The 49,414-nt window shown below is 70.6% G+C and carries 33 protein-coding genes; 20 read left to right on the top strand and 13 right to left on the bottom strand.

Features of this window, described 5'->3' with window-relative positions; translation table 11 throughout:
* A partial coding sequence (locus ACFQV6_RS37160) for a glycogen debranching protein (RefSeq protein ID WP_378032380.1) occupies nucleotides 1–1,004 on the bottom strand: 1,004 nt, incomplete at its 3' end.
* Between the two features lie 136 nt (nucleotides 1,005–1,140).
* On the bottom strand, nucleotides 1,141–1,950 hold the full coding sequence (locus tag ACFQV6_RS37165; protein WP_378032381.1) for a hypothetical protein: 810 nt from the start codon (nucleotides 1,948–1,950) through the stop codon (nucleotides 1,141–1,143).
* A 110-nt stretch (nucleotides 1,951–2,060) separates the two neighbouring features.
* On the opposite strand from ACFQV6_RS37165, the gene ACFQV6_RS37170 reads away from it, so the two are divergent.
* Nucleotides 2,061–3,443, top strand: a complete 1,383-nt coding sequence (locus ACFQV6_RS37170; RefSeq protein ID WP_378032382.1) for an MFS transporter — start codon at nucleotides 2,061–2,063, stop codon at nucleotides 3,441–3,443.
* Nucleotides 3,444–3,511: 68 nt separating this feature from the next.
* Here ACFQV6_RS37170 and ACFQV6_RS37175 read toward each other — a convergent pair whose 3' ends face one another.
* Nucleotides 3,512–6,967, bottom strand: coding sequence for a S8 family serine peptidase (locus ACFQV6_RS37175; protein ID WP_378032383.1), 3,456 nt, complete (start codon nucleotides 6,965–6,967; stop codon nucleotides 3,512–3,514).
* A gap of 369 nt (nucleotides 6,968–7,336) precedes the next feature.
* Between ACFQV6_RS37175 and ACFQV6_RS37180 the strand changes: the two genes are divergently transcribed.
* The 3 genes from ACFQV6_RS37180 to ACFQV6_RS37190 all read left to right on the top strand — a co-directional run bounded on the left by ACFQV6_RS37180 (nucleotide 7,337) and on the right by ACFQV6_RS37190 (nucleotide 10,667).
* Entirely contained in the window at nucleotides 7,337–7,771 is a 435-nt protein-coding gene (locus tag ACFQV6_RS37180; protein ID WP_378032384.1) for a hypothetical protein, read from the top strand.
* A 192-nt stretch (nucleotides 7,772–7,963) separates the two neighbouring features.
* Nucleotides 7,964–9,427, top strand: a complete 1,464-nt coding sequence (locus ACFQV6_RS37185; RefSeq protein ID WP_378032385.1) for a cellulose binding domain-containing protein — start codon at nucleotides 7,964–7,966, stop codon at nucleotides 9,425–9,427.
* Nucleotides 9,428–9,440: 13 nt separating this feature from the next.
* Nucleotides 9,441–10,667, top strand: coding sequence for a cellulose binding domain-containing protein (locus tag ACFQV6_RS37190; protein ID WP_378032386.1), 1,227 nt, complete (start codon nucleotides 9,441–9,443; stop codon nucleotides 10,665–10,667).
* A gap of 107 nt (nucleotides 10,668–10,774) precedes the next feature.
* Here the strand turns inward: ACFQV6_RS37190 and ACFQV6_RS37195 are convergent, their stop codons facing one another.
* Together ACFQV6_RS37195 and ACFQV6_RS37200 are read right to left on the bottom strand one after the other, a co-directional pair.
* Nucleotides 10,775–11,758 carry a hypothetical protein gene (locus tag ACFQV6_RS37195; protein WP_378032387.1) on the bottom strand — a complete coding sequence of 328 codons (984 nt, stop codon included), beginning with the start codon at nucleotides 11,756–11,758 and terminating at the stop codon, nucleotides 10,775–10,777.
* 267 nt (nucleotides 11,759–12,025) lie between these two features.
* The gene (locus ACFQV6_RS37200; RefSeq protein WP_378032388.1) at nucleotides 12,026–13,093 is read right to left on the bottom strand and encodes a glycoside hydrolase family 43 protein; all 1,068 of its coding nucleotides are present in this window, start codon (nucleotides 13,091–13,093) and stop codon (nucleotides 12,026–12,028) included.
* A gap of 344 nt (nucleotides 13,094–13,437) precedes the next feature.
* Here ACFQV6_RS37200 and ACFQV6_RS37205 point away from each other — a divergent pair, with 344 nt between their 5' ends.
* The 5 genes from ACFQV6_RS37205 (at nucleotide 13,438) to ACFQV6_RS37225 (ending at nucleotide 20,124) form a co-directional block, all read left to right on the top strand.
* Nucleotides 13,438–13,902 (top strand): hypothetical protein, encoded by a 465-nt coding sequence (locus ACFQV6_RS37205; protein WP_378032389.1) that lies wholly within the window; start codon nucleotides 13,438–13,440, stop codon nucleotides 13,900–13,902.
* A gap of 43 nt (nucleotides 13,903–13,945) precedes the next feature.
* Complete coding sequence (locus ACFQV6_RS37210) at nucleotides 13,946–16,357, top strand: glycoside hydrolase family 9 protein (RefSeq protein ID WP_378032390.1); 2,412 nt, start codon at nucleotides 13,946–13,948, stop codon at nucleotides 16,355–16,357.
* A 550-nt stretch (nucleotides 16,358–16,907) separates the two neighbouring features.
* Entirely contained in the window at nucleotides 16,908–17,585 is a 678-nt protein-coding gene (locus tag ACFQV6_RS37215; RefSeq protein WP_378032391.1) for a hypothetical protein, read from the top strand.
* Nucleotides 17,582–18,526 carry a protein phosphatase 2C domain-containing protein gene (locus ACFQV6_RS37220; protein ID WP_378032392.1) on the top strand — a complete coding sequence of 315 codons (945 nt, stop codon included), beginning with the start codon at nucleotides 17,582–17,584 and terminating at the stop codon, nucleotides 18,524–18,526. The genes ACFQV6_RS37215 and ACFQV6_RS37220 overlap by 4 nt, the downstream gene beginning before the upstream one ends.
* Nucleotides 18,523–20,124: a hypothetical protein gene (locus ACFQV6_RS37225; protein ID WP_378032393.1), complete on the top strand. Its 1,602-nt coding sequence runs from the start codon at nucleotides 18,523–18,525 to the stop codon at nucleotides 20,122–20,124. The genes ACFQV6_RS37220 and ACFQV6_RS37225 overlap by 4 nt, the downstream gene beginning before the upstream one ends.
* 843 nt (nucleotides 20,125–20,967) lie before the next feature.
* Here ACFQV6_RS37225 and ACFQV6_RS37230 read toward each other — a convergent pair.
* The gene (locus tag ACFQV6_RS37230) at nucleotides 20,968–21,366 is read right to left on the bottom strand and encodes a hypothetical protein (protein ID WP_378032394.1); all 399 of its coding nucleotides are present in this window, start codon (nucleotides 21,364–21,366) and stop codon (nucleotides 20,968–20,970) included.
* 66 nt (nucleotides 21,367–21,432) lie between these two features.
* Here ACFQV6_RS37230 and ACFQV6_RS37235 point away from each other — a divergent pair, with 66 nt between their 5' ends.
* The 5 genes from ACFQV6_RS37235 (at nucleotide 21,433) to ACFQV6_RS37255 (ending at nucleotide 32,472) form a co-directional block, all read left to right on the top strand.
* On the top strand, nucleotides 21,433–24,396 hold the full coding sequence (locus ACFQV6_RS37235) for a CHAT domain-containing protein (RefSeq protein WP_378032395.1): 2,964 nt from the start codon (nucleotides 21,433–21,435) through the stop codon (nucleotides 24,394–24,396).
* A 301-nt stretch (nucleotides 24,397–24,697) separates the two neighbouring features.
* Entirely contained in the window at nucleotides 24,698–28,057 is a 3,360-nt protein-coding gene (locus tag ACFQV6_RS37240) for a CARDB domain-containing protein (protein WP_378032396.1), read from the top strand.
* A 398-nt stretch (nucleotides 28,058–28,455) separates the two neighbouring features.
* Nucleotides 28,456–29,250, top strand: coding sequence for an RNA polymerase sigma factor SigF (locus ACFQV6_RS37245; RefSeq protein ID WP_378032397.1), 795 nt, complete (start codon nucleotides 28,456–28,458; stop codon nucleotides 29,248–29,250).
* A gap of 228 nt (nucleotides 29,251–29,478) precedes the next feature.
* Nucleotides 29,479–30,990 carry a glycosyl hydrolase gene (locus ACFQV6_RS37250; RefSeq protein ID WP_378032398.1) on the top strand — a complete coding sequence of 504 codons (1,512 nt, stop codon included), beginning with the start codon at nucleotides 29,479–29,481 and terminating at the stop codon, nucleotides 30,988–30,990.
* A 135-nt stretch (nucleotides 30,991–31,125) separates the two neighbouring features.
* Entirely contained in the window at nucleotides 31,126–32,472 is a 1,347-nt protein-coding gene (locus ACFQV6_RS37255; RefSeq protein WP_378032399.1) for a PHB depolymerase family esterase, read from the top strand.
* Here ACFQV6_RS37255 and ACFQV6_RS37260 read toward each other — a convergent pair.
* Nucleotides 32,436–33,386 (bottom strand): NAD(P)-binding domain-containing protein, encoded by a 951-nt coding sequence (locus tag ACFQV6_RS37260; RefSeq protein WP_378032400.1) that lies wholly within the window; start codon nucleotides 33,384–33,386, stop codon nucleotides 32,436–32,438. The genes ACFQV6_RS37255 and ACFQV6_RS37260 overlap by 37 nt on opposite strands.
* Nucleotides 33,387–33,422: 36 nt before the next feature.
* On the opposite strand from ACFQV6_RS37260, the gene ACFQV6_RS37265 reads away from it, so the two are divergent.
* Together ACFQV6_RS37265 and ACFQV6_RS37270 are read left to right on the top strand one after the other, a co-directional pair.
* Nucleotides 33,423–34,481 carry a spore photoproduct lyase family protein gene (locus ACFQV6_RS37265; protein WP_378032401.1) on the top strand — a complete coding sequence of 353 codons (1,059 nt, stop codon included), beginning with the start codon at nucleotides 33,423–33,425 and terminating at the stop codon, nucleotides 34,479–34,481.
* A gap of 12 nt (nucleotides 34,482–34,493) precedes the next feature.
* Entirely contained in the window at nucleotides 34,494–35,270 is a 777-nt protein-coding gene (locus ACFQV6_RS37270) for a class I SAM-dependent methyltransferase (RefSeq protein ID WP_378032402.1), read from the top strand.
* A 53-nt stretch (nucleotides 35,271–35,323) separates the two neighbouring features.
* On the opposite strand, the gene ACFQV6_RS37275 is transcribed toward ACFQV6_RS37270, so the two are convergent.
* Both ACFQV6_RS37275 and ACFQV6_RS37280 read right to left on the bottom strand, forming a co-directional pair.
* Nucleotides 35,324–36,430, bottom strand: coding sequence for an alpha/beta fold hydrolase (locus ACFQV6_RS37275; RefSeq protein WP_378032403.1), 1,107 nt, complete (start codon nucleotides 36,428–36,430; stop codon nucleotides 35,324–35,326).
* A gap of 177 nt (nucleotides 36,431–36,607) precedes the next feature.
* A complete protein-coding gene (locus tag ACFQV6_RS37280) occupies nucleotides 36,608–37,864 on the bottom strand; it encodes an erythromycin esterase family protein (protein WP_378032404.1) in 1,257 nt (418 codons plus the stop codon).
* A gap of 90 nt (nucleotides 37,865–37,954) precedes the next feature.
* On the opposite strand from ACFQV6_RS37280, the gene ACFQV6_RS37285 reads away from it, so the two are divergent.
* On the top strand, nucleotides 37,955–39,172 hold the full coding sequence (locus ACFQV6_RS37285; RefSeq protein ID WP_378032405.1) for a dienelactone hydrolase family protein: 1,218 nt from the start codon (nucleotides 37,955–37,957) through the stop codon (nucleotides 39,170–39,172).
* Nucleotides 39,173–39,215: 43 nt separating this feature from the next.
* Nucleotides 39,216–39,707: a hypothetical protein gene (locus tag ACFQV6_RS37290; protein ID WP_378032406.1), complete on the top strand. Its 492-nt coding sequence runs from the start codon at nucleotides 39,216–39,218 to the stop codon at nucleotides 39,705–39,707.
* 674 nt (nucleotides 39,708–40,381) lie between these two features.
* Here the strand turns inward: ACFQV6_RS37290 and ACFQV6_RS37295 are convergent.
* Entirely contained in the window at nucleotides 40,382–42,268 is a 1,887-nt protein-coding gene (locus ACFQV6_RS37295) for a SpoIIE family protein phosphatase (protein ID WP_378032407.1), read from the bottom strand.
* A 200-nt stretch (nucleotides 42,269–42,468) separates the two neighbouring features.
* A complete protein-coding gene (locus ACFQV6_RS37300; protein WP_378032408.1) occupies nucleotides 42,469–42,783 on the bottom strand; it encodes a type II toxin-antitoxin system PemK/MazF family toxin in 315 nt (104 codons plus the stop codon).
* A gap of 259 nt (nucleotides 42,784–43,042) precedes the next feature.
* Here ACFQV6_RS37300 and gndA point away from each other — a divergent pair, with 259 nt between their 5' ends.
* Both gndA and ACFQV6_RS37310 read left to right on the top strand, forming a co-directional pair.
* A complete protein-coding gene (gndA, locus tag ACFQV6_RS37305) occupies nucleotides 43,043–44,485 on the top strand; it encodes an NADP-dependent phosphogluconate dehydrogenase (RefSeq protein ID WP_378032409.1) in 1,443 nt (480 codons plus the stop codon).
* A 157-nt stretch (nucleotides 44,486–44,642) separates the two neighbouring features.
* Nucleotides 44,643–45,350 (top strand): alpha/beta hydrolase, encoded by a 708-nt coding sequence (locus ACFQV6_RS37310; protein ID WP_378032410.1) that lies wholly within the window; start codon nucleotides 44,643–44,645, stop codon nucleotides 45,348–45,350.
* Between the two features lie 32 nt (nucleotides 45,351–45,382).
* Here the strand turns inward: ACFQV6_RS37310 and ACFQV6_RS37315 are convergent, their stop codons facing one another.
* Together ACFQV6_RS37315 and ACFQV6_RS37320 are read right to left on the bottom strand one after the other, a co-directional pair.
* Nucleotides 45,383–46,828: an MFS transporter gene (locus ACFQV6_RS37315; RefSeq protein WP_378032411.1), complete on the bottom strand. Its 1,446-nt coding sequence runs from the start codon at nucleotides 46,826–46,828 to the stop codon at nucleotides 45,383–45,385.
* Nucleotides 46,829–46,871: 43 nt separating this feature from the next.
* Nucleotides 46,872–49,172, bottom strand: coding sequence for a putative bifunctional diguanylate cyclase/phosphodiesterase (locus ACFQV6_RS37320; RefSeq protein WP_378032412.1), 2,301 nt, complete (start codon nucleotides 49,170–49,172; stop codon nucleotides 46,872–46,874).
* Between the last annotated feature and the right edge of the window lie 242 nt (nucleotides 49,173–49,414).

Genomic DNA, 49,414 nt, shown 5'->3' on the forward strand with positions numbered 1-49,414 from the left:
ATCTCGGTCACCCAGTACCGCAACGAATCCATGATCAGCCGCAACGACTCATGATGCCGCACGTTCAAACTGTTCCCGGTACCGGTGGTGTCGTAGTAATACTGCCGGTCCTCATCGACCAGGCGGTAGAACGCCGGGTTGTCGATTCCCCGGAACGACAGCGTCGGACCCAGGTGGTTGCCCTCGGCCGTGTGGTTGTAGACCACATCCAGGATGACTTCGATACCGGCCTGGTGCAGCGACTTCACCATCGCCTTGAACTCCTGCACCTGCCCGCCGTCACCACCGAACGACGCGTAGCCGTTGTGCGGTGCGAAGAACCCGATCGTGTTGTAACCCCAGTAGTTCGTCAGGCCCCGCTCGATGAGCGCACTGTCGTGGACGAACTGGTGCACCGGCATCAACTCGACGGCCGTGACGCCCAGCCGCTTCAGATACTTGATCATCGCAGGGTGGGCCAGGCCGGAGTACGTGCCCCGGACATCGTCGGGGATGTCGGGGTGCTGGATCGTCATCCCCTTGACGTGGGCCTCGTAGATCACCGTCTGGTGCATCGGGACCTTAAGCGGCCGGTCGTTGCCCCAGTCGAAGTACGGGTTGATCACCACGGACCTCGGGGAGTACGGCGCCGAGTCGGTGTCGTTGTACGACTGGAGATCACCGAACTGGTACGAGAACAGCGCCTGATCCCACCGATAGTCCCCGTCGATCGCCTTCGCGTACGGGTCGAGCAGCAGCTTGCTCGGATTGCACCGCAGGCCCCGCGACGGGTCGTAGGGCCCGTACACCCGATAGCCGTACTTCTGTCCGGGCACCACCCGCGGCAGGTAACCGTGCCAGACCAGTGCCTCGCGCTCCGGCAGGTCGATCCGGGTCTCTTTGCCGTCGTCGTCGAACAGGCACAGCTCCACCCGGTCGGCTACCTCGGAGAAGATCGCGAAGTTGGTACCCCCACCGTCGTAGGTCGCGCCCAGTGGATAGGGGTTTCCCGGCCAGATATGCATGCGCCCACGATTCCCACACCACGCGCGCCCGGAAACCCCTGCGAGCTGTGACCAAAGTCCCGCGTGCCGGTAATTCCGTCAGCCACCGCCCACGGTGTCCTCGGGACGCGCACGTCCACGCTCGGGTGGCGGCCGGTCACCATCGACGGCGGCGGTGCCACATCAGCTCACCCCTTGCCTGCCACAGCAGCACGACCACCACCAGGACGAGGAGCCCCCACACGACGTTCTGACCCGACGCCTCCCAGAACAGGTAGAAGAATTGCGCAATCAGAAAGACGATGGTCAGGACGATGTCGAAGGGAATCATGAGAACGGCGAGAGCGAGGCGCACCAGGAACACGAGGAAGCCGATTCCGTACCAAATGCTGATGGTCGCGTCATCGTAGGCACCGCGGCTCAGCATGAACGGCTTGTACGGTGATCGGTCATATCCCGTGTTCCATTTGCCGGCGGCCTGGTCCCACCACGTCGACATACCTTCCGGTCGCTGCGCCACCGCGATGACTTCGGTCTTTTGCAACTGGATCACCTTGATGTCGCCGGCGGTCACGTCGATGGTCACCTGACCGTCGGCGACGGCGATCTCCGTGCGCCCGTTCACCACCGCTTTGAGCGCGCCACCACCCGCGCGCACCTCGTACACGCTGTCGAACCCGCTCTTGCCCTGGTGCCGGTCGCGGATGACGACGAAGATCGAGTCCTTCTGCTGCGGAGGAAGCTCATATTTGGCATTGACCGAGAAAACGCCGATCGGTGTGACGATGGTGCTTTCGCCCGCTACATCGATCCCGTCCGGCCCCACGGTGAATTTGATCGGCAGCAGCGCGGGCTTGTATTCCACTTCGGGATGCGCCTTGACCTCGTCCTCGCATCCGGCGACGGGGACGACCGCGAATAAGATCAGAACGGCGACGAGGCAGCGGTGTAGAACGCTCGTGTACACATACCCATGATGCGACCGGCGTCAATGTCGATCGAGGATGGACAGAGCGGCTCCCCGGTGTGATCGAGATCCTCCGGGTCAGCACCGCCCGCCACGGGTAGAACGGTGGGGTGCCCCGCCGTCACCTCATCCTCGCGATCTGCTGCCTGAACCTGCTGATCATCAGCCTCGACGCGACGATCGTGAACATCGCGCTTCCCGCCATCCGCGAGGATCTGGACACCTCGGTGTCCGGGCTGCAGTGGACGCTTGACGCGTACACCCTGGTTCTGGCCAGCTTGCTGGTCCTGGCCGGCTCGGTCGCCGACCGGATCGGGCGCCGCCGCGTCTTCCAGTCCGGGCTTGTCGTCTTCACCGCCGGATCGCTGCTCTGCAGCGTCGCGCCGACCCTGAGTTGGCTGATCTTCTTCCGGATGGTCCAGGCCGTCGGCGGGTCGATGCTCAACCCGGTCGCCATGTCGATCATCACGAACACGTTCACCGAGCCGAAGGAACGCGCCAGGGCGATCGGCGTCTGGGGCGCCGTCACCGGCTTCAGCATGGCCCTCGGGCCGCTGGCGGGGGGCGTCCTGGTCCACTCGTTCGGCTGGCAGTCCATTTTCTGGATCAACGTGCCGGTCGGGATCGCCGCGTTCCTGCTGGCCTGGAGGTTCATCCCGGAATCACGGGCGCCGCACCCACGCCGGCTCGACCCGGCGGGCCAGATCCTCGTCCTCGTCACGCTGGCGGCAGTCACGTACGGAATCATCGAAGGACCCGCGACCGGCTGGAACTCGCCGCAGATCCTCGGGTGCTTCCTGCTTGGCGCGGCCGCTCTCGCCGGCCTGTTGTGGTGGGAGCCCCGGCAGGCCGAGCCGCTGATCGAACTGAGGTTCTTCCGCAGCGCGCCGTTCAGCGGCGCGACCCTGGTGGCGGTCTGCGCCTTCGCCGGGCTCGGCGGTTTCCTGTTCCTCAACACCATCTACCTGCAGGAGGAACGCGGGCTTTCCGCGCTGGAGGCCGGCCTGTACACCCTGCCGATGGCGATCATGACGCTGCTCGCCTCACCGCTGTCCGGCCGTCTCGTCGCCGCCCGTGGCACCCGCCTGCCGCTCCAGATCGCCGGCATCGCCATGGCCCTTGGCATGCTCCCCCTGACATGGGCCGGATCGGACACCCCTGCCTGGCAGTTGTTCGCCGGCTACCTGGTCTTCGGTTTCGGATTCGGCATGGTCAACGCTCCGATCACCACTACCGCGGTCTCCGGAATGCCCCGTGAGCAGGCCGGGGTCGCATCGGCGATCGCGTCGACCAGCCGGCAGGTCGGCAGCGCCCTCGGCGTCGCGATCATCGGCGCGGTGATCGCTTCCGCCGCCTCCGGCGCCCGCTCCCCCGCCGGCTGGTGGATCCTCTGCGGCCTCGGCCTGGCGGTGCTCGTCCTCGGGCGATTCAGCACCGGGCCCTGGGCCCGATCAACAACCAGGCAGGGGTACGCCGAGAAGGCCGCCGCCTGACCGGACACGTACCCCCGGCCCGGCAGCGTGACTCGATGCCGGGCCGGGCCCTCGGTGGTGCGGACCGGCTACCCGGCCCGGTAGGCGCGGATGATGGTCTGGTCGATGCCACTGCCGCCGTCGGCGGTCGCCCTGACGCGCAGCGAGACGGCCTGCCCGGATCCCGGTTTCGGCAGGTGTGCCGCGAACGTGTCCGCGCGGCTGACGCTCGCCGGTGCCGGAAGCCAGGTGACACCGTCGTCGAGTGAGGTCCACAGCTCGAACGAGACGATCTTCTGCTTGGTCACCCCGTGCGCCTGCCGCACGGTGAACGCGGCGGTACCGTCGGCCGGCCTGTTCGCCACGTCCAGCGGAAGGGCGTAGTCGACCGACAACAGCGGCACCGGGACCCGGTTGGTGCCGGCCGGGCCCGTGGAGCGGAACGTCCAGGCGGTGTCCACCCGGGTGGACACCGGGCGCAGGGCGCCGGCGTCCAGGTGGTGGCTGAGCCGGTAATCACCGGCCTGCTGCGGCACCGCGAAGTCGGCGGCGCTGCCCGCCGCCTCGCCCACCACCTGCCCGTTGCGATGCAGGGTCAGCTTCCGGACGACCTGCGTCTCCCACTCGTTGTCCCAGATGCGGCAGCTGAACCGCTGGTGCTGGTCGGTCTCCTCTGCGAGTTCCACGTGAAGAACGCCCCGGGTACGGGAGATCGGGCCGGGGGCACAGATGCTGTCCGTCGGGGCCGGGTCGTCGTACCAGTCGGTGCGCTGCGGTTGCCGCACCCACACCTTGCCCTGGCGGCTGCCCGGCGCATACTGCTGCTGCGCCTCAGCGGTCCACGTGGCGCCGTCGTACACCTCTTCCTCGTAGCCGAAGCCCGGGGTGACGTAGTCGATGCGATCACCGGAGAGCTCGTACGACGAGCCCTGCAGGACGAGTAGGTGGTCGGCGGTCGAGCCGTACCGCTTGTGGGTGGTGGTCGATCCCTCGCGGTCCAGGACCCGGAAGCTCTGGTCGATCCGGGCCAGTCCGGCCTGATCGGCGGTGCTCCACCGGTACGCCGGGTCGGCCGGGAAGCCGTCGGGCAGCGTCCGTGCCAGGTCGTACTGGTACGGGCTCGGCCCGTCGCCGGGCGCGTCCAGGCTGAAGCTGGCGTACGCCTCGAAGCGGCCGATTGCCGGCTTCGCCATCGCCGTCACGTAGGCATGCCCCTCGCGGGCGTCGGCGCCCCATGCGTAGGCGGTACCGCTGGAGACGAAGGCGCCGTTGCCGGCGTACTGCTGGACGACGGCCGCGACGTGACCGGCTTCGGTGGCCACCCCGTCGAGACCGCCCCGGATCTGCTTCGCGGCAGCGACGTCGAGGAGCAGATCGGTTTCGCCGGTGATGGTCAGGTCGGTGTCGCCGAGCATGGCGATCCGGCTACGGTCGGTGGACCAATCGAACTCCATCTGATAGCCCATCACGCTGTAGCGGCCGGCCGGCACCCGCACGGTGGCCGGCACACCCGGAGTGATGTCCACGTCCGTGCTGAAAGCCACCGGGTCGTTGATGTCGACCACCTGTACCCGGCCGCGCGGCGTCACACCCTCGGCAGGGCCGGGCAGCGCGGTCATCGTCAGTTTGACGTCGTAACTGGGCGGTTCGACGTAGAAGGCAATCGGGGTGCCGGCGACGCGGACGCCACCGACGCGGCCGGTGACCATCGCCGTATACAGGCCCGGCCGAGCCGCCAGCGTCGACCGGTCGACGCGCAGCACCACACCGGCGGTGCCCCCGGCCACGAGGGTGACCTTGCCGGACGACAGGGTCGCCGCGCCGTCCGGGCCGGTCTTTCCGTCATGGTTCAGAAGGCTCACCGCGAGATCCACCGTGACAGCGGCCGTGCCGGTGTTGCTCCACGACAGCGGCGTGGCAGCGGTGCCGGACTGCGGATGGGTCAACGTACCCAGGTCGACCAGGTCCTGCCCGGCGACCACGCCGGTGAGGGCTCGCGCGGCATTGAGCCGGCCGGCGCCCACCTGGTGAACATCACCGCGGGGCAGCGGGTCGGCGGCTCCCACCAGGGCGGACTTCAGCCTGCCGGCCGACCAGCCGGGGTGCTTCTGTGCCAGCAGCGCGGCCGCGCCCGCCGCGTGCGGAGTGGCCATCGACGTACCCGACACGGCCGTGTAGTGGGCGTCGAGCGGGGTGCCCATCGTCGTACCGGCAGCGCGGGCGGCCAGGATGTCCACCCCGGGAGCGACCAGTTCCGGCTTCGCCGCCCGGGTGTTGAGCAACGGCCCCCGGCTGGAGAACGGGGCAAGCATGTCGCTGCCGTTCACCGCACCGACCGTCAGAGCCGACGCGGCCGCGCCCGGGTAGGAGATTCGGCCCGGGGTGGGTCCGTCGTTGCCGGCGGCGACCACGAACAGCGTCCCGTGCTGTGCGGTCAGCGTGTCGAGCGCCTGGGACAGCGGATCGCTGCCGTCGCTGAGATCCGAGCCGCCGAGGCTCATGTTCACCACGTCGGCCCGGGCCGCGGCCCACTCCATACCGGCGATGGCCTGTGACTCGGTGCCGTACCCCTCGTCGTCGAGCACCTTACCGATCAGCAGGCCGGCCTCCGGCGCCACGCCGCGCCGCTCCCCGCCCGAGGCGGCACCGGTGCCGGCGATCGTCGCCGCCACGTGCGTGCCGTGGCCCACCCGGTCGACGGCGTCACCACCCTCGACGCTGAAGTCGGCGCGATCCACCACCCGGCCGGCAAGGTCCGGATGGCTGAAGTCCGCGCCGGTGTCCAGCACCGCCACCCGGACACCGCGCCCGGTGACATCGCCGGCCCAGGCCTGCGGTGCCTTGATCTGCTCCAGGTTGCGGTCCAGGTTCGGCACCGGCACTCGCCCCGCGGTCACCGCGCCGGTGGCACGCACCCGGCGGTCCAGCCACACCTTCGGCCCGGCGGCGCGCAGTCCGGCGCCGTGGGCGGTTAGCTCGGAGAGGGTACGCAGGAAGCCCGCACCCTTGCTCTTCGGCTGCCGCCCCGACGTCGCTCCGATGACCGGCAGCTCGCGCCGCTCGGTCAGCCCCGCGGCCAGCGGATCCACCGCGAGCTTGCCCGCCGCTGAGCGCGCCGCACCATCCGGAAGCACGATGAGCGGCAACTCCGCAGTACTCGCGTCGTCATAGCCGTCCAGGATCAAGGCGGTCACATCGAAGAGCGACTCGTCCAGCACTGAACCGATCAGCCCGGCCACCTCGCCCGGCACCACCCGCACATGCCCGTCCGGACCGCAGCCGCGGTGCTGGGTGCCGCTCGGCTTCGCCGGCTTCACGGTGACCCGCGGGCAACCTAAATCGGCCGTGGACACCGTCACCACATCACCGGTCAGCAACGTCACGGTGTAGGTCCTGCCGGCCGGCAACACCGTTGCCGCACCCGTCGGCGGCGTACCGCCCGGCGGTTCACCGGCCACGCTCGTACCGGCGCCGGCCACGGCACCCGCCAGCAGCATCGCCGTCAATCCGAACAGCAGCGCCGTCCGGCGTCTGTGTCCTGCCACGAAGGCCCCCTCGACTCGAACAGATCGGGACCGTCGATCCCTATCTACGACGAGGCGGGGTGCACAGGCGGTTGTCCTCCGATGTGGATATTTCGATGGGGTGGTCGATGCGCCGGGCGTCGCGAGACACTCCACGTTTACACAGTGGATCGCGGCCGGCGAATACATTACTCGACCTCGCCGGATGCGTGCGGGAAACAGGAAGGCCGGTCTCAAGTCAGCCCGTTCGGCCGACGCCGTAACCGGCCGAACGGCCTCGCCCCGCCGGAACGCGATATGACGCCCGAAATCCCGTGGTCCGCTCGACGCGTCAACACATCAGTTTCCCCGGAATGGTCAGTTCTATTTCCGCAACGAAGGAGACCCGTCATGACCCTGCACTCAGTCCTCCGCACCACGACCGCAGCGGTGCTGGCCGCAGCCGCTTTCGCCACCGCGTCGCCGGGCGTCGCACACGCCAACGCGGGTGACTTCAGCGTCAAAGTGACAGTGGAGAACAACACCAAGGAAAGCTTCGACCTGCTGAAATACGACGTTACCGAGGGGGATTCGACAACCGAGCCGAATCAGACCATCGCACCGTCCAAGAGCGACTTCTTCAAGACCGAGTCGAACTGGGATCAGGGCGGAACGGCAGGCAGTATCAAATACCAGCTGACGAACGGCGGTTATGTCGTCATCTACTGGAGCAACCCCTACGAGGAAACCAATTGGTACGACTGCAAAGTGCCGAACTATATGACCTGCTCATGGAGCGAGGACCAGGACTACCACGCGGAAATGACATTCAGCATCAGCGACTGATCCTTTCCGAACCTCAGCGCAACGCCCGGTAGCGAAAGCCATCGGGCGTTTGTGTTCCCTTTTCCGCACGCCGGAGCCCCGGCCGGCGAACATGCTTCGCGCGATCTCTTGCATAGACATTGACCGATATCGGTGGATGGGCCAGGATGTGGGCAGCTCCCGATGGGAGCGCTCCCGCCTTGAGGAGGCCCTGTGCGCCGGTGCCCGAATCTGTTCGTCATCTCTGCCGCGTTCCTGCTACTGGCCGTCACCGGGTTGCTGCTCGCCCCGTCGGCCCAGGCAGCAGCGGGCGACGGATCCCCACGGGATACGAACATCGCCTTCTACGGGCGGTGGGACACCACCACCAATCCGGCGGCGGTCGTTCCGCACTTCGCCGGCGCGTACTTCGTCACCGGATTCACCGGCACCCGGGTCGCCCTGAAGCAGCGTGCCGCCATCGACCTGTACTACAGCATCGACGGTGCGGCCGACGTCTACCTGACCAACGTCAGCGGCACGGTGAACCTCACACCGTCCGCGCTGCGCGCCGGGAACCACACCCTGCGTGTCTCGTACCGGGTCGTCGCCGGCTCCTATCACGGCGACGCCGTCTTCCAGGGTCTCGTTCTGGACAGTGGTGCCACCACCTTCGCGGCACCCCGGCCGGCGAGGCTTCTCGAGTTCGTCGGTGATTCGATCACCGTCGGCACCACCTCGTCGAAGAACGCGCTCACCGCGTACGGATGGCTGACCGGCGAGCAGCTCGGAGCCGCGCACACGCAGATCGCCGAAGGCGGAGCCTGCCTGGTCAGCGCCGCCGACGGCTGCACCGGCATGGCCGACCGGTTCCTGCGCAACAACACCGTCGCGGGCTCCCCGCTGTGGGACTTCACCCGGTACCAGGCCGACGCCGTCGTGATCAACATGGGCACCAACGACGTCGGGCACAGCGTGAGCACGACCACCTTCCAGAGCGTCTACACCGGTCTGCTGCGCGACATCCGGGCGAAGTATCCGAGGGCCGCCATCCTGGCGCTGCAGACCTTCACCAAGCGGTACGCGGCGCAGACCCAGGCAGCGGTGCAAACGGTGACCGACGCCGGTGACCGCAACACCTTCTTCGTACCGACCGACGGCTGGCTGCCCGCGGACGGGCTGACCGACAACGTGCACCCCAACGACATCGGGCACCGGGCGATCGCCGCCAAGCTCGCACCGATCATCGCCGGCAAACTCGCACCCGCCCCCTCCGCGTCAGCCTCCCCGTCGGCGTCTCCGTCAGCCTCCCCGTCAGCCTCCCCGTCAGCCTCCCCGTCAGCCTCGCCGTCGGCGTCTTCGTCAGCCTCCCCGTCGGCTGGTGGGGCGTGCTCGGTCAGCTATGTCCGGACCAGCGAGTGGGCCGGTGGCGCGCAGTTCGACGTCACGATCCGCAACACCTCGGCGGCGCCGGTCACCGGATGGGCGCTGACCTGGACGCTGCCCGCCGGTCAGCGGATCACCCAGGCGTGGAACGCCACCGTCACCCAGTCCGGAGCGACCGCCCGCGCGGCCGACGCCGGCTGGAACGGCCAGGTGCCCGCGGGCGGCTCCACCGGGTTCGGATTCGTCACCGACAGCGCCCTCAACGGCGCGGCCGGGTTCGCCCTCAACGGCACAGCCTGCACCAATTCCTGACAGGAGCATCACCGTGACGCTATTCCGACGGCTTCTCGCGCCGGTGGCCGCCTCCGTCCTGGCGCTGACGGCGGGCGGTATCGGCGTGGCCACCGCCCGGGCGGCCGCGGCACCCGCCTGCCGCGTGGACTACAAGATCACCAGCCAGTGGGCCACCGGCTTCGGCGCCGACGTGACAGTCACCAACCTCGGCGACCCGGTGACCGGCTGGACACTCCGCTGGTCGCTCGGGTCCGGGCAGGGCATCGCGCAGGCGTGGAACGCGACAGTCACGGTGGCCGGCTCCGCGGCGACCGCCACCGGCGTGAGCTGGAACAGCGCGCTACCCTCCGGCGCCTCCGCCGCCTTCGGCTTCACCGGCACCCACACCGGCAGCAACCCGGTCCCGGTGTCGTTCACCCTCAACGGCACAACCTGCAACGGTACGGCGAACCCGCCGCCGAGCGGCACACCGTCTCCGAGCGGCACACCGTCTCCGACTCCCTGCACCGGTCCGAGCACCCCGCCGCCCTCCCCCGCCAGGAAGACGAAAATCTGGATGGCCGGCGACTCCACCATGATGAATCCGCAGGGAGGGGTCTGCCCGTACGGCTGGGGAAGCCAGTTCGCCGCCTACTTCACCGACGACGTGGTCGTGCAGAACAGCGCCGTCGGCGGCCGCAGCGTCCAGACGTGGCTCTACGAGGGCAACGTCACCAGCACCAAGGACTCCGCGGGCGAGTGCGTGGTCAGCCCGAACACGTACAGCACACGGTGGACCGGCATGCTCGACGCCACCACCGGGATGCAGGCGGGCGACTACCTGTTCATCCAGTTCGGCATCAACGACGGCGACTCCGCCTGCCCCCGCCACGTCGGCACGGCCCGCTATCAGCAGCTGCTCGGCGTGATGGTCCAGGCCGCCAAGGCCCGCGGCGCCAAACCGGTCCTCGTCACCCCGGTCGCGGCGATCACCTGCAGCGGCAGCACCGCCGTCGGCAACCGCGGCTTCCTCACCGAGACGAAGAACGCCGCCACGGCCGCCGGCGTACCCGTGATCGACCTGCACCAGCGCAGCCTCGCCCTGTACAACACCCTGAAGCTCTGCCCCAACAACAGCGACTACACAGCGGGCGCCGTCGGCGCCTTCTTCTGCAACGACCACACCCACTTCGAGGCCGCCGGCGCGCGCCAGATTGCCGGCCTGATCACCACCGCCCTCCGCGACCAGGGCATCCCGCTCGCATCCTTCCTCCGATAAGGGGCGCCCTCAGCGATCCACCGCGCCGGCTTGAACGAGCCGGACTCACACCGCGCCGGCTGTGAACGGGCCGGGGATCACACTGCGTCACCGATCGAGGCGGGGGCTCACGCCGCGCCGGCCTCGATCGGTGACGCGGCTGCTTCCGGCGTCACCCGCGACCGGGTCACCACCGCGGTGAGGCTGAGCGCGGTTGCGGCCACCGCGCTCAGCACGAGGATCAGCACGTACGGGTCGACGATCTCGATCCGGCTCTCGGCGACCCGGTTGGCGGGCATGGCGTGCGGAGTGATGGCCGGGATGAGGCTGTCCGGACCCCAGTGCGCCAGCAGCACCACCGCCGCGAAGGTCAGCACCATCGTGGTGGCCACCGCCAGCAACCCCGCGAGCAAGGTGCCTCCGGTGGTGCCGGCCCGGCCGGAGTTGGCCAGGACCGCGACAACCGCGGCCAGACCGGCCAGCATGAGCACCCGCCCGGCCGTGGCCGGGATCGGCGGCCCGGTCACCACGCTGATCAGCCATACCGCTGTCGCGGCGAGTCCACTCCCGACCCCGGTGACCAGCACTCGCGGCGTCGCCTTCGACCGCTTCGCGCACACCACCACCAGCGCGATCAGGAATCCGGCCCCCAGAGTCGCGAACACCAGAATGCCGGCGCCGTCGTCAGCCGCCTCCAGCGTGGCGGGGTGCGCGTGAGCGACCGCGACCACGGCGATGACAGCGGCGACCAAGTAGCCACCGACCCGCAGCAGCCACGCCGTGACGCCACCACCGACCGGGCCGAACATCCCCGCCCGGCGCGCCTCCCAGCACACCGCGGCCAGCACCGGCACCATCACGGAGAGGACCACGGTGAGCGGCGGATAGTCGACGGCGCCGATCCATGCGAACAGCGTCCCCAGGGTCGCCAGCACCACAGCGAGGTGCACAGCACCCCGCACCAGGTGGAACTCGGCGGCCGCGGCGAACACGCACCCCCGGGCGAACCGCCACCGGTCCGCCCGCTCCGTGACCACGGCCAACTCGGCCCGCATCGCCCGGCCCCACTCCTCGCGCCCGGCGGGCATCACCCGCACGGCGGCATCGAGCAACCGAGCCGGCCGATCCCTGTCCCCCGGCGTCATCGTGCCGGCCTCAGCGGAAGCATGAACGGAACTCTATATAGGTAGACAATGGCCGGACATCACCCGTTCGGCCGCCTCCACCCGTTCGGCCGCGGACCCCGGCCCGCCGCCTGCGGACCCCGGTCCGCTGCCTGCGGACCCCGGTCCGCTGCGGATCTCGCCTGACGATCCGGCACGGCGCCGCGCTCGCGGCCGGATGGAAAGCTGTCACGGGCGAGACGCGGCGCAAGCCGGTTACTCGAAGAACTTGAGGCTGAAGCCGGTGCTGGTGGCGGCGCCCGGCACATTGGCGCGGGAGTAGGTGGTGTTGCCCCACCACGCGAAGGTGCCCGTGTACCAGTACCGGTTCGCCCAGGCGTAGGGCGTTCCCTTCGGCACCGCGTGGTACATCAGCGGGAAGCGGGGGCCGGCCGGCGGGCTGGTGGCGATGTCGCCGTTGAGGAGGACGAACGTGTGGTGGCCGGGGCCGTTGGCGTTGAGGGTGGGGTCCCAGCCGGGCATCATGGTGGCCCGGTTGGAGCCGAAGAGGCAGCCGTTGGACTTGTACCAGTCCCAGACGTAGGCGGGGTCGCCACCGGCTCGCAGGCGCAGGTCGGCGAGGCAGTACTGGTCGCTCCAGCTGCCGTTCGCGGAGTAGACGATGTGCAGCTGGCCGCTGGGGTCGCGGATCGCCTCGGGGCCCTCGTTGATGAACGGGTTGCCGACCACCCGTTCCCAGCTCTCCCGGGGTTGCGAGATGACGTAGCGCGGGCCGGTCGTCGTCGTGGGGCTGCTCATCCGGGCGATGTAGAGGTTCTGTTCGATGTTGGTGTCGCCGGCCCAGCCGGACCAGACGAACCAGCGCTGGCCGTTGAAGACGAACATGGTGCCGTCGATCGCCCACTTGTTGTCGGGCAGGGCCATCCGGGTCGCGCCGGTGTAGCCGCTGTCGGCGGTCGCCGAGCTGATCACGTACATCCGGTGGGCGGCGCCCCGGCCCGCGGCGAAGTAGATGTAGTAGCGGCCACCGTCGTAGTGGATCTCCGGTGCCCAGACCTCGCCCAGGTTGCCGGTGTCCGACCAGACCTGCCGGGCGGCTGCGGTGGCCAGGCCGTCCGGTGAGGACGCCTGCCGGACGGCGATGCCGCCGCCCAGTGCCTGCACCCCGACGTAGGTGCCGCCGATACGCAGCACGCTCGGGTCGGCGGCACGCAGGGAGGTGCGGGCCGCGGCGGCCGGGACGGCCGGGGTCAGGACGGCCGAGGAGAGGACGGCCAGCAGGCCGGAAAGCACGAGAGCGAGGAGTACGCGGGGAGTTCTCATGGCTGTTCCCAGGGACTGGCCGCCTGTTCGACGCCCTGCCGGCGGGGGACGGCAGCGGGAAGGCGGCGTCCGGCCGGGACGAGTACGGCGGCGTTGCGGGGGCCCGGCCGTTCAACCAGCAGTTGACCACACGACGGAGAGCGGTTGCCAGAGAAGACGGTTCCGGAACCAGCGATCGGCGTGGATGCCTTCGCGGTAGCGGCCGGATGAGTCGGTAGCGGCCGGATGAGTCGGTAGCGGCCGGATGAGTACTGCCGCCGGGACATATCGACAGAAGCCGTTTCGGCCCGTAGGGTGCATGGCCGATGGGAGCGCTCCCATCCCCTTCCCCCGGAGGTTCCCCCATGCACCGCTCCATCCCCACCCTGCTGCTCACCAGCGGCATCCTGCTGACCGCCGCCGCGTGCGGCACCGCGCCCGGAGCCGGCCCCACGGCCGGCGCGGCGAGCGGCCCAGCCGTACCGACCCCTGCCCCGGCGATCGCCGTGACCTGCGAGGCGCTCTCCCAGGTCTACCAGGCGAACATGGCGCCGCTCGCCCAGGCGCTGACCGAGGTCACCACCGACGCCAAGACGACCACCCAGGCGCAGCGGGCCATGGCCAACTTCGCGACGGCGGTGCAGGACGCCACCAAGGCGAGCACCGACGCGGAGCTGCGTTCGGACGGTCAGAAGGCCGCCGACCAGCTGCGCGCCAAGTCGAAGGACGCCGCGTTCTTCAAGACCATCAAGTCGCCGGCGGACGTCGACAAGACGATCGGCCCGGCCCTCACCGAGTGGCTCTCCCCGATCCAGCGCCACTGCGCGTAACACTCTGGACACACCATTGAACTGGGAGCGCTCCCATGTAACGATGACCGTCATGTTGAAGAAGCTCGGCACCGTCCTCGCAGCGGCCGCGCTCGGCGCCGGCCTGCTGTGGGTGGCCACCCCCTCGGACGCGGCAGCGGCGCCGGCGCACAGCTACGGTGAGGCGCTGCAGAAATCGCTGCTGTTCTACGAGGCTCAGGTGTCGGGCAAGAAGCCGGCCTGGAACCGGGTGTCCTGGCGCGGCGACTCCGCCATGAAGGACGGCTCCGACGCCGGCCTCGACCTCACCGGCGGCTGGTACGACGCGGGCGACCACGTCAAGTTCGGCCTGCCGATGGCGTTCACCACCACGATGCTGGCCTGGGGCGCCGTGGAGAACCGGGAGGCCTACGCGGCGTCCGGTCAGCTGACCCACCTGCTGAACAACCTGCGGGTGCCGAACGACTACTTCATCAAGGCGCACCCCTCGGCCGACGTGCTCTACGGGCAGGTCGGCAAGGGCGACGACGACCACAAGTGGTGGGGTCCCGCCGAGGTCATGCCGATGGCGCGTCCCGCGTACAAAATAGATGTGAGCTGTGGTGGCACGGAGATCGCGGCGGAGACGGCCGCGGCCATGGCAGCGAGCTCCCTGGTCTTCCGCCCGACCGACCCGGCCTATGCGGACACGCTGCTCACGCACGCCAAGCAGCTCTACTCGTTCGCCGATCGGGTGCGCAAGAGCTATCACGAGTGCATCACCGACGCGACCTCGTTCTACCGGTCGTGGAGCGGTTATTCCGACGAGCTGGTGTGGGGCGCGATCTGGCTGCACCGGGCCACCGGCGACGCGTCCTATCTGGCGAAGGCCGAGGCGGGTTACGACGCGCAGGGCAACGAGAACCAGACCAGCACCAAGATGTACAAGTGGACGATATCCTGGGACAACAAACAGTATGGCAACTATGTGCTGCTGGCCCGGCTGACCGGCAAGCAGAAATACCTCGACGACGCCAACCGGTGGCTGGACTGGTTCACCGTCGGTGTCAACGGTGAGAAGGTGCGCACGTCGCCGGGCGGCATGGTGGTGGTCGACTCGTGGGGCGCACTGCGCTACGCGGCCAACACCGCGTTCGTCGCGCTGGTCCACAGTGATCATCTGAGCGACGCGGTGCGCAAGCAGCGCTATCACGACTTCGCGGTGCGGCAGATCAACTACGCGCTGGGCGACAACCCGCGGAACTCCAGCTACGTGATCGGGTTCGGCGCCAATTCCCCCAAGAACCCCCATCACCGTACGGCACACAGCTCCTGGTGGGACAGCCAGCAGGTGCCCGAGCAAACCCGCCACATCCTGTACGGCGCACTGGTCGGCGGACCGTCCTCACCCGACGACGCGTACACCGACAGCCGCGGCGACTACGTGATGAACGAGGTGGCGACCGACTACAACGCGGGGTTCACGTCGGCGGTCGCGCGGCTCTACGGCGAGTTCGGCGGCACTCCCCTGACCGGCTTCCCGCAAGCCGAGAAGCCGGACATTCCCGAGCTCTCGGTCGAGACCACGATCATGCAGAACGAGACCCGGTCGACAGGGGTGAAGGTCGTCGTCTACAACAAGTCGGCGTATCCGGCGCGGGCCCTGACCACCGGCAAGTTCCGCTATTACTTCACCCGCGACGACAGTTCGGCGCTCGTGGTCAGCTCGCCCTACACCCAGGGATGCCCCGGCCCGACCACGGCGAAGCAGCACTCCGGCAACATCTGGTACGCCGAGGTCGACTGCACCGGCTACACCATCGCCCCGGCCGGCCAGTCGGCGCACCGGATGGAGGTGCAGCTCAAGATCGGAGTCGCCGAGGGCGGCACGTGGAACCCGGCGAACGATCCGTCCTACCAGGCTGCCGCCGGGCCGAACAAGGGTGTGCCGCTCTACGACGGTGCGGCGCTGGTGTGGGGCTCCGTCCCGGACGGCTCCACTCCGTCACCGTCACCCTCGGTCTCCAGCTCGCCGTCAGCCTCGGTCTCCCCGTCAGCCTCGGTCTCCCCGTCGGTCTCGGTCTCCCCGTCGGTGTCCGTCTCGCCGTCGGTCTCCGTCTCGCCCTCGATCTCCGTCTCGCCGTCGGTCTCCCCCTCGGTTTCTCCGTCGCCTTCTTCGGCCGGCGGATGCCGCGTCGGCTACACGACGAACAGCTGGAGCACCGGCTTCACCGCGACGGTGACGATCACCAACGGTCCTGCCGCGCTGAACGGGTGGACGCTGGCCTTCCCCTACACGTCGGGTCAGAAGGTGACGCAGGCATGGTCGGCATCGGTCACGCAATCCGGGACCCAGGTGACCGCGACGAACGCCTCCTTCAACGGGAACCTCCCCGCGGGCGGCACGGTCAGCTTCGGCTTCAACGGCACCCACACCGGCTCCAACCCGGCACCCGCCTCCTTCACCCTCAACGGCACCTCTTGCACAACCACCTGACCCACCACTCGCTCCAGCTGGCCCGGCTCCCCAGCTGGGCGTGAGAGGTGCCTTCGGGACCGCGAAGCCCCGCTCAACGCCAGCCGAGCCGGAAAGCTGGACGTGAGAGGGGCCTCCGGCGCCGCGAGGCCCCGCTCAACGCCAGCCGAGCCGCAGAGCTGGACGTGAGAGGGGCCTTCGGGGCTGCGAGGCACCGCTCAGCGCCAGCTGGACCGGGCGGCTGGACGTGAGAGGGGCCCTCGGCGCCGCGAAGCACCGCTCAACGCCAGCTGAGCCGGAGAGCTGGACGTGAGGGGGGACTTCGGGACTGCGAGGCACCGCTCAGGGCCAGCTGGGTGGGGGGTGAGGGTGAGGGGACGCTTCAGCCCGGCGGGCGCGCTGCGGCCTGGGGGTGGGCAGCGGGTCGCGGTGTAGCTCGGGGACTTTGCGTGGGTCGTACGATAAAAGATCTTGACTGGTTTGAGACACGAAGCGTGATCGGACCGCCTGGCCGGCCGGTGCTAACTTGATGGCTGTCCACTTTCGAGCTTCGCTGTTTCTGGTGGTGGGGATGTCTGAGACAGCCGGGCGGGTGCTGCCCGTCTATCTGGTGGCCGACGAGTCGCGATCGATGACTCCCGTGGTCGACGAGCTGAACGACGGTTTGCGTTCGCTGCACGACGCGCTGCTGCGGGAGCCGCTTGCCGCCGCCAAGGTGCGGTTCTCGATCGTGGGGTTCTCCGACGACGTCATTGTGCACTCGGCGCTCGCCGATCTGCGGAACATGCCGGCGCTGCCGCAGCTGTCCGTGCGCGCGGGCACTGCCTACGGCGTGGCGTTCTCGCTGCTCACGGACCGGATCCCGGCGGATGTGCGCGCGCTCAAGCGTGAGGGTTTCGCGGTGCACCGGCCGGCGGTGTTCTTCCTCAGCGACGGCCAGCCGACGGATCCGGGCGAGTGGGAGCAGGCCTACGACGCGCTGATCGACCGTGAGCGCAACCCGACCGCGCCGAACATCATCGCCTGCGGGATCGGTGAGGCGCGCGCCGAGACGATTCTGCACGTGGCGACGCGGCCGGAGTTCGCGTTCGTCGCCACGCCCGGTGTCGAGGTCGGCCTGGCGATCGCGGAGTTCTGCACCGCGCTGACCCGGAGCGTCATCAAATCCGGGCAGGCTGTCGGCGGGTCCGACGCGGAGCTGGTGGTCGAGCGGCCGGACAGCTTCCGGATGGCCGTGGACGTGGTGTGAGCTTCGACTGGGCGCCTCCGGCCGTCGGGGCGGCTGGTCCGGCGGGGCCGGTCCGGGCCCCCGCCACCCAGCCGTACCGGCCGGACACGGTGATCGACGGCTGGTCGGCCGAGGGGTTCGAGGTGCGGGCGGCTGCCGTGCGCGGGACCGCTCACCGGGCTTCGGGCACGCCGCGTCAGGACGAGTTTGCGGTGGCCACCCACGCCGGGTCGGGAGCGGTGATCGCGGTGATCGCGGACGGGGTGTCCAACGCGGAGTTGTCGCACCTGGGCGCCACGATGGTGTGCCGCACCGTCGTCGACTATCTGCTCCACGCCGAGGCCGCTGTCGACTGGCACGATTTGCTGCGCTGCGCCGGGTGGTCGCTCGTGGAGTATGCGTCGCGGCAGTTCGGCGATCCGGACCCGCAGCGCGCCGAAAAGCAGCTGGCCAGCACGGTTGTTGTTGCTCTGGTACGGCCGGCCGGTCCCGGATCGGCGGTCGCCCAGCTCGTCCGGGTCGGCGATTCGGCTGCCTGGCGACTGCGGACCGGCACATGGGAGCCGGTGTTCCCGCCCCTGTCCGGGCCCGAGGACGAGCTCCTTCCCGACGGGGTGTCCGCCCTGCCCCGGGTGCCCGCCGAGGTCACGCCGGTGGAGGTCGAGCTGTCCGCCGGTGACGTGCTGGTCCTGGGCACCGACGGCTTCGGCGAGCCGCTCGGTGACGGCACCGGGGAGCTGGGGCGGCTGTTCTCGGCGGGGCTGGCCACCCCGCCCCCGATGACGCGGCTGGCCTGGATGCTCGACTTCACCGGCGGGCAGTGGGACGACGACCGTACGGTCCTGGCGGTCTGGCCCGCGAGCGGGGAAGAGCCGGCGGGCCGGGAAGAGCCGGCGAACGGGGAAGAGCCTGCGGGCGGGGAAGAGCCGGCGGGCGGAGAAAGCCCGGACAGCCTGCCATGAGCGACGCGCCGGTGCTCGAGGTCGACCTGGCCGATCTGGGGCCGCGGACGCGCCTGGCCACCGGCGGGCAGGGTACGGTCTTCGCCCTGGCCGAGGAGCCCGGCCTGGTCTACAAGGAGTACGCGACCCGGTTCGTCGACGACGTGGACGTCGCCACGCTGAACCGCTTCGTCCGCCTGGCCGCCGGCGCCGGCGAGGACACCGGCGCCGCCGGCGCCGGGGAGGACACCGGCGCGCTGCTCGGGCTGGCCGCCTGGCCGACGGCGATCGTCCGCAAGGAGGGCGTGGTCCGCGGCTTCCTGATGCCGAGGGTGCCGGATCACTTCACCGTCGAGCTGGCCCTGCCGAGCGGCCCGTCCACCGTGCTGGCGCAGGTGCAGTACCTGCTCAACAGCGACGACTACCTGCGCGACCGCGGCCTGCTGATCGACAACCGGATGCGGCTGGAGATCCTGCGCGACATCGGTGAGGCGCTCGCCCTGCTGCACCGCCTCGGCATCTGCGTCGGCGACTTCTCGCCCAACAACCTGCTGTTCAGCCTGACCGCCCGGCCACGGTGCTACTTCCTCGACTGCGACGCGATGCGGCTGGACGGCGACTCGGTGCTGGAGCAGGCCGAGACACCCGAGTGGCACATGCCGGCCCCGGAGGAGCTCGGTACGCCCGCCAGTGACGCGTACAAGTTCGGGCTGCTGGCGGTGCGGTTGTTCGCGGGCGATCAGCAGGTACGGGATCCGGCGGCTGCCCGGCGGCGGCTCGACCCGGGCCTGCGCCGCCTGGCCGCGCGCAGTCTGGGTGCGGATCCGGCGCTGCGGCCGTACCCGGGGCAGTGGCTGGAGCCGCTCGACCGGACGATCGCCCGGACACCGCCGGAGCCGCCACCGGAGCCCGTTCCCAGCCGGCCGATCGCTGCTCCGCGCCGCGTCGTGCCGCAGCCCGTTCGGGTCCCGCTGCCGGTGAAACGTCCGCGCTGGCCGATCTACGCCGGTGCCGCGGCGGCCCTGATCCCGGTGCTGATCGGCGTGTTCAACAACGACGACACGGAGACGACGTCGTCCCGGATCCCGCCCGGCTTCAGCCTGCCGGCCGGCGAGGACCCGTTCCGCCTCCGCCAGCAGCCGGGCCTGCCCACACCGGACCCGGGGTCGATCCTGTCGAGCGCCTACCCCGGACTGTTCCCCACCCCCCGGACCTCCGGCCTGCTGAATTCGGCGTTGCTGCCGCTCATCTGCATCCCCTCCGAGATCGAGGTGGGTTCGGGTCTCAACCGGCAGAGTGCCCGGGTGAAAGCGGCGGTCACGGCCGTCGAGGAGGTGATGTGCCCGCTCAACAACCTGCGGTCGGACGACGTGCTGCCCACCGGATCGAAGACCCAGCGCGCCCGGGCCACCGAACTGGAGGACAACGGCCCGTACAAGCTCGTGCGGATCATCGGGGTGCGCGGCGGTTCCGGCGGGCAGACTCAGGTCAACGTCGTCTTCGAACCGGCCCTCGTCGACTCGCCCACCTGCTTGCGCTCCCGGCTCTCGGTGGCCAGGGAGGGCGAGGGGTACGTCCTGGCCTCGCTCACCGACCCGGTCGCGTACTCCTGCCCGTGACCGCTGGCACCCTTGTGCAGCAGGTCGTTGATCGCGTCGGCGGTGGCAGCGCCCAGCGGGCGGCCCTGCTCGACGGCGAAGCCCAGCTCGGTGACGAGGCGGCGGTGATGCAGGTCCACTGTCGACTCCACCACGTCGGCGAACAGCGCTGACGCCGACCGGGCCCGCCACCACGCGAGCAGGCCGAGCCCGATGCCGAGGAACAGCGCCGGCCACCACCACAGCACCAGGACGCCGTAGAGCACCGCCCAGCCGGTGAGGATCCCGGCGCGCTCCAGCCGGTCCCGCGCCTGGGTCACCGGCAGCCGCTCGTCGGCGGTGAGCAGCAGCCACAGGCGGGGCCAGATCAGGGCGAGACGCAGGCCGTACTGAGCGGCGACCCGGTCGTCGGCGAGCCGGATCCGGTCCGCGATCCAGGTGGGGCGATCGGGCAGGTAGACGGCCGGTACGACGCGTTGCTGCTCGGCGAACCGGCGCTCGGCGGCGGCCCGGCGGCGGGCGGTGAGCGCCGACGCGATCCGGCGCGCCGGACCCGGCCACCGCCCCAGCCACACGAAACGGGCGAGCGTGCCGGTCCCCTGGGCGACGACCGCGGCGAGCGCGGCAACCGCCACCACGAGCAGCGCGCACACCACGCCCAGGGGCACCTGTTTCACCAGGTCGCCGAGCACCCGGGCGGCCGCGAGCGCCGCACCGCGCACGTCCCACAGGCCCTGCCTGCCCGGCAGCACGGCGAACGCCGCCACCGCACACCACAGCAGGCCGGGGCCGAGGGCGCGGGTCAGCCAGCGGTCGCTCAGGCGCCGCCCCACCTCACCCAGCAAGACGTCGATCACGCTGACCTCACGCCCCCGCCCGGTACGTCATGGGCGCCTCGGCGAGCGTGCAGACCGGAACCCGGCCGCGGTCGTCGCGGTGTGCCCGGCGCGAGCACCTGCCACGCGGGCACCGGTAGTCGCCCTGGAGCACCACCTCGGCAAGACCGTCGAGGTGGGCGCCCTCGACGCCGGGCGGCCCGTGCCCCGGCGCCGGTTCCGCGTTGCGCCCGTCGTCCTCCTCGTCGGCGAGCAGGCCCAGTCGCCGGCACACCACCGCCACGGGCTCACCCGCGGCGAGGTCGGCGACCAGCTCCTCCAGCTCGTCGGACCACAGCCCGGCCTCGGCGCGCTCGCGCAGCGCGGGCAGCGCCGCGCACAGCGACGCCAGCAGACGACGGTCCGGCCTGTCGGACAGAACCTCCACTCACGACACTCCCGTCCGCCGGTCCCGGTGGTTGACGCCCCGGCCGCCCTCGAATGTACTGAACCCGTGCCTGTCGCGGGGGATGCCACCGACCCGGCCGCGCGGGTCGACGAGCTGATCGCCGCGTTCGACCGTGACGGCGACGAGACCACGCTGACCGAGGCGGAGGGTCTGCTGCGCGGCGTGCTGGCCGCCGACCGGTCCCGCGTGGACATTCTGATCTCACTGTCCACCGTGCTGCTGCGCCGCGGCCGCCTCGCTGACACGCCGGCGCGGTTCGACGCCGCGGGCGCCGCTGCCCAGGAGGCAGCCGCGGCGGCGCACCCCGGGGATCAGTGGTGGTCGTTCACGCGGGCCCAGCTCAGCCTGGTGGCGAGCACACGGTACGAGTTCGAGCGCCGGGCGCAGGACCTGTCCGCGGCGATGCGGTACGCGACCGAGGCGGTGTCCGCCGTGGACCCGGACGACCCGGAGCTGCCGGACATCCTGGTGCGGTGCGTCAACGCGTACCGGCTGAGCTTCGAGAGGTCCGGCCGCCTCGCGGACATCGACACGGCCGTACGGCTCGGCCGGCTGATCGGGCAGTCCGCCGACCCGACACACGTTCTCGCCGCCCAGCAGTTCCTCGGTGCGTGTCTCGCGCTCCGCTTCGCCCGTACCGGCGACCAGGCCGACATCGACGAGGCCGTCCGCCTCTGCCGGGACGCCCTGACCTCGGTGTCACGCCGGCACATCGACCGGGTCGCGCTCAACAGCACGCTGACGTACGCGCTGATGCAGCGCTGGATCCGCGGCGACGGCGGGGAGCAGGACCTGACGGAGGCCATCCGGATCAGCCGCGAGCTCGTCGCGGCCCTGCCCCACGGCGACACGCTGCGCGCGCAGCTGCTGACCAACCACGCCAGCCTGCTGTTCATCCAGGCATTGGAGGGCGACTCACCGCCGCACCTGGATGAGGCCGTACGCCGAGCCCGGGAAGCCGTCGACTCGCAGTCGGACAGCGCGTTCCGGGCGGGTCACCTGGCCAACCTGGCCAACCTGCTGCTGGTCCAGGCCCGGATGGGCAGCGACCCGGCGGGGGTCCGTGCGGCCGTCGAGACCGGCAAGGCGGCTCTCGCGGCGCTGTCGCCCGGCAACCCGGACCGGGCGCGGGCGCTCAACATCCTTGGCTCGGCGCTGCGGATCCGGCACCTGATCGACCGCGACCCGGACGACCTGGACGCGGCGGTCGGCATGTGGCGGTCGGCGGCCGGTTCGCGGGTGGGACAGATCGAGATCCGGATGACGGCCGCGCGGAGCTGGGCCCGGGCCGCCGCCGAATCGGGTGAGGCCGGTCTGGCGCTCGAGGCGTACAGCACGGCGGTGGGGTTGCTTCCGCTGCTGGCGTGGCGCGGTCTGGACCGTACGGTGCAGGAGAAACGGCTCGCCGTCAACGCGGGGCTGGCCGGTGACGCGGCCGCCTGGGCACTCGCGGCCGGACAGCCGGAACGCGCGGTGGAGCTGCTGGAACAGGGCCGCCAGGTGCTCTGGTCCCAGGCCGTGCAGACGCGCAGCGACCTGTCCGTGCTGGCCGCGGTCGCCCCCACGCTCGCCGCCGAACTGGACGAGATCCGCCGCGAGCTTGACGGCAGCGAGGCGTCGGCGGCCGTCGTCATCCCCGCCGGCGCCGGTGACCCGCGGGTCTGGCAGATCGGCAACGACCTGCTGGCCTCGGCGGTGGGCGGCCCGGCCCGGCCGGACGGCGAGGACGCCGGCCGCCGCCGTCGCCTGGCGGAGCGGTGGGAGGAACTGCTCGGCGAGGCACGCCGGCTGCCGGGCCTGGCGGGATTCCTCAGCCCGCCGTCCTTCGCCGCGCTGCGGCCGGCCACCGCCGGCGGTGCGGTGGTCCTGGTCAACACCTCGGAGTGGCGGTGCGACGCGCTTGTCGTGACAGATTCAGGGGTACGGGCAGTGCCGCTGCCCTGGCTGTCGTCAGACGCCGCCCAGCGCCGGGCCGCCGCCCTGCTCGCGGCGCAGCGTGAGGTGGAGCGGGGCGGTGGAAGCGTCGCCCGGGCCGCGCTGCGCCAGACGCTCGTGTCGATTCAGCGGTGGCTCTGGGACACCGTCGCGGAACCGGTCTGCGCCGCGCTCGACGAGGTCGCCGTCCCAGGGGCCGCCCCCGGCGCCGTCCCAGGGCCGGACGGCCGGCACCGGGTCTGGTGGTGCCCCACCGGGCCGCTGACGATGCTGCCGCTGCATGCTGCCGGAAGGTTCGGTGCGACAGCGCCGCTAGCCGAGCGCCGCCGGTTGTCGGTGGCCGCCCGGTGCGTGTCGTCCTACACACCGAGCCTGTCGGCGCTGCTGCGGTCCCGGTCCGGCGCGGTGCCGCCCGGTGCGGTGCCGCCCGGGCCGCCTCGGGCGTTCGCGGTAGGTGTCGCCACCCTGCCGGGACAGGCACCGCTGCCCGCGGTCAGCGAGGAGCTGCGGGCGGTCAGCTCGCACGTGCCGGGACTGCGGATTCTGGCGGGCCGGAGTGCCACGGTGGAGGCGGTGCTGACCGCGCTGGAGCAGCACGGCTGGGCCCATTTCGCCTGCCACGGCGAGCAGGACTTCGACCGGCCCAGCGCCGGAGCGCTCCGGCTGTCCGACGGGCGGCTCAGCGTGCTCGACCTGGCCGGCCGCCTGGCCACCGCTTCCCGCACCCGAGCCGCCACACCCCATGCCGGAACCCCTCCTGGCGGTGCAGCCGACTTGGCCTACCTCTCCGCGTGCCGGACGGCGGCCGGCGGGCGTGGCCTGCCGGACGAGGCGATCCACCTCACCGCGGCCCTGCAGATGGCCGGATTCCGCCATGTCATCGGCAGCCAGTGGGCGGTCTCCGACCGGGTGGCGGCACAGGTCGCCGCCGACGTCTACGCCGCACTCACCGCCGGTGGCTCGCTGAACTCCAGTGAGGCCGCCTACGCCCTGGACCGGGCCATCGACCGGGTACGGCGTCAGCAGCCGGACCGCCCCGACCTCTGGGCCGCACTGATCCACACCGGCCCCTGAGCTCGGCACCACCACAGCGCGCACAGGCGCACACGCAAGCCGTCCGTGCGCGCCTGGCAACGCCATGGGCCATCCCGGATCGCACGCAACCCCAACGTGTGCGCCCGTCACCCCCAACTCCACCCGCTGCCGCGAGCGCATCGAGGCCCCGTCACATCGTTGACGAAACAGTGACACATCTGAAACATTGAATGCCCTCGGCCGCAAGAACTTGGCAGCGGACCGAAAATTGCGTCGCATGCACCGCAATATCTCAGCACCTCCCCCTCTCCCCGTGTTCCCGCCCACAAGGACGGACTCCATGAAGCGCACTCGACTCAGCGCACGGCTGATCGGCGCGGCCCTCGCAGCCGGGCTGATCGTTTTCGGCATGTCGCCGCCGGCCGCACACGCGGCCGGCCCGAACCTGGCCGCCGGCAAACCGGCCTCGGCCAGCGGATCACTGGGCGCGCAGCCCGCGTCCGCCGTCAGCGACGGCAACCAGCAGACGTACTGGGAATCTCCGAACAACTCCTTCCCCCAGTGGGTGCAGGTCGACCTCGGCAGCACCGTCTCGGTCAACCAGGTCGTCCTCAAGCTGCCGCCCGCCGCCGCGTGGGCCACCCGCACGCAGACGCTCAGCGTGCAGGGCAGCACGAACGGGTCGAGCTTCAGCACGCTGTCCGCCTCCGCCGGGCGGGTGTTCAACCCGGCCTCCGGCAACACCGTCACGATCGACTTCGCCGCGGCGAGCGCCCGCTACGTACGGGTGAACGTCACCGCCAACACCGGCTGGCCGGCCGGTCAGCTCTCCGAACTGGAGGTCTACGGGGTGTCCGGCCCGGTCGACCCGGACCCGGACCCGCCGGCCGGTGGGAACCTCGCCGGTGGCAAGGCGATCGAGGCGTCCTCGTCGACGTTCAACTTCGTGGCGTCCAACGCGAACGACGCCAGCGTGACGAGCTACTGGGAGTCCACCGGTTTCCCGTCGACGCTGACCGTGAAGCTCGGTGCGGACGCCGACATCACCGGGATCGTCGTCAAGCTCAACCCGGACCCGGCGTGGGGCGCGCGTACCCAGAACTTCCAGGTTCTCGGGCGGGCCGGCACCGCGAGCGGGTTCACCGAGCTCAAGGCCCGGGCGGACTACGGTTTCAGCCCGTCGTCGAACCAGAACTCGGTGACCGTTCCGGTCAGTGGGCGCGCGTCCGACGTACGCCTGCAGTTCTTCAGCAACACCGGCGCGCCCGGCGGCCAGGTGGCCGACCTTCAGGTGATCGGCGCCTGGGCGCCGAACCCGGACCTGGTCGTGACGTCGGCGTCGTGGGCGCCGGCCGCGCCGAGTGAGACCTCCCCGATAACCCTGACTGCGACGGTACGGAACTCCGGCACCGCCGCGGCCGGGGCCACCAAGGTCGACTTCCGGCTCGGCGGCACCGTCGCGGGCAGCGCTGACGTGCCGGCGCTCGCCGCGGGCGCCTCGGCCACCGTGTCGGCGAACGTCGGCACCAAGGCGCAGGGCAGCTACACCGTCTCGGCGGCGGTCGACCCGGCCAACACGGTCGCTGAGCAGAACAACGACAACAACACCTTCACAGCGGCCACCCAGCTGGTCGTCGCCCAGGCACCCGGCCCCGACCTGCAGGTCAGCACGATCAACACCAACCCGGCGAACCCCGCCGCCGGTGCCGCGGTGAGCTTCACCGTGGCGGTCACCAACCGGGGCACCAGCGCGGCCGGCGCCAGCACCACCCGGGTCGTCGTCGGCAGCACCACGCTCACCGGGTCCACCCCGTCGATCGCGGCCGGCGCGACTGCGACCGTCAGCATCGGCGGCACCTGGACGGCCACCAGCGGGGGCGCCACCGCCACCGCGACCGCCGACTCGGCCGGCGCGGTCGCCGAGACCAACGAATCCAACAACACGCTGTCCAAGGCGCTCGTGGTCGGGCGCGGCGCCGCCGTGCCGTACACCGAGTACGAGGCGGAGGCGGCGCGTTACCAGGGCACCCTGGTGCAGGCCGACCCGCTGCGCACCTTCGGTCACACCAACTTCGGCACCGAGTCGTCGGGCCGCCAGTCGGTACGGCTCAACAGCACCGGGCAGTTCGTCGAGGTCACCTCGACCAACCAGGCGAACTCGATCGTCGTGCGCAACTCCGTCCCGGACTCGGCGGGCGGTGGCGGCCAGGACGCCACGATCAGCCTCTACGTCAACGACGTCTTCAACCGCAAGCTGACCCTGTCCTCACGCAACAGCTGGCTGTACGGCACCTCCGACGACACCGAGTCGCTGTCCAACTCGCCCGGCCCGGACGCGCGGCGGCTCTTCGACGAGTCGAACGCGCTGCTGGGCACGTCCTACCCGGCCGGCACCCGGTTCAAGTTGCAGCGCGACTCCGGTGACACCGCGTCGTTCTACATCATCGACCTGATCGACCTGGAGCAGGTGGCCCCGGCCGCCTCCCAGCCGGCCGGATGCACCTCGATCACCAACTACGGCGCGGTGCCGAACGACGGCAACGACGACACGGCGGCCATCCAGCGGGCGGTGACCGACGACGAGAACGGTGTGATCAGCTGCGTCTGGATCCCGGCCGGCCAGTGGCGGCAGGAGCAGAAGATCCTCTCGCCGGACCCCACCCGGGGCCAGTGGAACCAGAAGGGCCTGCGCAACGTCGTGATCCGCGGCGCCGGCATGTGGCACTCGCAGCTCTACTCCAACACCCAGCCGCAGAACGTGACCGGCAACATCAACCACCCGCACGAGGGCAACGTCGGCTTCGACATCGACGACAACACCCAGATCTCCGACATCGCGATCTTCGGCAACACGCAGAACCGGGCCAACCGCGGGCACGGTCTCAACGGCCGGTTCGGCAAGAACACGAAGATCAGCAACGTGTGGATCGAGCATGTCAACGTCGGTGCCTGGGTGGGCCGCGACTACTCCGACACCCCGGCCTACTGGAACCCGGGCGACGGCCTGGAGTTCACCGGCATGCGGATCCGCAACACCTTCGCCGACGGGATCAACTTCTCCAACGGCACGCGCAACTCGAGGGTGTTCAACTCCTCGTTCCGGACCACCGGTGACGACGCCCTCGCCATCTGGGCCAACCCGTACGTCAAGGACCAGTCGGTGGACATCAACCACGACGACCACTTCCTGAACAACACGATCCAGCTGCCGTGGCGGGCCAACGGCATCGCCATCTACGGCGGCTACAACAACTCGGCCCAGAACAACCTGGTGTCCGACACCGCGAACTACCCCGGCATCATGCTGGCGACCGACCACAGCCCACTGCCGTTCTCCGGGACGACGCTGCTGGCCAACAACGGTCTCTACCGCACCGGCGGGGCGTTCTGGAACGAGGACCAGGAGTTCGGGGCGATCACCCTGTTCCCCTCGACGAAGGACATCGTCGGCGTCACGATCCGCGACACCGACATCATCGACTCCACCTTCGACGGCATCCAGTTCAAGAACGGCGGCGGCAACATGCCCAACGTCGCCATCACCAACGTGAAGATCGACAAGTCGAACAACGGCGCCGGCATCCTCGCGATGAGCGGGGCCCGCGGCAACGCGATCCTGTCGAACGTCACCATCACCAACTCGGCCGACGGCAACATCGTCACCCAGCCGGGCTCGCAGTTCGTGATCAGCGGCAGCTGATTCCCGCACCCTCCGGCAGAAGCCCCCGGCTCGGAAGAGCCGGGGGCTTCGTGCATGCCGGGCGCGAAACGAGCCGGGGGCTTCGTGCATGCCGGGCGCGAAACGAGCCGGGGGGCTTCGTGCATATCGGGCGCGAAAAGAGCCACGGGCTTCGTGCATATCGGGCGCGAAAAGAGCCACGGGCTTCGTGCATATCGGCCCGGATGAGGGGCACTCCGTAGTGGAGCAATCACGATCATGAAGGGCACCCGCTCGCATCATCCTTTAGGACAAGATGTATTGTCCGTTCGGTTGGTTTGCTGCTGTCTCGGTTGCGGGAAGTAGCAGCGCCACAGGCAGGAAAGCCCACAAGCGGCGAGCCCACTGTCTGACGTAGGGACCGAGCAAGGAGCACTTGAATGACCGTCACCGTTGACACCGCCGCACCCGCCGAGGCTTCGACGAGCACCGACCGGGCCAGCGAACTCATCAACGCGATGGCCGCTCTGCCGGCAGGCCACCCGTCCCGCCCCGGCCTGCGCGACCGGGCCATCGAGGGATGGATGCCGCTGGCGCGGCACCTGGCCAACCGCTACGCCAACCGGGGCGAGCCGCGCGACGACCTGTACCAGGTCGCCGTGATGGGCCTGATCAAGGCGGTCGACCGGTTCGACGGCGAGCGCGGCGTCGACTTCGCCGGCTTCGCGATCCCCACCATCGTCGGCGAGCTCAAGCGCTACTTCCGGGACAAGACCTGGTCGGTGCGCGTTCCCCGCCGCCTCCAGGAACTGCGCCTGGCCATCACCGGCGCCAACAACACGCTCAGCCACACCCTCGGCCGCTCGCCGACCGTCGCCGACATCGCCGGCCACCTCGGCATCACCGAGGACGAGGTCATCGAGGGCCTGGAGGGCGCCCGCGCCTACAACTCCACCAGCCTGTCGACGCCGATCGCGGACAGCGGCACCGAGCTCGGTGAGACCCTCGGTGGCGAGGACACCGGCTTCGAGGACGCCGAGCTGCGCATCGCGCTCGCTCCCGCGCTGGCCAGCCTGAACGAGCGTGAGCAGAAGATCGTCACGCTGCGCTTCTACGGCAACCTCACCCAGCAGCAGATCGCCGAGCAGATCGGCATCTCCCAGATGCACGTGTCGCGGCTGCTGACGAAGGCTCTGGTCAAGCTCCGCGGCCAGCTGGACGGTGCCGGCATCTGACAAGTTACGAGCAACGCCCCCGCTCAGCACTGAGCGGGGGCGTTTTCGTGTGCGGCCCCCCGGCGTGAATCGCCTCCGCCGCCCAGTCCCCCGGGCCAGCCCGGGTGGACGGCTGTCACACCCGTTCCGCAACCGCTTTGCCATCAAGGATGCTTCGCAACCGCGCTGAAACCAGCCGATGGGGAGGGCCACCCCCGAAACGCAACCGAGCGAGAGGCCCGAACCCTCATGAACAGCGCGCGCTTCGGCGCCACGGCATTGGTTTCCTCGCTACTGCTGACCCTGGCACTCCCCGCGAACCCGATCCATGCGAACCCGATCCAGGCGAACCCGATCCATGCGGCAACGACCCCCGCGAAGGCAAGCGCGGCGGCGCCGACCATGGCGACCCGGATGGCCGCGGTCAAGGTGGCGAAGACGATCAACTACTACCCGTCCACCGCCGGCTGGTCGGCGATGTGGACCGGCTTCGACCCGGTACGCATCGAGGCCGACCTGGCCAGGGCCGCGGCGCTCGGCGCCGACAATGTACGAATCATCGTGTTCCCCCAGACGTTCGGATTCCCGGCGCCGAAGGCCGAATACACCGAACGGCTCCGCAAGTTCGTCAGCATCGCCGGCGCGCACGGGATGACCGTCAAGCTGACCCTGTTCGACTGGTGGGCCGGCTACACCGACGTGACCGGCAGCATCACCTGGGCGAAGGCCGTCCTCGCGCCGTACGCCGACGACCCGCGGGTGACCACGGTCGAGGTGAAGAACGAGTTCCAGCCGGGCGACGCGGCAGCCGTCGCGTGGGCCCGCAAGGTGATCCCGGCGATCCGGGCGGCCGCACCGGCCATGCCGCTGACCCTGTCGGTCGACGGCCAGACCGGGGCACCCGGCCTCGCCAAGATCAAGGCGGCGCTGGCGGCCACCCCGCTCGACTACTACGACTTCCACTTCTACGGCACGTCGGAGCGGGCGCTCGCCGAGATCCGCAAGGCACAGGCCGCTGTCGCACCGGCCCCGATCGTGATCGGCGAGACCGGCCTGAGCACCACGCCCGGCCGGGACGGCGACCAGGCCGCCTTCCTGGCCCGGGTGTTCCGCGCCGCCCGGGAGGCGGGTGTCGGGTCGGTCGCACCGTGGACGCTCAACGACTTCGCGAGCGGGGCCATCCCGGCCAACTCGTCGGTGTCCCGGCTGCCCGCCCAGTACACGTTCGGCCTGCACCGCACCGACGGCGCCGCGAAGCTCGCCGCGTCCGTGGTCCGTACCGCGTGGACCACCGGGGCGACGCCGAACAGCGTCCTGGACCTCAGCTTCGAGGCCACCGCTGCCGACTCGCCGTGGCGGCAGAACCTGCCGGCGGCCGGCGCCGCGGTGGTCACCACCGGCACGCCGCGCACCGGTAAGTACTCCGCCAAGTTCTCCAGGACCACGCGTACCAGCAGCGGGTTGCCGTCGCTCGTCACCTCGCCGGTCACGCCGGTGCAAGCGGGGTACCGGTGGCGGGCCGAGGCGTACGCCCGGGGCACCGCCGCGACCGGTATCACCGAGATCGCGCTGAGCTGGTTCGACGTCAACGGAAAGTGGATCAGCCAGAACACCTCGAACCGGCTGCCGGCCGGCACCACCGGCTGGACGAAGCTGGTGGTGGAGACGGTCGCCCCGGCGGGTGCGACGAGCGTGCAGCTGCATCTGAAGTCCGGCGACAACACCGGCACGGTCTGGTTCGACGACGTCGCGATGTCCTGAAACTTTCGGAAGCACCTCCTCGTGGCGGGAGGCGCTTTCCGCACGACTCCACGCGTACGAAATTGTTGAAAATATCGATGGTCTTCGTTAACTTCCAGATAGAGAGAGGTCGATTCCCCGGAGAACGGACGAGCGATGAGAAGAACCTGGCGCACCCTGCTGGCCGGTGCCGCCGCGGCGGTGGCGATCGCAGCGGGGCTCACCCTGCCGGCGGGTCCCGCGGCGGCGGCCTCCCTTCAGGAGGTCACCGGCTTCGGCACCAACCCCACCAACCTGCGCATGCACCTGTACGTGCCGGATCGCCTCGCCGCCAAGCCGGCCCTGCTGGTGGCCGTGCACTACTGCACCGGCTCGGGCCCGGCCTTCTACTCCGGCACCGAGTTCGCTTCGCTCGCCAACCAGTACGGTTTCATCGTCGTCTACCCGTCGGCGACCCGCTCCGGGAACTGTTTCGACGTGTCGACGGCCGGAGCGCTGTCCCACAACGGCAACAGCGACCCGGCCGGCATCGTGTCGATGGTCCGCTACGTGCAGCAGCGCTACGGCACCGACGCCGACCGCACCTTCGTCACCGGTGCCTCGTCCGGCGCCATGACGACGAACGTGCTGCTCGGCGATTATCCGGACGTGTTCGCCGCCGGTGCCGCGTTCGCCGGTGTCCCGTTCGGCTGCTTCGCCACCACCGACGGCTCGATGTGGAACAGCGCCTGCGCCCAGGGCCAGATCAGCCGGACCCCGCAGGCGTGGGGCGACCTGGTCCGGGCGGCCTACCCGGGTTACACCGGCCGCCGCCCACGGATGCAGGTGTTCCACGGCACGAACGACGACACCCTGCGGTACCCGAACTTCGGCGAGCAGATCAAGCAGTGGACGAACGTGCTGGGTGTCAGCCAGACGCCGGTGGCGACCGACACGCCGCAGGCGGGCTGGACCCGCACCCGCTACGGCGCGAACTCGGCGCAGGCGCCGGTCGAGGGGATCAGCGTGGCCGGTGGCACCCACTCGATGCCGATGAGCGGCATGGCGCGGATGGCGATCACCTTCTTCGGCCTGGACTCGACCACCCCGGGCAGCCCGTCGGCCAGCCCCTCGGCCAGTCCGTCATCCAGCCCGTCCGGCAGCCCGTCGGCGAGCCCGTCGACGTCGACACCGCCGCCGCCCACCGGCGCCTGCTCGGTGCGCGCCTCGGTCAGCGCCTGGAACACCGGCCTGACCACGAACCTGACGCTCACCAACACCGGCACCAGCACGGTCAGCGGCTGGGGCCTGGCCTTCACGCTGCCGTCCGGGCAGAGCATCACCAGCGGCTGGAACGCCACCTACTCCCCCACGTCCGGGCAGGTCACCGCACGTAACGCGGCCTACAACGGCACGGTCGCCCCGGGTGCCTCGGTCACCCTGGGCTATCAGGCCACGCACACCGGCAACGCCGGGGCGCCCAGCGGTTACGCGCTCAACGGCGCCGCCTGCACGGCCGCGTGAGCTGAGACAGGATCAGCTGAGACGGGATGTGCTGAGAGCAGTTTGCTGACGGCTTCGCGGCCCGCCCGGTTCGCACCGACCGTGGACTGGGAGGGCCCGTAGCCGATCAGGTGCACCCGCGGCTCCGCGGCGACCTGCGTGCCCAGCATGGGAATTCCGCCCAGCGGGCCACGCAGGCCGAGCGGTTCGAGGTGGGCCAGGGCGGCCCGGAAGCCGGTCGCCCACAGGATCACGTCGAGCTCGGTGACGGTGCCGTCGGCCTCCCGCACCCCCGACGGTTCCACGGCGGTGAACATGGGACGCCGGTGCAGGACGCCCCGGTCGCGGGCCGCCAGCGCGTAGCTGGTCCAGCCGAGCCCGGTGTAGGAGACCACGCTGCGGGACGGGCGTCCCGCCTCGACATCCGCGATCACCTTCGCGATGGTGGCGCGCCCCTCGCGCTCCGGCCGGAAGTCGTTGATGAACACCGGCTCCCGGCGGGTGTACCAGAACGTCGCCGCGACCCGGGAGACCTCCTCGAGCAGCTGGACCGCCGAGATCCCGCCGCCGACGATCGCCACCCGCTGCCCGGCGAACTCGGCAGCCCCGGCGTAGTCGCGGGTGTGCAGCTGACGGCCGAGGAACCCGGACGACCCCGGGTATTCCGGGAGGACGGGGTTCGTCCACGTGCCGGTGGCGTTGATCACCGAGCGGGTCAGCCACACTCCCCGGTCGGTCTCGACCCGCAGGTCGTCGCCCGCCCGCCGCACGGCGTCCACCCGGACCGGGCGCAGGATCGGCAGGCCGAAGGCGTCCTCGTAGGCGCCGAAGTAGCGGGGGATCGCGACGCTGCTCGGCTCGGCCGGGTCCACCGGCGGCTTGGGCATGCCCGGCAGGTCGAACCCCACCCCGTCCGGATGTATTTGCTGCGTCAACCAATGTTACTCCGCGCCGGGGAGGACACTTGCCGGGTGACCGATCTTCTGGACATCACGCGCATCTACCTAGAGCCGGCCGCCGCCGACCTGCCCCGGGGCCGGGAGATCCTGGACCGCTATCCGGACGCCACGATCGTCGAGGTGGAGAGCCACCAGCGGATCCCGGAGCTCTACGGCGACGAGACGAACGTGCGCCGCTGGGTCCGGATCAAGCGGGAGGCCCTGGTCCTGGGCGTGAAGAAGACCCTCACCGCCCGCCCGAACGGCCGCTCCGCCGACTGGATCGCCCCGTCCACCGCCAACGGGTGCGCGATGGCCTGCGCCTACTGCTACGTGCCGAGGCACAAGGGCTACAGCAACCCGATCACCGTCTACGCCAACATCGAGCGCATCCTGGCGTACGTCCAGAGGCACGCGGCCCGGCAGGGCAGCAAACCGGAACCGAACCACTGTGATCCGCACGACTGGGTCTACGACATCGGCGAGAACTCCGACTGCTCGGTGGACGCGACCGTCAGCGACAACGTCCGTGACCTGGTCACCCTGTTCGGCGACCTGCCGAACGCCAAGGCCAGCTTCGCGACGAAGTACGTGAACCGGGACCTGCTCGACTGGGAGCCGCGCGGCGGCACCCGGATCCGGTTCTCGCTGATGCCGGCCGCCGACGCCAAGGTCCTCGACATCCGCACCAGCGGCATCGAGGAGCGGATCGCCGCGATCGACGACTTCGTGGCGGCCGGCTACGAGGTGCACGTCAACCTCAGCCCGGTGGTGGTCCGCGACGGGTGGCTCGCCGACTGGGCGCAGCTGCTCGACCAGCTCAACGCGGGAATCGGCCCGGACGCCAAGAAGCAGCTCGCGGCGGAGGTCATCTTCCTGACACACAACCGCGGCCTGCACGAGGTCAACCTCGGCTGGCACCCGCGCGCCGAGGACCTGCTCTGGCGGCCCGAGCTCCAGCAGGTCAAACGCTCGCAGAACGGCGACCTCAACGTCCGCTACCGCACCGGCGAGAAGGGCGCCTACGTCCGGGCGCTCACCGACCTGATCGCCGAGCGCACGCCCTACCTGCGCGTCCGGTACGCGTTCTGAGAAGCTGGCCGGATGGCGATCGACGACATCTTCGACCAGGCGGCCGCCGACTACGACAACGTCGGCGTCGAGTTCTTCACACCGATGGGCGCGGCCCTGGCCGCCGCCGCCGGGATCAAGCCGGGTGACCGGGTGCTCGACGTCGGCTGCGGCCGCGGCGCGGTCCTCTTCCCGGCGGCACGGGCGGCCGGGCCCGGCGGGCAGGTCACCGGCATCGACCTCGCGCCGTCCATGGTGGAGCTGACCAGCAGGGACGCGGCCGATCTGGGGACCGTCGACGTGCGCGTGGGTGACGCGCAGGACCCCGGCTTTCCCGCCGCGAGCTTCGACGTCGTCACGGCCGGGCTGCTGCTCTTCTTCCTTCCGGACCCCGGTGCAGCGCTCCGGTCGTACCGGAAGATCTTGAGGCCTGGAGGGACGCTGGCCTTCAGCACGTTCGCCCAGCAGGACCCGCGCTATCGCGCGGCTTTCCAGGCGATGGGGCGGCACGCGGACGGCGCGACCAACCAGCCGGCGGTCGCGGAGATGTTCCAGGACGCGGACCGGTTGCGCGCCGCGGTGAGCGACGCGGGTTTCGAGGGGGTGCGCATCGAGGATCTGACCGTCCACAGTGAGTTCCGCGACCTGCACCACTTCCTCGCGTGGGTCGGCTCGCACGCCGGCCGTGCGGTGCTGAGCCGGGTCCCGCGGGAGCGCCGCGCCGCGCTGGTCACCGAGCTCTCGGCGATCCTGCCCGACCCGCCGGAGCTGACCACCACGATCTACCTGATCGTCGCGCACCGAGGCTGAGGAGAACCGGCATGAGAAAGCCCGGCGGGATCACCGCCGGGCTTTTCGAACTCTCAGGCGAAGCGGGCGGCGATCCAGTTCGCGACCAGGTCGACCGACTGGAAGACGGCCCCGTCGTGGTTGGCGCCCTCGATGGTCTCGAAGGTGATCGGGATGTTGTAGTCCTCCTCGAGCTGCGGCACCAGGAAGTCGGCGGAGAGGAAGTACGGAACGGCCTCGTCCTCGGTGCCGTGGACGATCAGCACCGGCGCGCTCGGCGAGGTCTGCCCCGGGTTGGCGTAGACACGCAGGCGGTTGGTGACCGAGGCGGGCACTACGCCGCCGACGACCAGCTGCTCCGGGGTGAAGTTCTCATAGGCGGCGAGGATCTCGTAGAGGCAGCCGCTCTGCAGGACACCGACCTTGGCCCGGGCCGGCGGGGCGAGCACCAGCTGCGGTACGAAGCTCGGGTCGACGGCCTGGAGACCGTAGAGGGCCATCACGAGGTAGCCCTGTCCGGGCGTGCCGGGGATCAGCGGGGCCAGGTAGTCGGCGTTGGAGAGCGGGGCGATGCTGGCGGTGCCCTTGAGGACCAGGTTCCCGTCGTACGACGGTGCCAGCTGGCTGGCGAACAGGGCACCCTGGCCGCCCTGCGAGTGACCGTCCACCGCGTACTGCGGGGTGAGCGCGGCGTCGAGGTTACGGGCCGCCTTCACGCTGTCGATGATCGAGCGGCCTTCGCTGGCTCCCACCAGGTACGGGTGCGGCAGTGCCGTACCGAGGCCGGGGTAGTCCGGCGCCGCCACGGTCCAGCCGCGCTCCAGCAGTTCGCCGACCGCGAGCCGCGCCTCCGGCCAGAAAACGTTCTGATTCGTTGATGGCGCACACTGGTCGGCGAGCCCGGTCGTGCCGTGCCCCCAGGCGACGGTCCGGTTTTTCTTGTTCGTGCGTGGCGTCAGGATCAAACCGGTCGCGGTGATCAATCCGCCATTGACGTTCGTGCTGACATATTGGATGCGCTTCCCGGTGGCGAGCGCGGCCAGCGGCGCCGGCAGGGTCGCCGCCGACGAGGAGAGGACATAGCCCGGTAGTGAGGCGGCGTTCGCCGCACTGCTGGTCGTGGCCACTGTCCCGGCCACGGTCAGCAGCACGGCGAGCAGCACCCTCGAGATCGTTTTCATGGCACCCCTGTTCCATCCGGATCCGATTCGGTCATCGGTGGGTGCCAAGCGTAAAACTGATCAACTGTTCGCGTATCCGTATCCAGGTACACAGATGCGTGGCCACGAATCCGATGTGTACTCACCGTTTGCGGCAAAAAGAAGATCCATTTAAGCGACCCTTCAAGTGGACCCTTTTCAGACTCCACTCGGGAACGTCTCGGGTTCCCTGGTATCCACCCGCAGGGTGTGCAGCGGGCGCACCGCGTGGCTCTCGTCGAACCAGAGGAACGCGTCGTAACGCTGCCCGATGATCGACGGGACGTAGTTGGACCACCGCTCCCGCTCCGGCCGGTAGACCACCCCGATGGCACGGTGCGGCAACACGGTGGTGAGCAGATCGGGCCCGTCCGCGCCGGCCGGGAACACCAGCAGCCCGCACGGCGGCGCGGTCAGGTGCAGGATCTCCTCCAGCGAGCCGGCCCGGGCGGGCGGCACCGGCATCGACTCCATGTGCGCGCCCCACGCCGAGCCGGCGACCACGGAGCCGCGATAGGTCCCGAAGCCGACGATCAGCACCTCGTCGTCGCCGGGGCGCTCCCGGGCCAGCTGCCCCAGGGTCACCTCTCCGTAGTCGGCCTGGTCGGTGGCGCGGCCGTCGCCGACGTGCGTGTTGTGCGCCCAGACGACGGCTTTGGAGTCCGGGCCGTACCGGTCGAGCAGCCGGGCGAGGGTGCGGTCCATGTGCCGGTCGCGGATGTTCCAGGCCTCCGGGCCGCCGCGCACCATCGTCCGGTAGTAGCCCTCGGCGCCGGCCACCACCTCGGCGTTCTGCCACACCCCGAAGTCGCGGTCCCGCACGGCGGCCAGCATCGCGGTCACGCTGTCCTCGCAGGCCGCCGGGACGAACTGGGTGGCCCAGCCGTAGGCGTTCGGATCCTCCGCGTACGGCTCGAAGCACCGGTACGCCTCGAGCGCCGCCGGCACCAGGTCCGGATCGTGCTCGCGCAGCCAGGTGAGGATCGAGCGCATCGACTCCCACAGCGAGTAGACGTCGAGCCCGTGGAAGCCGGCCCGGTCGCCGGCGGGCCGGGCCGCGTTCCAGCCGTGCAGCCAGCGGGTGAAGTCGACAGTCTCCTCGTTCGCCCACATCCAGGTGGGCCACCTGTCGTAGCGCACCAGGGCCTGGCGCGGGTCGGTGCCGTCGCGGACCGCCCGGTCGACCCGCTCGCAGTCGGGCCAGTCACCCTCCACCGCGACGAAGGAGAAGCCCCGCTCGGCGATCAGCCGCCGGGTGAGCGCGGCCCGCCACTCGTAGAACTCGTGCGTGCCGTGGGTGGCCTCGCCGATCAGGACGACCCGTGCGCCGGCCGCCCGGTCGAGCAGGATCTCCAGGTCGCCGGGGTCACGCAGCGGCCGGGCGATGGAGGCGACCTCGTCCCCGTACCGGATCATGCCCTGCTGATACCCGGTGGGATTTGCCCCATACGTCAGACTTTGAGGTCCTGTTAGCCTTCATCGAACCGCATCGATGAAAGGATCACCGTGAAGCGCCGTGTCCTCATCACCGCTCCGGTCGTGGCGGCCCTCGCCCCCGGCCACCTCCCGGCCGCAGCCTCCCCGCCGGCCGCAGTCTCCCCGCCGGGCGCAGCCTCCCCGCCGGCCGCGGTTGCCCCGCCGGCCGCCCCGCCGGTCTTCGAGTCCCCCTCGGTCACCGCCGCCAACCTGCCGGTCTTCGCCGAGCGGCTCAAGGCCGAACTCGACTTCCCGCTCGCCTGGCCCGGCCACGGCAGCTTCGGCGGGTGGAAGCGCCGGGCCCGCGCCAAGGTCCTCGAGTCGCTGCTCCAGCCCGCCGACCGCACCCCGTTCGACGTCCAGGTGATCGACGAGCAGCCCGGCCCCGGCTACCGGCGGCAGCAGCTGCTCTTCAACGTCACCCGGCACAGCCGGGTCCGCGCCACCATGCTGGTACCCGACGGCCCCGGCCCGTTCCCGGCCGCACTGCTGCTGCACGACCACGGCGCCAAGTACGACATCGGCAAGGAGAAGCTGATCGAACCGTGGTACGACGAGACCCGCCGCGCGTCGGCCGCCGCCTGGTCCGAGCGGTACTTCAGCGGACGCTTCCCCGGCCACGAACTCGCCACCCGCGGTTATGCCGTGCTGGCCGTCGACGCTCTCGGCTGGGGTGATCGCGGCGGCCTCACCTATGAGGGGCAGCAGGCCCTGGCGAGCAACATGTTCAACCTCGGCTCGTCCCTGGCCGGCCTGATGGCCCTCGAGGACGTCCGCGCCGCCGCGATGCTCGCCGCCCGCCCCGAGGTCGACCGCCGCCGCGTCGCCGCCGTCGGGTTCTCCATGGGCGGATACCGCGCCTGGCAGGTCGCCGCTCTCTCCGACCACATCGCGGCAACCGTCTCGGTCTGCTGGATGACCGGCCTGCGCGAGATGATGGTCCCCGGCAACAACACGCTGCGCGGCCAGTCAGCGTTCTACATGGTGCATCCGGGCCTGTTCCGGCACCTCGACATCCCCGACATCGCGTCGATCGCCGCACCGCGCCCGATGATGGTCATCAACGGCGAGACCGACCCGCTCTTCACCCCCGCCGGAGCCGGCGCCGCGCACACCCGCATGCGCGCCGTCTGGGACTCCCAGCGCGCCGGCCACCGCCTCTCCACCCGCATCTGGCCCGGCCTCGGCCACGTCTTCCTCGCCGAGCAGCAGGACGCCGCCTTCACCTGGCTGGACCACTGGCTCTGATCCGGGTGGCCGGCGCGTCCCGCATCGGCTACCGTCCTCCCCCGTGATGCGAATTCGCACGATTTCCACCGCCCTGCTCGCCCTCCCCCTCCTCACCCTGACCGCCTGCGGCGACAACTCCACCCCCTCAGCCGCCCCGGCGACCACCGCCCCCGCAGCTCCGGCCCCCACCGAGGCCGCCCCCGTGGCTCCCGCCGATTCCGCCGCCGCGCCCGTCGCCGGCACCGACGCGGAACTCTGCCGCACCATCACCTCCGCCAAGACCATCCTGATCACCACCCTCTCCACCGGCGTCGACGCCAACGGCAAGGTCCCGCCGGAGCTCTCCAAGCGCGCGATGAACACCCTCTCCGAGTCCCTGAACGCCGCCGCCGGGAACGCCCAGGACACCGAACTCGGCACCGCCATCACCAACCTCGCCAAGGCCTCCGCCGACGCCGCCAACTCCGCCGACCCCTTCGCCGCCAGCAGCGAACCCGCCTTCACCAAAGCCGGCCAACAACTGGACACCGCCTGCGCCAAAGCCGGTTCTTGACGCGTCTCCGCATCCTTTTCCGCGCGCCCCCTTTCCGCGCGCCGGCCCTTGGCTCTTCTCTCGCGTGCAGATGACAATCAGGATCAAGACCGCTTTTTCGTACGGCCGACGGCTCCTGAAACCCAGCTACGCGTCCCGCCGTCACACGCGACCTGAGCGCCGACTCCAGACCGCCCGGCGCCCGCCGGGCTGACCTGCCCACTCCAGGCCGAACGTCCCCTGATTCCGTCACGCCCCCACCCAGCACGCGAAGTCAGGCCCTCCCTCCCCACTCCCGAAGAACCCGCCCTCCCTCTCACCAACCGGCTGGCGCTCAGCCACGTAATGGACGCGTCAATACGTGTCTCAGCGCCAGCCGAGCCCCTCCAGCCGGCATCCACGCACGTAATGGACACATCAATACCCGTCTGACCGCCAGCCGAGAGGGCGAGCCGCGGGACGCGGAACGGGCCGCGGAGCAGGCGGTGGGGCTCGGAGCGGGCGGCGGCGGGCCATGCGGACGCCGGCCACGCGGACGCCGGCCACGCGGGACGCCGGCCACGCGGGACGCCGGCCACGCGGGACGCCGGCCACGCGGGACGCCGAGGGCGGGAAGCCAGGACGGCGGGCGCGCGAGACGCCGAGCGCGGGAAGCCGGGCGGGCGGAAAGGCAGGTGGGCGGGAAGGCAGGTGGGTTAGAGGCAGGCGGCGGCTGTGGGGGTGGGGCGGAGGTCGGGGGGCAGGGTGAGGTTGTCGAGGGGGCGGGCCGCCAGGATGCACGTGTCGTCGTCCGGGTTGGAGCGGCGCAGGCGGCCCAGCAGCTCGGCGAGCGGCTGCTGGGGTGCGACCCGGACCGCGTCGTCGACGGTGGCGATCACCGCGTCGAGGCCGGCGTCGAGGCTGCGGCGACGGTGTTCCACGAGCCCGTCGGTGTAGAGCAGGAGGACGTCCCCGCCGTGGAAGGTGGTCACCGCGTCCGCGTAGGTGGCTTCGTCCACCACCCCGAGCATCGGGCCGGGCGGCCGGGGCAGCGCCGCCGTACGCCCGCCCCGGCTGAGCAGCGGCGGCGGATGCCCCGCCTGCGCCCACACCAGTTCCCGCCGCCGCGGGTCGAAGCGGGCGATCACCGCCGTGGCAGCCAGCTCCAGGCTGTCGTGGGCCAGCTCGCACGTCAGCCGGTTCAGATGTTCCAGCAGCGTGCTCGGGTCGCTGGTCAGCGTGGTCAGCGCTCGCAGCGCGTGCCGCAACTGGGCCATCGTGGTCGCCGCCTGCGTACCGTGTCCCGCCACGTCACCGACCGCCAGCAGGACCGACCCGTCGCGCAGGGCCGCCGCGTGGTACCAGTCGCCGCCGACAAGCGCGTCGTCGCCCGCCGGCAGGTAGCGGACCGCGGCTTTCAGGCCGGGCAGCACGATCGGCTCGTCCGGTATCGGCAGGATGATCCGCTGCAAGCGGGCGGCCAGATCGTGCTCCGCGGCCAGCGTGCGGCTCTGCTCGTCGAGCTGGTGCTCGACCTCGGCGAGGCGTTCCGCGCCGGCCTGGTGCTCGGTGACGTCCTGCACGATCCCGTAGATCCGCAGTGGCCGCCCGCCGCCGTCGCGGACCGCGTCGGCGACCGTCCGCAGATGCTTGATCCGCCCGCCGATCCAGACCCGGGTGACGATGTCGACCCGCTCGGCCCGGCGGAAGGCCTCCAGGGCGGCAGCCCGCAGCGGCTTGTCGTCGGCGACAGCCATCTCCTCGGATTCCTCCTGGGGCACGGGGCCGAGCGCCGGATCCCGTTCATAGATCCGGTACAGCTGCGGCGACCAGTAGATCTCCCCGCTGACCAGGTCCCATTCCCCCCAGCCGAGCTTGCCCAGCTCCTCCATGCCGTCGAGCCGGTCAAGACCGCGGGAGGGGTCGTCACGCCGTTCCCAGGTGAACAGCAGCCCCGGCCCCAGTGGACGGGCCCGGATCACCCACTGACTCTCCCCGTACCGCACCGGCTCGAGGTCGGCCGGTTCACCGGTGTCCAGCACCTGCTGGTAGACCTCCCAGCGCGCCTCGCTCAGCACCTCGGGGTAGTGCCGGCTCACCGGCATCCCGATCAGCTGGGTGCCGCGGGTGCCGTCCGGTGTCACCGCCTCGGGGCTGGCGGCCGCCCAGACCAGGTCGGTCATCCGGCCGGTCGCGTCGCGTACCGGGGTGAGGTAGCCGGCCATCACCGGCATCGCGTCGAGGACACCCTGGACGGTCGCCAGCCACGGGGTGAACCGGCGGCCGGACGTCTCGGCGCGGGTGAGGGCCGGCGCCGGGCTGACCACTGCCGGTGAGGACAGCGCGGCGGCGACCATCTGCGGCAGCGTCTCGGGTGGACCGTCGGCGCGGTCCAGGAGCCGCAGCACGCGGCCGGCCACATCGGTCACGTCGCAGTGCTGTTCGATGCCCATCCGCAGCAGGTGCTGGTGCGCCTCGGCGAGCCGGCAGTTGGCCCGCCCGGCCAGGAGCCCGACGGCACGGTCCACGGTGGTACGCGCGGCGTCCGGCGTGTCCTCCGGACGTAAGCTGCTCAGCGCCTGCGCGTACGCCTGACCTGCCACGAGCGACCTCCCCAGACATCGAGGGTTCCTGCTTACGCCACCCGCACCCCGGCCCGACATCCCCCGTTCATCCGGCCGGCGCCCGGCCTGCGGTGTTCCGGCGCGCGGGTCACCCGGTCAGGGGTCAGGCTTTCGGGGACCCGGTGCCCGGCCCGCGAGTATCCGGGCGGCAGCGGTGCCCCTCTCGTACAAGAAAGGGGTCAAAGCTCGAAGAGATCGCGGACCGCTTCGGTGAGACGCGCCATGCTCGCCCCGGTCACCATGCCGATGCGCTCGGCGCCGGTCGACGCCGGCAGGCGGCGCATCCGGTTGACGACGACCACACCGGTGATCGGGTCCTGCTCGGTGAGGGCGACCGCGTAGGGAGGCAGCTCGGTGACGCCGCGCTGGCGCACGATGGGCGCGCAGATCGGTGAGGCGTTGCCGCGCTCGTTGTAGCTGTCGGCGGAGAGGACCAGAACACGGTACCGGAGGTCGGCACGGTCACCGATGGTCCAGATCTCGCCACGTCGCATGATCAGCACGATCCGGAAGGTGAGGTGGTCCCGGTCGGCATGGCGAAAAGCCTACCGCCGCGCTGATCTCCGCTGTGGCCGCCCCGCCCGGGCGCCCGAACGGACCGTATGCGAAGACCTGTGCCGATGCCCCCTCGGCGCGTGGCACGCTGAGCACGACGGTGTTCACCACGTGGACGTGATCGAACTCCGCGGGCGCGCTTCCCGTAAGAATGACCGCGGGGCCCGTAACGGGTCGGTAACTAGGAAGGACGTACGAATGTCGCAGAAGGCGCAGATCGGTGTCACCGGCCTGGCAGTGATGGGCCGCAACCTGGCCCGTAACTTCGCCCGGCACGGGCACACCGTGGCGTTGCACAACCGGTCCTACGGCCGCACCAAGGAGCTCGTCGAGGAGTTCGGCCACGAGGGCACGTTCCTGCCCGCCGAGACCGCGGAACAGTTCGTGGCCAGCCTGGAGCGCCCGCGCCGTGTCGTCATCATGGTCAAGGCCGGTCCGGCCACCGACGCCGTGATCAACGAGTTCGCCCCGCTGCTCGAAGAGGGCGACATGCTGATCGACGCGGGCAACGCGCACTTCGCGGACACCCGCCGGCGCGAGGCCGCCCTCAAGGCGAAGGGCCTGCACTTCGTCGGCGCCGGCGTCTCCGGCGGTGAGGAGGGCGCCCTGCACGGCCCGAGCATCATGCCCGGCGGCCCGAAGGAGTCCTACGAGGCGCTCGGCCCGCTGCTGGAGGACATCGCCGCGAAGGTCGACGGCGAGCCCTGCTGCGTGCACGTCGGCCCCGACGGCGCCGGTCACTTCGTGAAGATGGTGCACAACGGCATCGAGTACGCCGACATGCAGCTGATCGCCGAGGCGTACGACCTGTTGCGCCAGGTCGGCGGGCACTCCCCCGCCGAGATCGCCGACATCTTCAAGGGCTGGAACGAGGGCCGCCTCGGCTCGTACCTGATCGAGATCACCGCCGAGGTGCTCAAGCAGGTCGACGCGTCGAGCGGCAACCCGTTCGTCGACGTGGTGCTCGACCAGGCCGAGCAGAAGGGCACCGGCCGCTGGACCGTACAGGCGGCCCTCGACCTGGGCGTCCCGGTCTCCGGCATCGCCGAGTCGGTCTTCGCCCGCGCCCTCTCCGGCGGCGCCGACGTCCGCAAGGCCGCCGCCGACGCCGGCCTGCCCGGCCCGGCGGCCTCCGCGTCCGGCCACACCGGCGGCGACCTGCGCGCCGACGTCGAGCAGGCGCTGTTCGCCTCCAAGATCGTGGCCTACGCGCAGGGCTTCCAGCAGATCCAGGCCGCCAGCAAGGAGTACGACTGGGACATCGACCCCGGCGCGATGGCCAAGATCTGGCGGGCCGGCTGCATCATCCGGGCCAAGTTCCTCGACTTCATCAAGCAGGCCTACGACAAGCAGCCCACCCTGCCGACCCTGCTCGTCGACCAGTACTTCCTGGACGCTGTCAGCGGCGCCCAGGACGCCTGGCGCCGGGTCGTCGTCACCGCCACTCAGCAGGGCATCCCCGCGCCCGGCTTCACCTCGGCACTGGCCTACTACGACGGTCTGCGCGCGAAGCGCCTGCCGGCCGCCCTGATCCAGGGCCAGCGCGACTTCTTCGGCGCGCACACCTATCACCGGGTGGACAAGGAAGGCTCGTTCCACACCCTGTGGGCCGCCGAGGGCCGTCCCGAGGTGGATGCCTGACCTTCGCCTGGGATCCGGGCCGTCTGCCGTGTTGCGGTGGGCGGCCCGGTCGCTTTTCCTTCCCGCGATCTTGTGAACTTACGGCGCCCCGGTGCCGCTCAACTCCACAACATCGCGGACCAGCCGGTGATCGATCGGTCACGATAGGGTGCCTGGCATGGAGTTCTTGAAGCCGATAGTCCTGCCTGTCCGGATCCGCCCCGCCGAGCGAACCGGCATCGTCGACTTCTACCTGCCCTTTACCACCGGCGCGCCACGGCCCGCGATCCTCTTCATGCACGGCGGCCCGCTGCCCCCGGGAATGGAGCCGCTGCCGCGCGAGTGGCCCCATTTCCAGGGCTACGCGTCACTGGCCGCCGACCGGGGCGCCGTCGGCGGCGTGGTCGAACACCGGCTCTACGGCCCCGACTCCTACCCGACGGCCGCCGGAGACGTCGCCGCCGCGGTCAACGCGCTGCGCGACGACCCGCGGGTGGACAGCGACCGGGTGGCGCTCTGGTTCTTCTCCGGCAGTGCCCGCCTGGCCGCCGACTACCTGCGCGAGCCGCCGGAGTGGCTGCGGGCGGTCGCCATGACGTACCCGATGGTCACCCCCTTCCCCGGCTGGCCCGACGACCCCCGCTTCCGCCCGGCGGACGCCGTCCTGTCGGCGGGTGACCTGCCGATCGTGCTCACCCGGGTCGGCCAGGAGAACCCGCTGATCGCGGAGGGCGTCGCGAGCTTCGTGTCCACCGCCGAGAAGGCCAACCTGGAGATCATCGACGTACCCGAGGGCGGACACGGCTTCGACAACCAGCTCGACACCGACGAGTCCCGGGCAGCGATCCTGCGAGCCTTCGACCTGGTCACTGCCGCTCTGACCTGACCCTCGCGGCCCCCGCCCGCCGCGCCGAAGCGCTACAAACGTCCCGCCTGGGCCGATCCGTCAACCGCCGGCTCGCCGGAAGCCGCCGCTTCCTCGGACGGCACCGGCTCGTCCGGCGGCACCGCTTCGCCGGACGGCACCGGTTCCCCCGGCGGGGCCGGCTTCTCGGCCAGGCGTTTGCTGAGCCGGTGGTAGGGCGCGCTGACCAGGGCCAGCGACGTGGCGATGATCCCGATGATGCCCGTCAGCACGAAGACCAGACCGAGCCCCCGGTCCGGCCCGGTGCCGAACCACGGCCCCAAAATGCGGGCGCCCGCACCGTCGGTCATGAACGGGATGAAGACGAACTGGGCGATCGGCGAGATCAGGAAAGCGGTCAGCGGCGACGCGGCCTGTTCGGCGCTCTGTGCCAGGCCGAACACGCGGCCCTGGCGCTCGTACGGCACGACCCGCTGCATGATGGTCTGCTCGGTGGCCTCGGCGTAGGGCACCAGCACCATGTAGATGAACATGCCGACCGCGAACGGGATGATCGACGCCCACAGCGGGAAGATCACGATGACCGCCCACAGCACGATGTTGATCAGCAGGAGCAGCCGGACGGGGCGTTTGCCCAGGCCGGTGCGGGACACGGCCAGCCCGCCGATGATGAAGCCGGTGCTGACCACGCCCCAGAGCAGTCCCCACGCCTGCACCGACACCAGCGACAGGCCGTAGGCGTCGGCGAGGGCCATGAACACGCCGCCGAGGAAGTTGTTGAACGTGCTGAACAGGATCAGCGCGGTCAGCCCGGGAACACCCGCGATGATCCGCAGGGTGCCGCGCAGGTCGACGCCGCCCTTGCCCGCACCGTCCTCGGTGTGCACGACCGCCCGTTCGGGGATCGTCACGAAGCTCAGGTGCACCACCGAGATTGCCAGCACCGCGACGGCCAGGACCAGCACCGAGCGCATCCCGTCGAAGGCCACCAGCACACCGCTGATCACCGAGGTGACCAGGAACGTCGCGCCGGAGACCGTGCCGACCAGGCCGTTCGCCCGGTCCCGGGTGTCCTCCTCGATCAGCAGGGTGACCAGGGTGGGCAGTGCGATGGTGCGGATGTTGCCGGCGATCACGCCGAACATCAGCAGCAGGATGAACGCCCACAGCACGGCGCTCGCCGGTTCGTGGAACTCCTCGTCCGGGGTGATCAGGAACAGGGCGAACGCGGCCGCGTACAGGATCAGCGAAGCGACCGCGGAGCCCTGCAGGGCGGTCTTCTTGCGGTGCCCGTCGACCAGGCTGCCGAACCAGATGCCGGTGAGCGCGGTCAGCACCAGGAAGATGCCGGAGATCACGCCGGTGGCGAACACCGACCGGGTCTGCAGATAGACCCAGAACGTGACGGCGAACCACACGGTGAAGTTGATGACCGACACCAGCAGGGTGTTGGCGAGAAGCTGGTAGAAGGTTCTGACGTTTCCCCGGACCACGGACATGACCAAGACCGTACGACCTCAACCGGTCTTGAGGTCCACCGATTTACGCGGCGCGGACCGGGTCGGCGGCCATCAGCGCACCGCAGGCGTCGGCGGGCAGCGGTTTGGCCATGAAGAAGCCCTGCCCGTACCGGTAGCCCATGTGCCGCAGGCGCTCCAGCTGGTCCAGGCTCTCGATGCCCTCCGCAACCGCCTTGAGCTGCAGGTGCTCGGCCAGCTGCGCGACGGCGGCGGCCACCGCGAGACGGCCGCGGTCGGCACCGTCGGCGACACCGTCGACGAACGACTTGTCGAGCTTCAGAACGTCCACGGGGAAGGCCCGCAGCAGGCTGAGCGACGACTGGCCGGTGCCGAAGTCGTCCAGGGCCAGCTGGATACCCATGTCGTGCAGCGCCTGGAGGGTGTCGCGGACCTGCCAGCCGTCGACCACCGACGACTCGGTGACCTCCAGGATCAGGTTCCGCGAGGTGAGGCCGGTGTCGCTGAGCACGGCCGCGACCTGGTCGACGAAGCCGGTCTCCCGCAGCTGCCGGACGGCCACGTTGACGTTCACCGCCTCGATCGCGTTGGGGAACTCCCGCTGCCAGCGAGCGAGCTGCTCACAGGCCTCCCGCAGCACCCACGCGCCGAGCGGCACGATCAGGCCGGAGCGCTCGGCGACCGGGATGAACTCGCCCGGCGAGACGAACCCGCGGGTCGGGTGCTGCCACCGGACGAGCGCCTCGGCACCGTGCAGCCGGCCGGTGACCAGGTCGAAAACCGGTTGGTAGAGCAGCCGCAACTCACCGCGGATGATGCCGTTCTGCAGTTCGCTGGCGAGTCGCGCGTGGTTCACCATGTCCTGCCGCATGCGCGGCTCGAACCGTACCCAAGAAGCCTTTCCTGATTCTTTCGCCGCATACATCGCGATGTCGGCGTTGCGCAGCACCTCGTCGGCGCTCTCGCCGGTCCCGGCCAGGGCGATGCCGGCGCTGGCGTGCACCAGCAGGGTCTGGTCGGCGACCCGGAAGGGGTCGGACAGGGCGAGCAGCACGCGGGCGACGGCAGCCTCGGCAGCCTCCGGCTCGTCGACCGGAAGCAGTACGGCGAACTCGTCCCCACCGAGCCGGGCCGGGAGTTCGTCGATCTCGCAGCGCTGCCGCAGCCGCTGGGCGACCTGGAAGAGGAGCTGGTCACCGGCGGCCGGGCCGAGCGTGTCGTTGATCATCTTGAAGTCGTCGATGTCGATCAGCATCGCGCTGGCCGGCAGGTGCGCGGCGATCCGCTCGGCCAGCACCGAGGAGAACCGGGCCCGGTTCGGCAGGCCGGTCAGCGTGTCGCTCAGCGCCAGCCGCTCCAGTTCGGCCTGCTGGAGGCGGATACCGCTGAGGGCGACGCTGTTCTCCCGGAGGCTGAGCAGCTGCCGGGCCACGACGAACCCGGCGATCAGCACCGCACCGATGATCACGGTGCGCTGCTTGTCGGTCATCTCCTGGGCGCTGACCGTGACCACCAGGCCGGCGGTCGCGGTGACAGCGACGAACGGCAGCAGGTTGAACAGCGACCGGTGGGTGAGCGCGGCCTGCGACGCGTGCTCCTCGGCCGTCAGCGCCCGCAACTGCAGGTACGCCCCGATGGTGAACGACAGCCCGACAAGCGGCATGGCGAGCACCGACAGCGCCAGCCGGCTCCAGTCGTTGCCGGCGATCAGCAGGACGTTGCCGACGATCGCGGTGAGCGGGGCGATGGTGAGCACCCGCAGCGCGGCCGGGTGGACCATCGACTCCGGCCGGGCGGCAGCCTTGCCGATCGCCACGAGCAGCAGGGTTCCGCCGACTCCCACGATGGCGGCCGCGGTCCGGGACGTCATCGAGGTGTCCGAGGGGGCCAGGTCGAGCACCGCGTACCAGAAGATCAGCCCGCTGGCGACGGCCACCGTCGCACCGTCCAGCCCGGCCCGGACCCAGGCGATCACCGTGCGCTTCGGGCCGGGCAGGCAGAGGAACGCCACCATCAGCATGATCACGCCGCCCAGGAACGGCACCGCGACCCACGGTGACAGCCCGGTGTTGTTGTTCGCCCGCACCACCGAGATCACCGATCCGACGAGCAGGCAGACACCGGCGTGCTCGAGGCGGCGCCAGAACGCGCGGATCGTCCGGGACAGCTGAACCTTACGGGCGATCCGCTGACACGCGAACACCCCGGCAGCGATCGCGACCGGCCCGCTCGCATACCCCAGGTAGAGCACCGACGGATCGACCACCAGCCACACCAGCACCGCAACGGTGACCGCTACAGCCACCGCGGCAGGCATGAGCCCGCCGGCACGATGCCGGTCACCGGCGGTCTCGGGTGCTCTCATCGGGTTCGATCGGCTCCTCGCCTGGCGGGATCAGTTGCCTTGCGGCATACCAGTCGGCGAAACCGGCCCGAACCTGAGATAAACCCAACTCAGCGCTCCCTCTCGGCGCCCAGCGCTCCCCCTCAGCCTCCGAGCGCTGCCGTGACCACCGCGCGGGCCTCCTCCTCGGCGCCCAGCGCTCCCCCTCAGCCTCCGAGCGCTGCCGTGACCACCGCGCGGGCCTCCTCCTCGGCGCCCAGCGC

This window comes from Actinoplanes sp. GCM10030250 (assembly GCF_042666575.1).
GTDB lineage: Bacteria > Actinomycetota > Actinomycetes > Mycobacteriales > Micromonosporaceae > Actinoplanes.

Coding starts and splice junctions, on each gene's coding strand:
- ACFQV6_RS37270 (WP_378032402.1), top strand. CDS start 34,494: ATGGCGATCGACGACATCTTCGACCAGGCGGCCGCCGACTACGACAAC.
- ACFQV6_RS37250 (WP_378032398.1), top strand. CDS start 29,479: ATGAACAGCGCGCGCTTCGGCGCCACGGCATTGGTTTCCTCGCTACTG.
- ACFQV6_RS37300 (WP_378032408.1), bottom strand. CDS start 42,783: ATGCGACGTGGCGAGATCTGGACCATCGGTGACCGTGCCGACCTCCGG.
- ACFQV6_RS37255 (WP_378032399.1), top strand. CDS start 31,126: ATGAGAAGAACCTGGCGCACCCTGCTGGCCGGTGCCGCCGCGGCGGTG.
- ACFQV6_RS37205 (WP_378032389.1), top strand. CDS start 13,438: ATGCACCGCTCCATCCCCACCCTGCTGCTCACCAGCGGCATCCTGCTG.
- ACFQV6_RS37240 (WP_378032396.1), top strand. CDS start 24,698: ATGAAGCGCACTCGACTCAGCGCACGGCTGATCGGCGCGGCCCTCGCA.
- ACFQV6_RS37200 (WP_378032388.1), bottom strand. CDS start 13,093: ATGAGAACTCCCCGCGTACTCCTCGCTCTCGTGCTTTCCGGCCTGCTG.
- ACFQV6_RS37315 (WP_378032411.1), bottom strand. CDS start 46,828: ATGTCCGTGGTCCGGGGAAACGTCAGAACCTTCTACCAGCTTCTCGCC.
- ACFQV6_RS37210 (WP_378032390.1), top strand. CDS start 13,946: ATGACCGTCATGTTGAAGAAGCTCGGCACCGTCCTCGCAGCGGCCGCG.
- ACFQV6_RS37275 (WP_378032403.1), bottom strand. CDS start 36,430: ATGAAAACGATCTCGAGGGTGCTGCTCGCCGTGCTGCTGACCGTGGCC.
- ACFQV6_RS37225 (WP_378032393.1), top strand. CDS start 18,523: ATGAGCGACGCGCCGGTGCTCGAGGTCGACCTGGCCGATCTGGGGCCG.
- ACFQV6_RS37215 (WP_378032391.1), top strand. CDS start 16,908: ATGTCTGAGACAGCCGGGCGGGTGCTGCCCGTCTATCTGGTGGCCGAC.
- ACFQV6_RS37180 (WP_378032384.1), top strand. CDS start 7,337: ATGACCCTGCACTCAGTCCTCCGCACCACGACCGCAGCGGTGCTGGCC.
- ACFQV6_RS37310 (WP_378032410.1), top strand. CDS start 44,643: ATGGAGTTCTTGAAGCCGATAGTCCTGCCTGTCCGGATCCGCCCCGCC.
- ACFQV6_RS37280 (WP_378032404.1), bottom strand. CDS start 37,864: ATGATCCGGTACGGGGACGAGGTCGCCTCCATCGCCCGGCCGCTGCGT.
- ACFQV6_RS37320 (WP_378032412.1), bottom strand. CDS start 49,172: ATGAGAGCACCCGAGACCGCCGGTGACCGGCATCGTGCCGGCGGGCTC.
- gndA (WP_378032409.1), top strand. CDS start 43,043: ATGTCGCAGAAGGCGCAGATCGGTGTCACCGGCCTGGCAGTGATGGGC.
- ACFQV6_RS37245 (WP_378032397.1), top strand. CDS start 28,456: ATGACCGTCACCGTTGACACCGCCGCACCCGCCGAGGCTTCGACGAGC.